This is a genomic window from Methanosphaera sp. DEW79, from assembly GCF_003266085.1.
Taxonomy (GTDB): Archaea; Methanobacteriota; Methanobacteria; order Methanobacteriales; family Methanobacteriaceae; genus Methanosphaera; species Methanosphaera stadtmanae.
Genome location: NZ_MUZW01000018.1, coordinates 1 through 44,763 on the forward strand (window position 1 = coordinate 1; position 44,763 = coordinate 44,763).

The 44,763-nt window shown below is 28.1% G+C and carries 37 protein-coding genes and 1 pseudogene; 26 read left to right on the forward strand and 12 right to left on the reverse strand.

Annotated elements, in window-relative coordinates:
* Nucleotides 1–481 precede the first annotated feature (481 nt).
* Both BZ132_RS01260 and BZ132_RS01265 read left to right on the forward strand, forming a co-directional pair.
* On the forward strand, nt 482–1,156 hold the full coding sequence (locus tag BZ132_RS01260; protein ID WP_286940209.1) for a hypothetical protein: 675 nt from the start codon (nt 482–484) through the stop codon (nt 1,154–1,156).
* Between the two features lie 53 nt (nt 1,157–1,209).
* On the forward strand, nt 1,210–1,968 hold the full coding sequence (locus BZ132_RS01265; protein ID WP_286940211.1) for a hypothetical protein: 759 nt from the start codon (nt 1,210–1,212) through the stop codon (nt 1,966–1,968).
* A 297-nt stretch (nt 1,969–2,265) separates the two neighbouring features.
* On the opposite strand, the gene BZ132_RS01270 is transcribed toward BZ132_RS01265, so the two are convergent.
* The gene (locus BZ132_RS01270) at nt 2,266–3,357 is read right to left on the reverse strand and encodes a formate--phosphoribosylaminoimidazolecarboxamide ligase (protein WP_286940212.1); all 1,092 of its coding nucleotides are present in this window, start codon (nt 3,355–3,357) and stop codon (nt 2,266–2,268) included.
* Between the two features lie 288 nt (nt 3,358–3,645).
* Here BZ132_RS01270 and BZ132_RS01275 point away from each other — a divergent pair, with 288 nt between their 5' ends.
* The 6 genes from BZ132_RS01275 to BZ132_RS01300 are packed head-to-tail and all read left to right on the forward strand — an operon-like array spanning nt 3,646 to nt 8,488.
* Nucleotides 3,646–3,879, forward strand: a complete 234-nt coding sequence (locus tag BZ132_RS01275; protein WP_011405856.1) for a ferredoxin family protein — start codon at nt 3,646–3,648, stop codon at nt 3,877–3,879.
* A gap of 3 nt (nt 3,880–3,882) precedes the next feature.
* Nucleotides 3,883–4,335: a molybdopterin dinucleotide binding domain-containing protein gene (locus BZ132_RS01280; protein ID WP_011405857.1), complete on the forward strand. Its 453-nt coding sequence runs from the start codon at nt 3,883–3,885 to the stop codon at nt 4,333–4,335.
* A gap of 14 nt (nt 4,336–4,349) precedes the next feature.
* Entirely contained in the window at nt 4,350–5,684 is a 1,335-nt protein-coding gene (locus BZ132_RS01285; RefSeq protein ID WP_232048229.1) for a formylmethanofuran dehydrogenase subunit B, read from the forward strand.
* 1 nt (nt 5,685) lies between these two features.
* Nucleotides 5,686–7,407, forward strand: coding sequence for a formylmethanofuran dehydrogenase subunit A (locus tag BZ132_RS01290; RefSeq protein ID WP_112149320.1), 1,722 nt, complete (start codon nt 5,686–5,688; stop codon nt 7,405–7,407).
* Nucleotides 7,408–7,409: 2 nt separating this feature from the next.
* Complete coding sequence (locus BZ132_RS01295; RefSeq protein WP_011405860.1) at nt 7,410–8,201, forward strand: formylmethanofuran dehydrogenase subunit C; 792 nt, start codon at nt 7,410–7,412, stop codon at nt 8,199–8,201.
* 8 nt (nt 8,202–8,209) lie between these two features.
* A complete protein-coding gene (locus BZ132_RS01300; protein ID WP_011405861.1) occupies nt 8,210–8,488 on the forward strand; it encodes a DUF2097 domain-containing protein in 279 nt (92 codons plus the stop codon).
* Nucleotides 8,489–8,536: 48 nt separating this feature from the next.
* On the opposite strand, the gene hxlB is transcribed toward BZ132_RS01300, so the two are convergent.
* A complete protein-coding gene (gene hxlB / locus BZ132_RS01305) occupies nt 8,537–9,121 on the reverse strand; it encodes a 6-phospho-3-hexuloisomerase (protein ID WP_112149321.1) in 585 nt (194 codons plus the stop codon).
* A gap of 170 nt (nt 9,122–9,291) precedes the next feature.
* On the opposite strand from hxlB, the gene BZ132_RS01310 reads away from it, so the two are divergent.
* A complete protein-coding gene (locus BZ132_RS01310) occupies nt 9,292–10,170 on the forward strand; it encodes a LysR family transcriptional regulator (RefSeq protein ID WP_011405863.1) in 879 nt (292 codons plus the stop codon).
* A gap of 113 nt (nt 10,171–10,283) precedes the next feature.
* Here BZ132_RS01310 and lysS read toward each other — a convergent pair whose 3' ends face one another.
* On the reverse strand, nt 10,284–11,873 hold the full coding sequence (lysS, locus tag BZ132_RS01315; protein WP_011405864.1) for a lysine--tRNA ligase: 1,590 nt from the start codon (nt 11,871–11,873) through the stop codon (nt 10,284–10,286).
* Nucleotides 11,874–12,260: 387 nt separating this feature from the next.
* Here lysS and BZ132_RS01320 point away from each other — a divergent pair, with 387 nt between their 5' ends.
* Nucleotides 12,261–12,914 carry a TrkA family potassium uptake protein gene (locus BZ132_RS01320; RefSeq protein WP_011405865.1) on the forward strand — a complete coding sequence of 218 codons (654 nt, stop codon included), beginning with the start codon at nt 12,261–12,263 and terminating at the stop codon, nt 12,912–12,914.
* A 156-nt stretch (nt 12,915–13,070) separates the two neighbouring features.
* On the opposite strand, the gene thiC is transcribed toward BZ132_RS01320, so the two are convergent.
* Together thiC and BZ132_RS01330 are read right to left on the reverse strand one after the other, a co-directional pair.
* Nucleotides 13,071–14,375: a phosphomethylpyrimidine synthase gene (gene thiC / locus BZ132_RS01325; protein ID WP_011405866.1), complete on the reverse strand. Its 1,305-nt coding sequence runs from the start codon at nt 14,373–14,375 to the stop codon at nt 13,071–13,073.
* A gap of 394 nt (nt 14,376–14,769) precedes the next feature.
* On the reverse strand, nt 14,770–15,696 hold the full coding sequence (locus BZ132_RS01330; RefSeq protein ID WP_011405867.1) for a carbohydrate kinase family protein: 927 nt from the start codon (nt 15,694–15,696) through the stop codon (nt 14,770–14,772).
* Between the two features lie 195 nt (nt 15,697–15,891).
* Between BZ132_RS01330 and BZ132_RS01335 the strand changes: the two genes are divergently transcribed.
* Entirely contained in the window at nt 15,892–16,713 is an 822-nt protein-coding gene (locus tag BZ132_RS01335; RefSeq protein WP_011405868.1) for a heavy metal-binding domain-containing protein, read from the forward strand.
* A 16-nt stretch (nt 16,714–16,729) separates the two neighbouring features.
* Here BZ132_RS01335 and nrdD read toward each other — a convergent pair whose 3' ends face one another.
* From nrdD to BZ132_RS01350, 3 genes are all read right to left on the reverse strand, one after another.
* Nucleotides 16,730–19,042 (reverse strand): anaerobic ribonucleoside-triphosphate reductase, encoded by a 2,313-nt coding sequence (nrdD, locus tag BZ132_RS01340; RefSeq protein ID WP_048059807.1) that lies wholly within the window; start codon nt 19,040–19,042, stop codon nt 16,730–16,732.
* 142 nt (nt 19,043–19,184) lie between these two features.
* Nucleotides 19,185–22,538, reverse strand: coding sequence for a DNA polymerase II large subunit (polC, locus tag BZ132_RS01345; RefSeq protein WP_286940213.1), 3,354 nt, complete (start codon nt 22,536–22,538; stop codon nt 19,185–19,187).
* Nucleotides 22,539–23,144: 606 nt separating this feature from the next.
* The gene (locus BZ132_RS01350; protein ID WP_286940214.1) at nt 23,145–23,468 is read right to left on the reverse strand and encodes a hypothetical protein; all 324 of its coding nucleotides are present in this window, start codon (nt 23,466–23,468) and stop codon (nt 23,145–23,147) included.
* A gap of 248 nt (nt 23,469–23,716) precedes the next feature.
* Between BZ132_RS01350 and BZ132_RS01355 the strand changes: the two genes are divergently transcribed.
* The 3 genes from BZ132_RS01355 to BZ132_RS01365 are packed head-to-tail and all read left to right on the forward strand — an operon-like array spanning nt 23,717 to nt 27,006.
* Nucleotides 23,717–24,916 (forward strand): hypothetical protein, encoded by a 1,200-nt coding sequence (locus tag BZ132_RS01355; RefSeq protein WP_286940215.1) that lies wholly within the window; start codon nt 23,717–23,719, stop codon nt 24,914–24,916.
* A gap of 8 nt (nt 24,917–24,924) precedes the next feature.
* Complete coding sequence (locus tag BZ132_RS01360) at nt 24,925–26,598, forward strand: ATP-dependent DNA ligase (protein WP_011405874.1); 1,674 nt, start codon at nt 24,925–24,927, stop codon at nt 26,596–26,598.
* 39 nt (nt 26,599–26,637) lie between these two features.
* On the forward strand, nt 26,638–27,006 hold the full coding sequence (locus BZ132_RS01365) for an exodeoxyribonuclease VII large subunit (RefSeq protein ID WP_011405875.1): 369 nt from the start codon (nt 26,638–26,640) through the stop codon (nt 27,004–27,006).
* Between the two features lie 14 nt (nt 27,007–27,020).
* Here the strand turns inward: BZ132_RS01365 and BZ132_RS01370 are convergent, their stop codons facing one another.
* Nucleotides 27,021–27,791: a hypothetical protein gene (locus BZ132_RS01370; RefSeq protein WP_146737658.1), complete on the reverse strand. Its 771-nt coding sequence runs from the start codon at nt 27,789–27,791 to the stop codon at nt 27,021–27,023.
* A gap of 941 nt (nt 27,792–28,732) precedes the next feature.
* Here BZ132_RS01370 and BZ132_RS01375 point away from each other — a divergent pair.
* The 3 genes from BZ132_RS01375 (at nt 28,733) to glmM (ending at nt 33,217) form a co-directional block, all read left to right on the forward strand.
* Complete coding sequence (locus BZ132_RS01375; protein WP_286940220.1) at nt 28,733–30,265, forward strand: glycosyltransferase family 39 protein; 1,533 nt, start codon at nt 28,733–28,735, stop codon at nt 30,263–30,265.
* Nucleotides 30,266–30,269: 4 nt separating this feature from the next.
* Nucleotides 30,270–31,736, forward strand: a complete 1,467-nt coding sequence (locus BZ132_RS01380) for a hypothetical protein (protein WP_286940221.1) — start codon at nt 30,270–30,272, stop codon at nt 31,734–31,736.
* Nucleotides 31,737–31,873: 137 nt separating this feature from the next.
* Nucleotides 31,874–33,217, forward strand: a complete 1,344-nt coding sequence (glmM, locus tag BZ132_RS01385) for a phosphoglucosamine mutase (RefSeq protein ID WP_011405879.1) — start codon at nt 31,874–31,876, stop codon at nt 33,215–33,217.
* On the opposite strand, the gene BZ132_RS01390 is transcribed toward glmM, so the two are convergent.
* Nucleotides 33,209–33,919 carry a 4Fe-4S double cluster binding domain-containing protein gene (locus tag BZ132_RS01390; protein WP_011405880.1) on the reverse strand — a complete coding sequence of 237 codons (711 nt, stop codon included), beginning with the start codon at nt 33,917–33,919 and terminating at the stop codon, nt 33,209–33,211. The two genes, glmM and BZ132_RS01390, sit on opposite strands and share 9 nt — an antisense overlap.
* A gap of 188 nt (nt 33,920–34,107) precedes the next feature.
* Between BZ132_RS01390 and BZ132_RS01395 the strand changes: the two genes are divergently transcribed.
* Both BZ132_RS01395 and BZ132_RS01400 read left to right on the forward strand, forming a co-directional pair.
* Nucleotides 34,108–34,680, forward strand: a complete 573-nt coding sequence (locus BZ132_RS01395; RefSeq protein WP_011405881.1) for a helix-turn-helix domain-containing protein — start codon at nt 34,108–34,110, stop codon at nt 34,678–34,680.
* A gap of 5 nt (nt 34,681–34,685) precedes the next feature.
* Nucleotides 34,686–36,359, forward strand: a complete 1,674-nt coding sequence (locus BZ132_RS01400; protein WP_011405882.1) for an AMP-binding protein — start codon at nt 34,686–34,688, stop codon at nt 36,357–36,359.
* 228 nt (nt 36,360–36,587) lie between these two features.
* On the opposite strand, the gene BZ132_RS01405 is transcribed toward BZ132_RS01400, so the two are convergent.
* Nucleotides 36,588–36,764: a hypothetical protein gene (locus tag BZ132_RS01405; RefSeq protein ID WP_286940223.1), complete on the reverse strand. Its 177-nt coding sequence runs from the start codon at nt 36,762–36,764 to the stop codon at nt 36,588–36,590.
* 609 nt (nt 36,765–37,373) lie between these two features.
* Between BZ132_RS01405 and BZ132_RS01410 the strand changes: the two genes are divergently transcribed.
* The 7 genes from BZ132_RS01410 (at nt 37,374) to BZ132_RS01440 (ending at nt 44,033) form a co-directional block, all read left to right on the forward strand.
* Nucleotides 37,374–40,508, forward strand: a complete 3,135-nt coding sequence (locus tag BZ132_RS01410; RefSeq protein ID WP_286940225.1) for an FmdE family protein — start codon at nt 37,374–37,376, stop codon at nt 40,506–40,508.
* Between the two features lie 71 nt (nt 40,509–40,579).
* Nucleotides 40,580–41,107, forward strand: coding sequence for a hypothetical protein (locus BZ132_RS01415; protein ID WP_286940227.1), 528 nt, complete (start codon nt 40,580–40,582; stop codon nt 41,105–41,107).
* 34 nt (nt 41,108–41,141) lie between these two features.
* On the forward strand, nt 41,142–41,750 hold the full coding sequence (locus tag BZ132_RS01420) for an energy-coupling factor ABC transporter permease (protein WP_286940228.1): 609 nt from the start codon (nt 41,142–41,144) through the stop codon (nt 41,748–41,750).
* Nucleotides 41,751–41,755: 5 nt separating this feature from the next.
* Nucleotides 41,756–42,253 carry a hypothetical protein gene (locus tag BZ132_RS01425; protein ID WP_286940229.1) on the forward strand — a complete coding sequence of 166 codons (498 nt, stop codon included), beginning with the start codon at nt 41,756–41,758 and terminating at the stop codon, nt 42,251–42,253.
* A 69-nt stretch (nt 42,254–42,322) separates the two neighbouring features.
* Nucleotides 42,323–43,024 (forward strand): DUF2162 family putative transporter, encoded by a 702-nt coding sequence (locus tag BZ132_RS01430; protein ID WP_286940230.1) that lies wholly within the window; start codon nt 42,323–42,325, stop codon nt 43,022–43,024.
* An 18-nt stretch (nt 43,025–43,042) separates the two neighbouring features.
* On the forward strand, nt 43,043–43,702 hold the full coding sequence (locus BZ132_RS01435) for a MotA/TolQ/ExbB proton channel family protein (protein WP_286940232.1): 660 nt from the start codon (nt 43,043–43,045) through the stop codon (nt 43,700–43,702).
* The gene (locus tag BZ132_RS01440) at nt 43,695–44,033 is read left to right on the forward strand and encodes a DUF2149 domain-containing protein (RefSeq protein ID WP_286940234.1); all 339 of its coding nucleotides are present in this window, start codon (nt 43,695–43,697) and stop codon (nt 44,031–44,033) included. Before BZ132_RS01435 ends, BZ132_RS01440 begins: the two co-directional genes overlap by 8 nt.
* A gap of 452 nt (nt 44,034–44,485) precedes the next feature.
* Here BZ132_RS01440 and BZ132_RS01445 read toward each other — a convergent pair.
* Nucleotides 44,486–44,763, reverse strand: a pseudogene (locus tag BZ132_RS01445) (hypothetical protein); the annotation flags it as partial.

The following is a 44,763-nucleotide window of genomic DNA, read 5'->3' on the forward strand; positions in this document are numbered from 1 at the left end:
TAGGTATAATTGAATATAGAATCATTCCTTTAATATTTCCACGCGAAATTACAATAAGAATAAGCTTTTAAATCCATTAATATGTCCTCTTGACTATTTTAAAAATAAGAAAGAAATAAAAATGATAAACTCAACAAAAAAGATAAAGACAGCATTACAACAGTTAAGTTAACAATGTTCTATTAAATGAGCTATAGGTGCATTAAATCTAATATGTATTAAATCTAAATATAATTTCAATTCATTGTCAATATAATTTTTTGGTTAATATTTATAATGTATAGATAACATATTTATATTTATGTTTCTTTTATTTAATTTAAATAAAATTATATCAATTAATTACTAATTAAAATATTTTTAAAAATTAAATTTTTATTAAATTTTATTTTAAAATAGTTCAGTTCATATAATTTTTTTTGGATTTTTATATTTTTGAAACATTTTTTTTTAAAATTAGATAGGAGGTTTAGTAGATAATATGAATAATAATTTTATATTTTCATGTTTTTTTGTCATGTTATTATTATGCTTTTGTTTTTCACCAATTTATGCATCTAGTGAAAATGATTCTTCTAGTATAGATTATACTGATTATAATACCAATACTATTTCTAAAGCAACCAAAGATATTGTTTCAGGTTATGATCTTATAGAAGGATGTATTGGAGCTACTGCCACTTTTGTTGGTGAAACATTAACATTAAATGATAGGGATAAAACTTTTCTAGAAGTAATCTATGATTCAATAGTAGCTATACCTTCATCAAATTTATTTACAAAATTTTTTACAAACATACCTTTTTTAAGTGGTAGAATGATTGAAAAATGTAGTGAAGAATCCTATAAATATACAATGAAAGTATTTAAGGCAATATTTGATTATGATACTGCAGAAGAAATATTTAAAGAAGTACCTAAAAAGATAATAAAAACATTATTTACAGTAGAAATATCTAAGTTAATACTTGTAAATCAATTAGTTAAAAATTACTTTGATGATTTAATAAAAATGGAAGCAATACATATGATGAATTACACTTTATTTCTATTACGGAAAACATATGGTATGAATTTAACATATTTAGACTTGACATATGTAGCTAATACAAAAACAAATCAGACAAGGATAAGTGAATATTATGCAACAGTATAAAAAAAATATAATGAGGTGAAAAAATGTGGTGGTATTATTATTGGTTTGTATTTATGACTATAATTTTAATAATATTTCAAATTTCGGATTGGAATGGTAAATTATATTCTATTTTAGGGGTGCAGAAAAATGTATATTATAATGGAGAATATAGTTCTTTAAGGACTGGAAAATCACAAGGAGTTCTTCTTATTATTTTTGGTTTTATAGTCTTGGGTTATACTGTACCTCTTCTTAGAGATACAATGGAATTTGCAAAAATGTTCACTATGAGTGTATGGCCAATGACATTTATAATATTTTATGTGGGGTGTATTGAATTATTACGTCCTCATACCTTTGGAGAAGAATCACGATGTGATGTTCCATGTGATGATTATGCAAAAGATGCTCTACTAGAGAAAAGCATGCCTTTATCTTATACAGAACTACTTTTAAAAGCAGAAGCATCACTTCTTATGGGAAGTCCAGTGCATTTTGGTCTGACAATAATAAATCCATTTAACTTTCCAACAATAGTATTAATTATACTCTGGGCAATATATATAGCAGTATTATTAGCATTTACATTTATGGATAAAATTAATGAATATTTATCAAAACATGAAGAAAAAATACTTAATTTTTTATGTCCTAATGGAGAATATGATAAATTTGATATTAGATATCCACCAGGATATTATTCGTATCTGCTATGTGCATATATACTTCCACTAGTACCAATGTTAATAACACTAGGAACAATGTTCATATGGACTGATTATTTTTATACAGGAGTTGTGTATAGGTTAATTCTTCCTTTGATATTATAAAAAAGGAAAAAACATTCTCCTTTTTTTATTTTTTTGTTTTATTTCTTTTCTTATTTTTATTTTTTCTTTCTTATTTTTAAAATAGTCAAGAAGATATGTTATTGGATTTAAAAACTTATTATAAAAAACTAATTTTAACAAAAATATTAAGAAATAAAAAGAGTATAGTTCTGGATTAATATAAACTTAAATTAAGGGGCTAAATTTCATTTTCAACTTACTAAAATTTAATATCCCATTACTCAAAAATAGCTTTTTTTTTACTTCTAAAAAGGGAGGGGAGTGTAAATTGATAAATTATGTTAATATAACATCAAGTTTATCAGTTTCTATAGCATTCTTAATTTCTCTTGAAATTCTACGACCCATACTCATAACTTCTCCAAATTGGATATAGGAGTATGCAGATCCATTCATGAATGAATTAGTACCACCATCAATACGAGCACTCATTTCAAAAATAACAATTTCTCTATCATCATTTACTAAACATTGTAAACAGAAAGGACCATTCATACCAGGTTTTACTAATTTTTTAGCAGTTTCTACTAATCTATCTCCATTTTCAAATACTTGTGGAAGGAGAGATTCTCTTATTACAACTGGATGATTTCCACTAACAACATATGATGGGCTAAGATTTGCTTCTATTTGGTCTTGTGCAGGAATTCTTACAATACCATCAATATTTGTTTCATATCTACTATCCATTCCTAAAACTTCAACTTCATCTTTTAGAGCAGAGTAGAAGTAATGTATACAGAAGTTAGTACCACATACATATTCTTCAATATGTGCATCTTTAACATCACTATCTGTAATCCAATTTCTTTCTTTCATTTCCTGAATCTTATTTTGGAATTCCTCATAACTAGAACATATGAAGTAACCCTGTCCACCTCTTGCACCAGGGAATTTTACCATAACTTCCTTGTTAATATCTTCTGGTTTATCAAATTTTCTTGGCATTCTAATACCAGATTGTGTAATCATTTTTCTTTCCTTGTCACGTTCTGCTTCCCAACGTAGTATATCACGGTTTCCAAACATTGGAACGTTGAATTTATCTTCAACATTACTAAGACCAGCATATGCAACAAAAGATCCATGAGGTACAACAATAGCATTCATTGCTCTTAATTTATCCTGTACATCACTATTTACAATATCTTTATATTCATCTACAAATATAAATTCATCAGCTACACCAAATCGTTCATATGGAACTTCTTTTCCTTTTTCACATACAACTGCTGTTCTAAATCCTTCTTGTTTTGCACCACGAAGGATGTGTAATGCTGTGTGACTTCCAAGAGTTGCTATGGTAATGTTACCTTTATCATATTTTTCTACAATATCCATAATATCTTCTTTTTTAACTTTTCCCATAAATTACACCTAATACATTTGTAATGATTTTTTGTTAATGAATATATTTATATATCTTATTATTATTATAATAATCTCCAGAACAGGAGAATAATAATGATATTATTAAGAAAAGTATTTAATAGTAAATTTTTTTATATTATAAAAAATATATTTTTATTCATATTTTAGTTTTATAATAGAATTTTTATGAAACAAAAAAGGGGTATATTTGAGTAAAAATATAATCTTTATTTTTTTAGAAAATTACATATTAATTACCTAATAATAAAAAGGAGTATTAAATTAATGTTATGTGTTAATCAAGATCATTGTTTAGGGTGTGGAGCATGTGTTATAGTATGTCCTGTTAATCAAGAAATCTATCCAGAGGTTATTGGAGGTAATGGGCCAGATACAACAGATGTGGTAATGTTAGTTGAAAATGGAGTAATAAAACTATTCCATCCAGAAAAATGTGTAACATGTATGAAATGTAATGATACATGTCCAACAAAGGCAATATATCATAAGGGAGACTAAAATATGGATGAAATGGATATTATCATAAATACAGGTACGAGTATTATCCAAGCATTTTATGAAAAGAAAGGTTCTACATTAAAGGATGAATACAGACAATCTACAGCTGTAGCTTTTATGGATCCAAGGGATATGAAAAAATTATCTCTAAAACCACGTGATAAAATAAATGTAACATCTAAATGGGGAAGTGTAACAATATATGCAGATAAATCCCATGATGCACCACATGAAGGTATGATATTCATACCAAGGGGACCATGGGCCAATATAGTAATAAGTCCAGAAACATATTGCTGTAATATTCCAACATATAAGGGAGTAAAAGCAGTAATTAAAAAAACAGACGATGAAGTATTACTCGTAGCAAATCTAATGCATAAAACATACAATAAATATAAATATAACACAAAAACTCTTGGACAAAAGCCAGTATATAAAAAAATAGGGGAGTAAATAATTTGACACAAATGCCAATTACTGATTATGATAGACAAGTAAAAAATTGTTCCTGTTCATACTGTGGAAATAATTGTGATGATATTACATACCTACTAAAGGATGATAAAATAGTGGGAGTAAGACATGCATGTAGACTAGGTGCTAGTAAAATAATAAATGATGAAGATCAAAGATTACTAAATCCTATGATTAGAAACAAAGAAGGAATACTTAAGGAAACAACATGGGAAAATGCACTAGATAAAATAGCACAACTTCTAACAAACAGTGTACGTCCAGTACTATATGGTTGGGGAGAAACATCTGTTGAAGCAATAAAAGAGGGAATAAAAATAGCACAAATAACAGGAAGTGTAATAGATAATCAGTCAACAATATGTCATGGTGCAACAATCCAAGCATTTCAAAATGTGGGACATCCTGTTATGACACTTGGAGCTGTAAAAAACAGGGCAGATGTAATAATATATGTTGGAACAAATCCAATGGATGATCATCCAAGACATCTTTCACGTTACACAACCTTTCCAGAAGGATTTTTCAGACCAAATGGTCGGGAGGATAGAACAATAATAACAATAGATCCAAAATATACAAACACGGCTAAAGTATCAGATAAATGGATTAGCTATGATATAGGGGAAGACTATGCCTTTTTTAATACTCTACGTATGATACTTGCAGGACATGAAATAACTGATGAAGAAATTGCAGGAGTTAATATAGAAATATTGTATGAACTTGTAGAAATAATGAAAAATGCAGAATATGGTGCATTGTTCTTTGGATTAGGTCTTACACAAAGTACTACAAAACAGGGAAATGTTGATGTTCTAATACAACTAATAGAAGATCTAAATAAATACTCAAAATGGTCCATGTTACCTATGAGGGGATTTTTCAATGTTAATGGATTTAATATGGCATTAACAACAGAAACAGGATATCCATATGGTGTGGATTATTCAAGAGGATATCCAAGATACATGGTTGGAGAAACAACAACAATAGATCTTTTAAATCGTAGAGAACCTGATTTTTTCATGGCAGTAGCAGCAGATCCTGGAGTTCAATTTCCAGGTTACACAATCAAACACTTAGTTGACATACCAGTTGTACAAGTAGATACTCATTGGGGCCCATACACTGAACTTGCAGACATAGTACTTCCAAGTACAAGAGTAGGTGTGGAAACAAAAGGGACAGCCTATAGGATGGATTCAATACCATTATATATGAAAAAAGTTATTGAAAAACCTGAAAACTGTCATTCAGATCAATGGATACTCTCCCAGATATACAATAGAATAGAAAAACTAAAACAAGAAAATGGAGATAACTAACATGGAATATATTTTAAAAAATGGTATTGTATTTGATCCAGCAAATAATATTGATGGAGAAAAAAAGGACATACTAATAAAAGATGGATACATAGTTAGTGAAGTATCAAAGGATGCAAAGATTATAGATGTTACAAATAAATTAGTAATGCCTGGAGGAGTAGATTTACACTCACACATAGCAGGACCAAAACTATCAGTGGGAAGATTATATCGTCCAGAAGATACAAGACGTGGAATAAAACCTGCACAATGTGGTGCTATTGAGGGATTTGAAGCAGGATTTTCCATACCAACATGTCCAACAACTGGGTACAGGTATACTCGTATGGGATATACAACAGTAACAGAAGCAGCAGTACCACCCTTAGAGGCAAAACATGCACATGAAGAAATAAACAGTATTCCAAACCTTGATATACCAACATTAACACTCTTTGGTAATAACTGGTTCATGCTTAAATATGTTAAGGAAAATAACTTAGAAAAACTAGCTTTATTCATATCAAAATGGTTGAAACTAGCAAAGGGTTATGGAATTAAAATAGTAAATCCATGTGGAAGTGAAGCATGGGGTTGGGGAAAAAATGTAGATGGACTTGATGATCCAGAACCACACTGGGGTGTAACAGGACGTCAAGTAATACAGGCTCTAACTAAAGTAAATGAAAAATTAGGTTTACCCCATTCTGTGCATGTTCATACAAATGACCTTGGACATCCTGGAAACTATGAAACAACACTTGAAACATTTGATTGTGTAAAGGATATTAAGAAAAATAAGAATGTAACAAGAGATCAAGTGTTACATGCAACACACGTACAGTTCCATGCATATAAGGGAACATCATGGAGGGATGTTACATCAGGTGCACCAGAATTGATTGATTATATAAATAAGTCAAAACATATGACTTGTGATATTGGACAGATAACCTTCGATGAAACAACAACAATGACTGCAGATGCACCAATGGAGTATGATTTATACAGACTAACAGGACTTAAATGGGCAAATAAGGATATAGAGGTTGAAACTTCATCTGGACTTATTCCATCAATATATTCTAAACGAGCACCAGTAAGTGTACTTCAATGGGCTATTGGGCTTGAATTCTTCCTTGGAATAAAAGATCCATGGAAATTGGCATTAACAACTGATTCACCAAATGGTGGTCCATTTATCAGATATCCACGTGTAATTTCATGGATAATGAGTAATGAAAAACTAAATGATATGCTTGATAATCAAGTACATAGTTGGGCAACAAGAAGAACATCACTTGGAAGTTATGATAGAGAATATTCCTGGAATGAAATAGCAACAATTACAAGGGCAAGTCCAGCAAAAATACTTGGATTAACAGATAGAGGACATCTTGGTGTAGGTGCAAAGGCTGATGTTTCAGTATATGATATAGATGTCTATGACTTTGATACAACACTTCTTAAAAATTCACAAACACTTGAAAACAAGTTATTAAACAGTTTATACACTATAAAAGATGGTATGATCATGGTTGATCATGGAAAAATTGTTAAATTAGTAGATAGTAAACATATATGGACTAATGTTTGTGGCTTAGAAAAAGAAGAGGCTAATCTTGTAGATGAAATAACACCAGAATTTAATAAGTATTATACTATAAAATATGAAAATTATGGTGTTCCAGATCATTATATAAAACCTGATACTTGTGTAGATATAGAATATGAGGATTAGATATGAGAACTATTAAATTATTTATGAAAAAATTCAGTAAAATACCACTTGAATTTGATAATATACTTCCAGAAAAATTATATGATAAAACACAAAAACAAGTAGAAGAAACCATCATATACAGGGGAAATAGAAAAGAACCATTAAATAAGTACTTCAAGGTAACAATAGATGGAACAACTACAAATCCAGATGAATGTACTATTATAATGGATGGTAACATGGAACGTGTTAAATACATTGGAAATTTAATGTCCTGTGGTAGTATTATTGTAAATAGTAATGTGGATTTACATGTAGGAGCACAGATGTCTGGAGGATATATAAGAGTAAATGGTAATACAGAAAGTTATGCTGGACGTGAAATGACTGGAGGATTACTTGAAATAAAGGGTAATACAAAGGAATTTTTAGGTTCATCATATGCAGGTGAATGGAGGGGAATGTCTGGTGGATGTATAATAGTAGAAGGAAGTGCTGGTAGATATGCAGGAGACTGTATGTTAAATGGTCAGATAATAATTAAGAAAAACTGTGATATACTAGTTGGAAATCATATGAGTGGTGGATACATAGAGGTTGATGGTAACATAACACGTTGGCCTGGGGGTAGTATGAAAAAAGGTGTTATTGTAGTTGGTGGATGCGTAGATGAAGTACTTCAAGGATTTAAAAAACAAGAAAAGATTCATAATCCCCTAATTAATAACAAGTATCATATTGGAACATACACTCTTTATACTGGAGATAATACAACACGTGGAAAGGGTCAACTTTGGATAAAAAATAAGTAGGATATTATATGAATAGACAAATTATTGATTTAAGTCAAAATGAACTTCTTAATTATATTGTTGATAACTTCAAAGAGGATGCTCTACTTGAAATATCATATAATAGGGTTTTTATTCCAGGAAAAATATTATACATAGATAAAAGTAGTGATGTTATAATAACACTTCAATTAATGGGACAGTTATTACATCAAAGAGTGGATATTAATATAAATGAAATCATAGATGAAATAGTTGAACTAAGATATACCTATCATGAGATGGAAGTTATTATAAGATTATCATAAAAAGGTGTGATATATAGAAGTATCTATAAATCATCCAACACTTTTTTTTTATTCAAGTACAGTGTGTCTTGCTTTAAGATCTTTTTCTGTCTGTCCTAAATCTTGCATCATTTGTGCAATTATTGAATCTAGGAATATAAGAGCACTTATTTCAAAAATTGTTCCCATTGGAGATAATGATTGGTGAAGTCCACTTATTTGACGACGTGCATAATTTGGTTCAGAATCAATTTTTGTTCTTCCTTGTAATTGAAGAACTAAATCTGATCTTTGTGCAAGTGTACTGTCAGGATATGATGTTATTGCAATTATTTTAGAACCAATATTTTTAGCAATTCCTGTTGTACTTATAATGTAACTTGTTTCTCCAGAACCAGAAATAGCTATTAAACAATCCTTATCTGTAATAGCCGGTGTTGTTGTTTCCCCAACTACATATACATTTAAACCTAAGTGCATTAGACGCATAGCAAATGCTTTTGCAACTAATCCTGAACGTCCTAATCCCATTATGAAAATACTTTCTACTTCTTCAATTATCTTTGTCATTTTAGAAACATTTTCATCTGTAATGGTTTCTGTTGTTTTCTTAACATTTTCTATTATATCATTTAATGCATCATTATAAATCATGTTTTTCCCCTAAAAAAAATTTAAAATATATTCTACTATAAAAAAAATTGATAATTATTATATTATATTTATCAATAGTCAATTATTTATTATATTAAAATTTATATTTACAATTTACTAAATTATTTTTATATAGTTGTAAAATATTTTTGTATGTAAGGTGTTGTATTATGGACTTTAATAAAAAATTAAATTTTGAAATCAAGGGGCATGTATTTGATTATAAGTTATTTGAAACTCTTAATTCTATTAAAAATAATAAATCTCAAAGACGTGCTGCATCAAGTCTTGGAATATCCCACACAGTTTTAAATAGACGAATATTGTCTGCTGAAGAAATACTTTCAAAGAAACTTGTCACAGTATCAAATAAGGGATCTGTACTAACAGATTATGCTCTGGATATACTTGATGAATATGAAACTTATGAAAATCGTTTATTGGATGATGAAGAGGAGATTACAGTTGCAGGAGGAGCAGTTTCATGTGAATTTATAAGGCAATTGGCTAGAATTTATCAACTTGAAAATATTAAGTTTCTTGAAACTGATAATAAAACTGCATTGAAATTGGCAGATATGGGTTTGGTGGACATAGTTTCATTTGATGATCCTGTACAAGCATATATATATGATTTAGAACCAATACCACTTGCAAGAGATTATCTTCTTTTATTATCACATAAACCTCAAGAATTTAATAGTATACATGATTTAAATGGCCTTAATTTTGTTGAAGTGGAAAATTCTGCACAAAGACTTGCATGGACAACACTAGCAAATTATGATTTAGATTTTGATATAGTGGATGTTGTATCATCATTTTGTGAGGCAATGCATATTGTTGAAAATCATGAAAACATCTATACATTTATAAATAACAGTATGTCATATACATCACAATATACAAGTAACATATTATCTAATGAGACACATCATATAATAAGTGCATTGAATGTTAAAAATAATAGTTTAATAGATAATTTCCTAAATTTTGCAACACATCATGCAAGAAACTTAAGATTCAATTCTAATTTTGAATTTCTATAAATATTTTTTTTTATTTAAAACAGGCATATTCAAAGTTAAAAAAAAGTAAAAAGATAAGTATTTAATAATTAAATACTTCTTATTTTGGATTTTAAAGTTATTTTTTAATATAGTTATTCTTCTAATCTGAATCTTTTTATAACGAAGTCTTTATCAAGTGATAATACAAAGGATGCTGCACGTGGACCTTGTTTTTTACCAATAATTGTTTTATAAATTGCTTGGAAAGCTTTTTGTGGTTTCATTCCAAGTGATTCAAGTACTTCATACATTCTATCATGGAATTGAACATCATTTTCAAATGTTTCACTTTCAAGTATATTAGCAATTTGTTTGAGGAACTCTTTTTGTTCATCTGTTATTTCAATACGTGGCATTTTATTCATAACTTGGAATTTTACAAATTTAGGACCGTATGTCTCAAGCCAGTTGTGAACATATTCAATTCTTTGGAGGAATGTATCCCTATCAAATTCACTTAAATCTTCAAATGTAACATTTTCAAGTCTCTCTGGTAGTTGGTTGTTGTTTTTAAGTATTGTGTATATTTTATTAGCATTACCATTTGCTATTTGATATGCTACTGTAAGGAATCTGTATGATGGTTGGAATGGCATTTCATCAGGCATATCATTAATTTGGGATACTTCATATATTTTTGTAAGTTTTTCTTTTTCTTTTTCATTACTTGCTTCTTCTTGACCATATGCAATTCTTTCTACTCTATCATATTGGTCCATAAGATCAAGGAATCCCATTTTTGGTGTGAAATCTTTAGGTTTTAGAGGTTTGTTTCTGAAAATATAATAATTTAATGTTTCAGGTTTACCTATTTTAAGCCAAGCTTCTGGTGAGAAAAATACTCCTTTAGATTTACTCATTGCATCTCCATCAAGTGTAATCCATTCATATGGTACTGGGTATGGTGCAGGATAATTGAATATTTCATCTGATATAATTTTACTAACATCATATGATCCACCACTTGCAGCATGGTCTTTTCCAAATGGTTCACATGTAATATTAAGGATTTTCCATCTTGCAGCCCATTCTACTCTCCATGTTAATTTACCCATTCCTGTTGTGTAGTCAACTTCACCTTCATGTCCACAGTCACATTTATATTTAATATTTGTACCTTCAAAGTCATATGCATGGGTTGTATTTACTCTTCCACATTCAGAACATATTGCATTGTATGGTAGCCAATCTTCACTTAATGGATGTTCTCTGTATTCATTAAATATTTCTCTTATTCTTTCAGTATTTTCTAGTGCAACTTTTGTAGCTTCAGTATATACACCATTTTTATACATTTGTGCTCCACTTTTTATTTCAAGATTTTCAATATCAAATGGTTTAAGAGAATTTACAAATGGTTTTTGGAAGTGTTCTACAAAGTTTTCACAACATCCTTCAGGACATGGGATTTCATAGTATGGTTGTCCAAGATATTTACTGTAATTTTCTGGTAATGGATATGGTACTTTTCTTAATGGATCATAGTCATCTGCAATCCATACAGTTTTTGCATTTTCACCTATTTTTCTTAATTCTTTACTTACTGCATTTGCAATGAATATGTCACAGCTATTTCCAATATGTACTGATCCTGAAATGGATGTTCCACTACCTATAATATATTCATCTTTTTTTTGTTGACTTAATTCTTCAGCTATTCTTTCAGTCCAATGTTTACTCATATATAATCACGAATAATCTTTTTTATTATAATTAGAAATATCTATAGCCTTCCACTTAGTAATCTTTGAATTATCTAAATTGGATATAATCTTTAGAATCTTTAATGAAATAGATTATTTATAACTAGTTTTAGTTTATAATAATAAGTTTTTTCTTATTAATAGGGTTATAGATTAATTATTATTCTAATTTCTTTTAATTAAAAAATCATTAATATAATTATTATTTTAGTTTTTCATTGCTTATATTTTTTTAGTGAAAAATATATTAATTAATTATAGAATAATTATAATATATTATAAGATAATTTATTATAGTCAATATCATTTGTTAGAAATATGATACAATACTTTAGATAGATAAAAATTTTATTTTTGGTGAAAAAGATGTATGTAATAATAGTTGGTGCTGGAAGAGTAGGATTAAATTTGGCTCAATCTCTAATTAGAGAAGGATTAAACGTTACTATTATTGAAAATGATTCTACAATTTCAGAGGAAGTTGCAGAACAGATTAATGCAATGGTAATTCATGGTGATGCCACATCAGTTCAAGTATTAGAAGATGCTGATATTACTGATGCTGATGTTTTTGTAGCTGCAACAGGTCATGATACAGTAAATCTCTTAACATCAGTGTTAAGTCAAAATTATGATAATATAAAAAAGATCATTGCAAGAGTTAATGATCTTGATCATGTTAATGCATTTAAAAGAGTTGGAATTGACATAACAGTAAGTCCAGAATCAGCAGTAGCATCATACTTGGAACGTATAATAACAAGACCAAAGGTTTCAGATTTAATAATTCTTGGTAGGGGTTCAACAGAATTATTAGATGTTAAATTAGAAAATAAGGATTTATATGGTAAAAGAGTTTTAGATTATAGTCCAACAGAAAATTATATTATATGTGCAGTATATGAAGATAATGAATTAATAATTCCTCAAGAGGATACAGTATTTCATGAAAACCAGAAAATATCAGTTATAACAAAATCAGAATGTGTACAAGAAGTTACAAAATTATTTGCACCATAAACTCATCTTTACTATTTTTTCATGGAATATTATTAAAATAAGTAGTTTTTTAAAATAGTTTTAAAATAGGATAAATACCTATTTTAAAAATTATTGTAGATATTTAAAAAAAATGAATGAATGGTAGTAGGATAATGTTTATCTATTACCTTGTATCTAGTTATCAAAAGCATCTTTGTCTGCTTTGTCTAACCATTGATTTACTATTTTTATAGCACAGTAGTTACCACACATTGTACATGTGTCATCTGCTTCAGGTGGTCTTTTATCTCTGATTGCTTTTGCATCTGCTGGCCACATTGCGTGTTCATATTGTTCTGTCCAGTTTAAGCTTTTTCTTGCATGTGCCATTGCTATATCGTCTTCTCCGAATCTTTCAAGGTCTATTGCTAAATCTCCTGCGTGAGCTCCGATTCTTGTAGCAATTACTCCTTCTCTTACATCTTCTGGTCCTGGTAGAGCTAAGTGTTCTGCAGGTGTTACATAACATATGAAGTTTGCTCCATATCTTGCACATTGTGCTGCTCCTATAGCAGATACTATGTGGTCGTATGCTGGTGCAATATCTGTTACAATAGGTCCTAACATATAGAATGGTGCGTTTTTACACATTTTTTTCTGAATGTTGATGTTTGTTTCAATTTCATTGATTGGTATGTGTCCTGGTCCTTCTACAATAGTTTGTACTCCTCTTTCTCTTGCTCTGTCTACTAATTCACCTAATACAATTAGTTCTTGTATTTGAGCTCTGTCTGTAGAGTCTGTGAGTGCTCCTGCTCTCATTGCGTTAGCCATACTTAAACATACATCATATTCTTCTACAATATCAAGAACTTGATCGTAGTTTTCATATAATGGGTTTTCACAGTCGTTGTGTACCATCCATGAGGATATGAATGAACCTCCACGACTTACAAGTCCACCGTTTCTTCCTTGTCTTTTAAGTCTTTTTAAGGTTTCTCTGTTTACAGAACAGTGAATAGCCATAAAGTCTATCCCGTCTTTTGCTTGTTTTTCAATGTTTTTAAGCATGTCATCTGGGTCCATGTTAATTGCTGAACCATCTTTTTCTATTGCTTCTACAGCTGTTTGGTATATAGGTACGCTACCTACAGGTTTTTTAGTGTTTTTAAGTACAGTTCTTCTTATGTTGTCTAAGTCTCCACCTATACTTAGTTCCATAAGTGTGTCTGCTCCTGCTTCTTCAGCAATTTTTGCTTTTTCTAATTCCATGTCTAAATCATTAATATCAGTGGATGTACCTATTGTTGCATTTACTTTTGTTCTTAAGTTTTCACCTATACCCACTGCTACTGTTTCTCTTTGGTTGTTATCTGGAATTGCAATGTATCCTTTTGCAACCATTTTTCTTATATATTCAGGATCTAATTTTTCATCAGCAGCCACGGTTTTCATAGCTTCAGTAATGTTTCCTCTCATTGCTTCTAGCATTTGTGTCATATTATTTAACTCCATATTTGTTATGTTCTAATGGGATAATTCTTGTTAGAAATTATTTTTTTTTAATATTGTTTTTCTAATATTTTTTTTATCCCTTTGTTTTAGACTAATTACTACTAAGATTTATTGAGTATATAAAGGTTTAGAAAAATCATTAAAAAACACCATTATTTTTTTGTCTTTTTGGGACTTTTTCTTATGGAACTTTATTTTTTTACAAAAAATATGAAGCTTTTTAGACTTTTTTCAAGTAAATTGTAATCTAATTATTACAAATTAATAAAAAAGTATTATAACATACTGTAAAATAAGTATTTTTCATGAAAAATATTACATAAAATTAAAAAAATAGGAAAAAATGAAAAATAAAATCAAGTATTTTTTATAGTATATTTTATTCCTCATTGGGCCATGTGTCATTCATCTTAATAAGTGCTTGTTCTCTAGTTGGAATATTTGTCTGTGTACCCTGGGTTTCTACAATATATGATGATACAGTACTTGCAAATCTACCACATGTTTTAAGATTATTGTCTCTTAAATATAAACTTAAAAATGCTGCCTTGTATGAATCACCAGCACCAGTAGGGTCGAATGATTTGGTAGGTACGGCTTCTATTTTTAATGGATCTTCTCCTTTAACATAGATTAAACTTCCTTTTTCACCAAGTGTTTGAATAATCATATTTGGTCCATTTTTCATTAATTCATCAATATTCTTCTCTAGTAAATCACAGATATGTTCAATTTCATGTTCATTACCAAATAATATATTACAATTAGCAACTACTTCTTTTAAATCATTAGTACTATAGAGATGTAAATCCTGTCCTGGATCGAATGATACTAATTTATTTTGTGAATAAGCATATTTTCCTGCTTTTATATTATATTCAGGGTCTCCTGTTGCAAGATGCACAGCTTTAGCTTTATCAATAGCTTCTTTAGGTACTGGACTTTCATGATATTTTTTAGCAGCTCCCCAATAGAAATAAAACATTTGTTCATCATCAGGATTTGTTAAACAAAATGCTGTAGGTGTTTTATGTTCTTGGGATAGTATCATATCAGATATGTCAATATTTTCATTAAGTAATTCTTTTTTATAATCACTATCTTCAAAGTCATTACCAACACAGGATATAAGACCAACATCTAATCCCATTTTACTTGCAACAACAGCAACATTACCAGCAGCTCCACCATGTAATGTTTCCATATTATCTATTATAGCTGAGGTATTAATTTTTGAAAATTCTCTTACTTGCATAATATAATCAAAAGCAGTATGTCCTAATACTAGTAAATCTACGTTTTTCATTGTTATCCTCCATATTTAAGTTGGATTGTTAAATCTATGATTTTTTTTTCATAATGTATATTGAAGTTTTTCAATATGCCTATTATAATCATATGTCTAAATAAGATTATACAATTTTTTATTATATTGTAGTAATTTATAATTATAATCTTGAATAAAAAAAATAGTATAGTTAATATAAAGGAAAAATATTCGATGTTTAGAGAGAAATTATCTGATTATTATGATAGAGATGTTATCTTTTCTATTATAATGGGAATAATAGTAGGATTACTTGTTGTATATATCTGTATTATATTTAATCTAGCAATATGGGGATTTAATATATATCTTATATTTGCACCATTAATTGCAGGTTTTGTAGAAACATATCTTTCTCAAAAATTAACAAATACAACATCTGGAGCTATTAGTTCAATAGTATTATTTATAGTAACAAATCTTATTGGCTGGCTATTTCCAGCACAGGCAATTACATGGAATGTATTTACTATTGGTGGAATAGCAATAATGTTACAAGCAGCATTTCCATTAACAGTAAACTACATTCTAATATTTTTATTACTGTTGTTTGTCTATATCTTTGGTAGAATTGGTGGTTTTATAGGGTTGTTATTTGATAAAAATCTATTTGATGCTCCAAAGAAGATAAGTGATATAGGTGATATGGATGAATTAAATATTTTAATTTTAAATAATCAGCCAAAGATACCAATAAAAGAATATCATGGACTTGTATTTGCAGAGGAAATATTTGAATTTGAAGAAAAAACCCATAATGAAAGATTAGAATATTTAGGTTCTAATTTAAGTAAAAAAAAGTCTATACAACATAGAGACTATCTTATTGCAAGGGATTATATTCTATTAATACTTGAAAAAGAGGCAGTTAAACTTAATGCTAATGCTATTATTGATATTGAAATAGAATATACAAATTATAATCAACAGTTACCTCCAGATATGTTAATGGCAGCATATGGTACTGCAGTAACTATTGATGAAAAATATTTATAAAAAAAAAGAAGATGGATTATTGTTCCCATCTTTTTCTATCTAATAATTCTTGTTTTTTACCTGCATTCCATCCACCAGAAGCAGTTTCTGCATGACCTACTTGTTGAACATATCCTGTAATTCTATCATACCATTCAACATTTCTAGTTTCTCCACAATGTGTACATTTAGTTTGTAATCCTTTCATCAATGTTTTACAATTTATACAGAAACTTAAAGCACTACTGTATGCCCAGAATCCAATATCTGTTTTATGTGTAATTTTATTAGTTAAACTCATTAAACTATCAGGGTCACTGTATGATTCTCCCATAAATGCATGGAATATGTGTCCACCTTGTGTTAGAGGATGATAGTCTGATTCAATTCTTATTTTTTCTGGTAAACTTAGTGAGGTATCTACAGGTACGTGGCTACTGTTTGTATAGTAGGAAGCATTACTATCTCCATTACATATTACTTGGTCAGGATATTTTTCTCTGTCCATGGTTGCAAATCTATATGCAGTACTTTCTGCTGGTGTTTGTATAACTCCCCATCTTAGTCCTGTTTCTTTCTTAAGTTCATTTGCTCTGTCATTTATGTGTTGAATTACTTTTAATCCAAGATTATTTGAGTCTTTATCTTCAAGTCCAGCACCAGTTTGTGCAAGAAGCATTTCATTTAATCCTACAAATCCAAAGGATAATGTACTGTTATCAACCATGTAATATGGATCTTCACCCATTTTTTGTGTTAAAAATGGTAGTATGTTGTAATCATTTAAACATTTTAGGGCTCTTTCACGTCTAAGTAGTAATACATCTTCTACTATTTTCATGTAGTCATCTAGGTAGTCGAAGATTTCTGTTTCATCACGTGCATTATATCCAATTCTTGGAAGGTTCATTGTAACATATGCAAGATTTCCTGTTCTTAAACAATCTTTTTCCCAGTCACCTGTCCAGTTATCTGATAATCTGGTACGACATCCCATGTAATTTGCCATGTTTCCCATGTATTTTGGTAACATATTTATGAAGTATGCTGTTCCAAATTTAGCAGATAAAAAGTGTACTCTTTCAATATCTTCGGTAAATTCTGGTGTTAAACATTCTTTTCTTAGGTAGTATATTGTATTTGGGAAAAGATGTGGTTTTCCCTCTGCATCTCCTTTAATTAATGCTTCAGTGAATGCTCTTTGGAGAAGTCTTACTTCTTTTTCATAATCTCCATATACTCCCATTACTTTTCCACCAGGTCCATATGCTGGTTCATTTTTAAGGAAGTCTGGTACAGTAAATTCGAGTCCTATACTTGTAAATGGTACTTGTCCTCCACGTGCGGCATATGCCATGTTTAGGTTGAATATTAACATTTCAACAGATTGTTTTATTTTTTCATATGGAAGTCCTGCTGCAAATGGTGCTACAAACACATTCCATAGACTCATTGCTTGTCCACCACTCATGTTTTGTTGTGCAGCTAACATTATTTCTCCTGAATGATTCATTAATGTTTCAATATGGTTTGGACATCCTGCTACACTAGTATGGTCTCCTGTTCCATCTACTTTTAATCCATATCGTATGAATTGTCTTAGGTCGTGTTGTAAACAGTTTATTGGTCTTCCTGCAAAGAATTCTAAATCATGTATATGTACTGTTCCATTCATATGTGCATCTGCCAAGTTATGTGGTAATATATTTAGTAGTGCATATTGTTTTAGAGATTCATCTGCAACATATTTATGTATTGTTTCAGGGTTATGCATCATATTTGCATTGTCTTTATTTCCTGATTCTATTAGATTTGTTATGTTGTATACTGGCATTCCTAGTCTTGTGTATTTTCTTCTTAATGATTCAAGACCATTTTCTGTTAGTTTGGTATTAACCATTTCTCTAATTATTGGTGCTGTTAGATAGTCAAGTTGTAGTTTTTTAAGTTCTTTATATACTTCTGTTGCTATTTTATCTGCTAGTTTTGGTGTTGTTTGTGTTTCTTGAATTAATGTATTTGCAATTTTTGATTTATCAAATGCTTCTATTGTATCTCTACCTGTTCTTACACGTAGTGTGTTGTTGTTGTAGTATTTGTCTGCTAGTTTAGTGTTTTCTTTTTGAAGTAGTTTGTATATTAGGTTTTTGATTTCTTTGGTTGTTATGTTATCATGTGCTTTTTTAGATACTTTGTATGCTATTTTTTCTGCTAAACCTAATGGGATATTAATCATAATACATGATTTTACGAGTTTTTCATAACTGAATTTTTCCTTTATTCCATCATTTTTTATTACATGAATTTCATTAAGGTTATATGTATCTTGAATTGTTTCAGGATCTTTCATCATAATTACAACTTCCATTTTTTTCTATAATTTATTCTTTGATGTAAGTAATATTTAAATTCTTACGAAAAGTAGTTCTAATCCATTGAAACTATACTTAATTTTTAAATAAAAAAATAGTTGGGGGTTAAACTAGTATTTTCTAGAAAAATGCATCTAATGAACTCTGTTTAGATTTGTCGCTTTCAAATAAGGAGTTAATTCCTGTCTCTAATATTTCAATACGTTCTACAACATACGGATTTATTGGATATCTGTGTGATAAATCCTTAGATATGTCTAGATACTTAAGAACAGATCCTTTTGAAATACTTAAAATTAAGTTATTTCCACAAGTACATTCTCCCGATAGTGGAATACGTCTGTATTTAGCTCCACATTTAGTACACCTTACTTTCTGGCGTGAGAATGCTCTAATATTTCCTGCCATATCAGGTAGGAAGTGGGAGTTTAAAACACCCTCTACAACACCTTTTTGATCAACTGCTCTTAGTAGTTCGGCAAGTGCAATTTGACTTTCAACTTTGTCTGTCATAGTCTGTAGAGTCTTATACAAACAAATTTTTGGTCCGGCATGTATCGAACTAGTTGGATGGGAATACATAAGACCATGATACTGATTATCAGTACCTAATCTTGATTCCACATTATCAACTAAATCATTAACATCAGATGGTTTAACACCACCTTCTTCAGTTTTATGATAAATTTCTAAAGGAATTCTTTTCATACAATCAATATTATGTGATTCATCATCAATTTCCTCAGGATCAATTCTAATACTTAAAACTAAAGGAGCATCCATACTTCCACCACGAGTACTTGGAAGATATGTTTTACCAAAGTTTAACAATGCATCTAGAAGTAACATTACAGCATCTTCATCACTATCACAATTTCGTCTTTTTGCAGAATGGAAATAAGGATGTGCATAACAACAGGATGCCTTAGTAAATCCTACAATACGTCCTAAAACACCAGCAGATGTGTGTGGTGCAAGACCTGCAATTAAATGACCAACTAAATCAACCCTATTTTCAGCATTATAAAATGGTTCCATATGATAATAACGTATGAGTAAATCATCAATAAATTTAGAAACCTTTAGAAGATAATCACCACAACTTTCACTAACAACAATATCCTGAATCTTAATTTCAATAATTTGATTATCATTAGTTATAGGCTTGCCATATATATCTTCAGTATATCCCATTTCTAGAATTTTTTCATATGGAACTCCAACTTCCCTTGGAATAAAATGTGTTAAGGGCAAATCTGTAGAATCATGTCTGATAGTACCATCACGATATGTGAAAACATCATTACGAGCACGTAAAATACCTTTTTCTAATGGTTCAGGATATTTATCCTCAGAAATCAATCCTTTAACACCTTTTACCTCATCTAAACGTCTTACATTAACATTCTCAAATGCATCCATAAGTAACTTATCTAATTTAATATTCTTAGCAGCAGAACTTTCAAGCTCAGTTCTACTTCCACAAACAGGACACAAAGCCTTAAATGATGAAACTTTACAATCAGGATTAGTACATTTACACTTAGCAAGTGTTACCTTGATAGTACCTTTCTTTGCAGCCTCAACAATGTTACGAATATTACCAGCATAATTTCCAATAGGGAAAAGTGAATGAGGGGCAGGTTTCATAAGACGTTCCTTAGTTTTTTCAGGACGACCTACACGACCACCTATATAAGTTGGAGCCTTAGATTTAATAGAAACTGGACTAATCATATTAACAGCTTCAATAGTTTCCATATCTTCATCTGGAGATAATGTTTTATTAAGAACACTCATCAAAGTATATAAATTATCATTAGACATAATTAATGATTTATTATTCACATGATGTGGAATTCCAAGAACTTCAATAATTCTTTTATGATAATCAATAGGTATACGATTCATATCAGATTTAAATACATCTTCTGGACTATCAATTAAACTATATAAATAATTGTGCAAGTCATTCAATTCCTCTTTTGTTACATCATTATAATAAAATGTAAACTTAGGATGAAGTGGTGTATTTGTTTTTTTAGCAATATCAAATGCTTTTTTAGCATCAATATCTAATTTAAGAAGGGCATTTAACTCCATATTCTCATTAAAATCAATTCCAAACGTATCATGAGTTTCTTTAAAGTATTCTGAAGCTTCAATTTCTTGAGCCCACCATTCCTCACACCAAGCTGAAACATCAAGTGGAATATTTCCACGAAGATATTCTCCAAATGCAACAAGCATATCACCAAGGAATATTATTTCATTAACATCTCTTCTAATACTAATTGCCTTGGACACATCATTTACCTGAATAACATCACCATTTTTTAACTTAACAATAGGTCCTTCAATAGAATCACAAGGTACAACACAATTACCTTTACCAGGTTTTTCAATTTTCATCTGTGTACCTATAGCTAGAAATTCAACAATTTCCATGGTAGCAGGATGTATAGCCATAGAAGCTAAACCACTATCACGTGTACGTCCATATCGTAGTCTAAAACCACCTTTTGCACCAGGATATGACATAACTGGTCTTCCACCAATGATATCTTCCATGTATTTAGCTTTCTTCTTAGGTTTATTCTCTGAAGATTCTTCTTTTTTCTTCTCTTCCTCTTTTGTAGATTTAGGAGCTGTAAAATATTCAAGCCAATCCCATCCATCAATTTTAAGAGTTTTAGCATATTTAACAATCTTTCTTGATTTTTGAATAACTCCTTCAGCAACAGCAAGAAGTGCTCCTCCACGAAGATTGTTAGTTTCTACACGTGGAAGATCTCTGTTTTGTACCTCAACAGGATCTGTTTGTTCACCAGTAACTTCTACAGGAATTCCTCTAATAGCTAATCTAACTTCATCAGGTGTAGGGGAATATTGAAGATTTGTTACTTCAGATTCATATAATTCAACTTCTTCAACATATCGCTCTATTTCATCATCAGTAGGTTTATATCTGTCAAGTCCTTGGGACATACGAATATAATCACCAAGAAGTACAGCTAGTGCAGCAGCAGTACCTCCAGCACTACGAATAGGTCCAGCAAAATACACACCAAAACATTTAGTTCCATCACTATTATCTTTAATTTTAACCTTAGCAATACCTTCTAGAGGAGCGGCTACTACTCCTTCTGTTAATATAGCAAGAGCAGTACGTATAGCACTATCTGCATTTGCTTCTTGAACTTCATAATCATTTGGTTGTCCTTCAACATCATCTTTAGTTGCAATTTCTTTAGCTATTTGGAATGCAACTTCTTCTCTTGACATACTTTTTTCTAATTCTTTTATTCTTTTTGCAACGCCTTCTGGACCAACAAGTCCCTCTACTCTTTCGGCCAAGTCCTTTGCAAGGGGTATTTCAGGTTCTAATTCTAAATCTTTTCCTTGTTTACGTGCTTCTCTGGCAATAGCATATAGTTCTTTAGTTTTTTCTTCAAGCATTCCAAAATAATCCATTAAATGTAGCCTCCATACTATGTATTTAATATTATTTAAAAAATATTAGTATTATAATAATATATGTTATTTGTAATTTATAGAATTTTACTACTATTAGAATATGTAGTATAAAAAAAAGTAAAGAAATAAAATTATTTTATTTTTATTTTATTTAAAAATAGGGGAATATTTCTATTTTCATTTATTGCATCTGTACATGACATAGTATCATAGAGAACATATGCCCACCATACAAAACCTATTAAAAACATGATAAATAATCCATAAGGTAGAGTTTTTAATAAATCTGAGAATATGAATGCTAATGTTATTTCAATTCCAAATTCAACTATGCCTCTATAATATAGTCCATTATATATATTTCCAAGTCCACAGAAAACAAAAGATAATGCAGTTGCAATGAACTTATTTTTTCTAATATTGTTTGTTATGTGAAGGCCTCCTTTTATATATGATAATATATTATTAATATATTAAATATTATTTCTTTAATTAATTCAATACTTAATTTATCAAATTACCATATACATTACGGGAACTCTGGTTAAAATAAGTCTTTATAAAAAAAGATAAAATTAATTCAATGATTATAATCACTGAATTTTAAATTAGAGTTATAAATAATAGTATAATTACAATTAATATAATTATAATTAATAGAATAATGGAGTGATTAATACTTTCATTAGAATCTGGCGTATTATCCTCATTTACCATAACTTCTGTGTTTTTATCATCAGATGTATCTTTTTTATTGATAGTTTCATCCGTAGTTGACGTGTCTATTTTATCAATAATTTCATCAACAGAAGTATCTATTTTATCAACACTTTCTTCTATATCTACATCAGCATCTGCAGTACCTTTAATAAATTTTTCTTTTCTTAAAAATTCAGTAAAGGATAATTTATCATCTTCACTTGTCATAACAGGTAACCTCCCATATTAGAGAATTAATAATTAATATATGATTTATCATTATTTATTATTATGGTTTTTTTAAGGGTTTTTTTTAAATAAAACTTTTATTTCTATCAGATTTATTTTATAATTCTTAATAAAATTTTTTTAATATAAAAAATACAAATCATAATATACATAACTAAGAAGAAATTAAAAAAACTATTATAATTATACATATAATAAAAAAATGGATTCTAAAAACGGGTGATAAAATGGTTGATAATAAATTAAATAAAAAATGGAAAGAAGATTTCTTTGAAATATTTGCAACAAAATCAGATGTTAAAGAGTTGGAAAATGCTGATAAAATTAAAATAGAACATTTTCCACCAGTATTAGGACAGTATTATCCAAGTAATATAGATGAAGATACACTCATTAAACTATGTGAAGGTAAATTATTTTTGACTAAATCAAAAAAACAACCTGATTATGATGATTCACTTATAAAAATAGATTATGAAAAAGTTATAAAAACACAATTAAACACATTAATGCAACAACAAATAGCTAAGTTACAAGAAGAAGATCCAAATTTCTTAAAGGATGATGAAAAGGAAATAATTAAGAAGTCATCATTTCCATTTATAAAATTAATGACTCTTGTATATTCTAAGGATACAAAGGATATGTCTTGTAATGATCAAAAACAATGGAAAGAATATATGAATCAATTTATTACCCAACAAATAGTTTTTTCAATAGTTAATACATATTATACAATGAAATTATATCAGGATAATATATACACAACCCTATTTCAAACACCATATAATAAGGATTATGTATGGAAGGAATATGGATATAATCATGAAGGAATCTGTGTAACATATAACTTTAAAGAAATAAGAAAAATAATAATAGAACAATTACAGAAAATATTCCCAGTATACTATATTAACAGTAAATCTGACATAAATTATGATGTATACAACTCTGTATGTGTATCACTTCTTAAAACAAAAGATAAAATAAATACATATGATAATCAATGGGCATATATAATGAGTTATAAATATACTGAAACTGAATATACGATGTTAGATAATTTATTAGAACCAGTATACACATATTCAATGACACATTCTAAAATAAATGAAATATTAAATGGAAATTATCTTGAAATTAAAGATAATCAACTTAACTATAACTATAAAAAATTAATAGAAAATCTAGTTGATGTTCTCAATTCAAATGAATTTCAAGAAGAACTTAATACTAAACTTCAAGAAGTATATGATATTACTCAAAATAATATTGATATAGACTTTATGAAACCAGAAGCAGTATATCTTGGAAGGGATTTTCCAGAAGAAAAAATAAAACAAATCAAGGAAATAGTACAAAAAGAAGATATCATGATTTTTAAAATTAAACAATCAGAAGATAAACTATTTAAAGCATTAATATAGGGATATACATGACAAATACTTCTTATGAAAAATTAGTTGAGGTATATGAAAAAATCAGTAGTACATCAAGTCGTCTAGAAAAACAAGATATTATAGCCGATTTTCTTATGTATATAAAAGAAACTGATGCTGATATAACATATGATATTACTCTATTACTTCAAGGTAAAATATTTCCACCATGGAGTGATAAAGAAATGGGTATATCAACTCAACTAATAATAAAAGCACTATCCAATCTATTAGGTGAAAGTACAAAATCCATAGAAAATAAGTTAGCAGAAGTAGGGGATATGGGGGAAATATCAGAGGAACTTATTAAGAATAACAAACAAGTAACATTCTTCAAAGTACCATTAACTGTTAAGAAAGTACTATCAAATCTTAGAAAAACAGAATCAATAACTGGAAGTAAATCACAAAACAAAAAAATAAACTATCTTCTAGAATTATATACTTCAGCTTCACCTCTCGAGGCAAAATATATTACAAGAACAATAACAGAAAGATTAAGAATAGGTGTGGGTGAAGGAACACTAGTTGAGGCAATAGCTCAAGCATATAATATTGATAAAGAAATTATTGATAGAGCATATATGTTATCAAATGATCTTGGAGAAGTAGCATCTCGAGCACAAGAATCCATAGAATCAGTAAAAAGCTTAACAATAACACCAGGAAAACCAATAAAACCAATGTTAGCACAATTAAGTCCAGGTATTAAAGAAAGTATTACTGAGATGAAAAAGGTAATATGTGAAACAAAGTATGATGGAATAAGGGTTCAAATTCATCACTATAACAATAAAACAAAGATATTTACAAGACGTTTAGAAAATGTAACAAATGCCCTACCTGAAGTAGTAGAATATATAGAAGAAGCCCTACCTTCTAAGGATTTTATTGTTGAAGGAGAAGTAATAGCAACAAAAGATAACAAACCAATATCATTCCAATACATACTTCAACGTGTAAAACGTAAATATGATATTGATAAAATGAGGGAGAAAATACCTTTAAAAGTATTTTTATTCGATGTATTATATTATGATAAGCCAACAGCAGAACTACCAATAATTCAAAGAAGACAATTACTTGAAGAGATTGTTACAACAAGTAAAAATGTGGAACTAAGTACTATGAAAATAGTTTCTCAAGAAAATTATACAGAAGCAGAAAAATTATTCACATGGTCTATAGATGAAGGACATGAAGGTATAATGTTTAAAGATGTTACAAGTCCCTATTCTCCAGGTAAACGTGGAAAAAACATGCTTAAATACAAACCATTACGTGAAACACTTGATTGTGTAATAACAGGTGGAACTTATGGTAAAGGTAAAAGAGCTAAATTCTTTGGATCGTATTTATTATCCTTACTTGATGAGAAAACTGGGGAATATAAAACATTAGTTCATGCAGCAACAGGTATGGATGATGATCTCTTAGCTTCCCTTACAAAACGGATGGAAAAACTAATAATATCTAAATCAGAACAGAACGTTCTTTTCAAACCAAAAGTAATACTTGAAATTGCATATAGTGAAATTGTAGAAAGTAATGAATATGAATCAGGTTATTCTCTACGTTTTCCAGCAATAAAAGGAGTTCGTGATGATATTGGTCTTGATGAGGTAGATACTTTAAGTAAACTTCATCAGATGATAGACTTACAAAAATAATTATTAATAATACTTGTCATATTATTAATAAAAGTCGTTATGCATGATAAAGAAATATTTAAAATAACATTAACAACAACAATACTGGGACTTATAGGATTAATTATCTTATCAGGGTATGTAAATCCAGAGGAGTTATCAGTAAATGAAATTGATAAATCAAAAATAGATAATCAAGTGAAAGTCACTGGAATTATTGAAAACTACACTATTACTAAAACTGGAACGATGATTATTACATTAAATGATGGAAGTAATGTGATAAAAGTAGTTATCTTTCCAAGTACCTCATTAAATACCACATTATATAATGGAATGAATATTACAGTTACAGCAAGGGTAGTAGAATATAATGGGGAGATGGAATTAATTATTGAGAAGTCAAAAAATTTAGAAATAAATTCTTAACTTCTCCTTATTACTTATTTTCCTGAAGTTAATTCTTTAATATCATCAGGATATTCACCAAATATTCTTTCTTTCAATGACATTTTTTTAATTTCAGCAAATATAACTCTATATTCTTTGTTTTCATTTTGAAGATTGTTATATTCTTTTTGTAATTTATTCAATGTTTCAACTATGTGTTTATAATCACTTCTTGCAGTACGTGTATCTTTTTGTTGTTGTTTTAATTCATTGTTAATAGTTTCAAACATTGCATTAATACTTTTATTGTCTTCTTTTAGTTGTTTGTATGTTTCTTCTAATTGTTGATAATTCTTTTGAAGTAATTTATTTTCACGTTCAGGATACTCTAATTTACTGTTAAGTTCAAGATTCTTTTTTTCTAATTCAATATTTTTATTATGTAGTTTTCTGTTTTTCTCTTCAATTTCTTTTAACATAGTATTAATATTATCAAGTTCATTTACAAGTTCATTGATTTTAGTATCTTTTGTATTTATATCATCTGTAAGTTCTTTATTTTGTGATTTCAAGTTACTTAATTGTTCATCATTATTTGATAATTCAAGTTCTTTGAGTTCATTTTTAATTCTTTGATTATCATCTAGTATGGAGTTAATTTTATTGGCTGTTATATCTGGGTTTTGAAGATATATTTCAATAAGCTGTTCAACAGTACTTCCAATATATCCTCTACTAGTACCATGATTTTCTTCAATAGCTTCTATAAATTCTTCCCATTTTTCTCCATTTTTAAATCTAATTGTTGCTGTTTTTGAACTCATATCTATGATTCCCTTTTTTCTTAAAAATATTCTATATGTATACATGATGTACACATTAGATTTCCTTTCAAATAGCTATATACTCATGTCTCATTCATTTAATATAATTATCATTTTTGTATGTGTACATGTATGTGTACATCATCAAATTGTTGTATTTTTTATTAAAATCATGTATTGTTTGTATCTTGTGTATTTCATAATTTTAATACATCTGTACCTTTTTTTTCATGAATATTTTAATGTAAACATTATGTGTACATTATTATAATTTAAGATTTCTTATCTATAATTATGTATGTTGTTACTTATAATCTTTTGGTTAATGTGTACATAATGTACACTCTAAAAAATAGTTCTAAATATTCTAATTCGATATATCTTCACATTAAAAATATTTTGTGTACTTTTGTGTACATGTTGTAAACATAAATTATCTGATGTATACTTGATGTACACAATTAAACTATATTTTCTAAAAATGTTATGTATTTGAATTTGATATATTCTTTTGAAGTATGTTGTTGTAATTAGGAGTAGTTGAATGTAATCTTCATGTGTACATATGAAAAAAATTTTTGAAGTTATATGATATTTTTTTTTATTTTTTCAATTTTCTAAAAAAATTATTATATCTTGAAAACATCAAATCATACTTTGTATACATTATGTAAACATATATAATATCTCTTGAATATACTAATATATGAACATATATTTGTTTTTGAATTATTTATTATAATCTATGTACACATGATGTATACATGAGTGTTATTGGTTTTTATTTAAAAACAACACACAAAAGTATAGTATAGTTAATGTTTACATAAATCTTATTTTTGTGTACATTTTCTTTTCATGTAATTATTTTAGTAAAGATAAAAAACTATTACAATTATAACTATTAATTATAATTATAAAAATAATCTAAAGGGACATCTATGAATATTAACTTTAATAATAAGAAATTAATTCTATTACCAGCAACTATCACATGTATCATATCCTTATTGTTAGTATATAAATTTACATTTCCAATATCATGGGATGTATATTATCATATACATATGGCTAATTTATATATGACAAATGGCCTTGTATTTTGGGATTATTCAACAGTAGCACCACATGGTAGACTCATAATGTATCCTCCATTGTTTCATTTGTTTTTAGCAACAATTTCAAACATAACACATATATCACTTGTTAATATTACTAGATTTTTACAACCAGTATTTGCATTCTTTGTAATCTATATTATATCCTACTCATCATACAGATTATACTCAATAAAGCATGGTGTAATTACGGGTTTTCTTGGAATGTTATCCTTTGTAACATTTAATAGATCAGTAATATGTACTCCTGCAACAATTGCCATTGCACTTTCAATGATTGTATGTGTGCTATTTTTTATTGGATTTAGAGATAATAATAAGAAAGACATACTATTATCAGCAATATTTCTAGGATTAATATGTAATCTACACATGGCAACATCCATCATGACAATTGGGGTTGTAGGGTTATATGGTCTTATACAATTAGTTAGAAAACAATTAAATAGTAAATATCTTTTAATATACATTATAATATCCATGATTATAGCACTACCATGGTGGTTATATATTCTGATAAATTATGGGTTATTTTTCAATTCAATAGCAGGAAATCCACTTTTTATTGGAGTATATTTCTATAAATATTATGGTATTATTCCATTGTTATTTACTATAATAGGATTTTACACATTATATAAAAACAAATCTAATAAATCACTATTTCTAGTAGTATGGTCTTTATCATTGGTACTACTAAGTCAAGTAACATATCTTGGGGTAGAAACAGTTTCAATTAGAATTCTAGAAGTGGCAAGTTATCCATTAATACTAATTAGTGGTGTAGGATTTATAGAAGTATGTAATTACATTAAAAATAAAAATATGGAGAAATTATTAGTAATACTTCTTGTTATATTCTCAGTACTAAGTGTAGTTGCATATGTGGATAGTTATACACCTGATGTATTAGCAGATAATGATTATAATACTACACTTATTCCAACAGAGATGCATATGGTAATAGATCCTATTGGAACAATATCAAAACCATCTATTATATCTTCCAGATTTTCTGATGCAACTTTAGCTCATGACAGATACCATGTCATGTCTTGGTTTGTAAATAATAGTGATGGATCACTTCTTGTATCAGAAGATTCTGTTATGGATACAATTGTTGTATCAACTAGTAATACACCAGTTGTTTATGGAGGATTTACTGAATCTATTCCAGTGTATGTTGTAGATCCTGTACATATAATAGAAAATCATTCAACAGAAAGTGAGTTATCTGATTTAGGTGTAGGTTATATATTACTAAAACATGATACACCAATACCCATATATGCACAAAATATATACTCAAATTCAAATTATAAAATATGTATTATAAAAGATAGTTACAGGAAATAAGATAATGAAATATAAAATATTAGCAATCATAGTAATTGTAGTACTACTTGGTATATTTTCTACTAAATTCCTCTACACAGATTCTATGGATATTGATAATAATACACTGGTAATATCAGTATGTACTGGAAATATGAGGGGATTGGAAACAGGAATTTCTGTATATGCTGGATATAATAAAGCACCACTAGTACTATCTGATAGAACATTACCTCAACAATTAGATTCATGGTTACCATCATTTATTAAAAAAAACAATATTAAGAAAATAGTGGTTGTTGGACCTATCACTGCTAAACAACTACTACAACTACATATGTGTGGTGTTGAAGTTAAACAAGTCTATGGTAAATCTATACCAGACATATTAACAAAAGTTGCAGATAACACTCCAACTAAAAATAATGATACACTTATATTTTCAGCATCAGATCCACTTGCAGGAGTTCTTGGAGCATATACAAAAACACCAGTTTTTATCACAGCAACAAATGAAACATATAATTCTGCAGATGTATTAGATACAAAATATGATGAATATATTAAAACACATAATATCTCACACATAATAATCGTGGGAAATCTACCAGAATCTCTTAAAAATCAGTTAAAATCATACAATACAACAATTGAAGAATTATCTGGAAGAAACAGTGTAGATGTTAGTATCAATGTAAATAATAAACTTAAGTCATTAGGTCTTTTAAATAATACAACACAAGCATACTATGGATTTTATGGTGAACTACCCACAATAGTTCCACTTGTTATTCAAAATAATGCAATGTTAATAGAAGATTCATCAAATCATGGGGATATAAGTGATTATATTAAAGAAAATAACGTTTCAAAAATAACACTTACAAGAAATACAGAATCAGATTATATACAAATGGAAGAATCAGATTATATATCATCAAAAATTATAGATGAATTTAGAGAAAATAATATACATACAGAATTTCTTACAAATAACAGAACACTAGATGAAGCCACAGGATTGTATGATGTGAAAATAAACAGTATTGAAAATGTTAAAAATCATACAAAATATATAAATAACACTACAACTGGAAAAAGTATGGAATCAAGTCCTCCATTAATAGAAATGCTTAATTATACATCTGTAGTTGACTCAAATAATATATCTGTAAATATAACAAATAATAACAACACATATAATGTAAAATGGAGTACAATACATCCATATACTTGGAAAAAAATCAGTAATAATGCTTATTATGCAACATCAAATACTGGATATGAATACTTCTGGAATTATGATGAAAATACATGGACTGTTGACTATAAATACAATAACACATCATATTATCAAGTTAAATGGATAAAAAATACTGATAATACATGGACTGAAATGCATCCTACAAATAACTACACATGGAACTATGATGGAAATAAATGGGCATGCTATAAAAATTCACAAATGATATATTATATATCTAAAAAATAACCACCTCTTTATCAAATTTCTTTTTTTTAAATAAAAAAATGTATAATTTATAAAAAGTATATAATAATACATATAATAAAAAACTATTTTATTTAATAAAGAAGAGTTAATTTAAGAATATAGGAGAACAAAAACATATGAAACAATTATTTGGGACATTTGGTGTACGAAGAGTAGCAAACACAGTTTTAACTCCAGAATTTGCATCAAAAATTGCAGCAGCTTATGGAACAAAAGTTAAAGGAACAATAGCAATAGGATCAGATCCAAGAACATCCTCTGAAATGATAAAACACGCCGTTACAGCAGGATTATTATCAGTAGGATGTGATGTGGTTGATTTAGGAACACTACCAACACCTGCAGTACAGTATGCAGTAAGACAATACTATGATGGTGGAATCATGGTTACAGCTTCACATAATCCTCCAAAATATAATGGATTAAAATTATTGGACTCTGATGGTATTGGAACTCCTGATGATTTGGAAGAAGAAATTGAAGATATTTACTTTAATGATAAACAAGAACGTGTAACTTGGGATAAAATTGGAAAAGCATATAAAAGAGATATTATTGATGAATACATAGATGAAGTGCTAAAAAGAGTAGATGTAGACACAATAAAACAAGCAAATCTAAAAGTAATTCTAGATGCAGGATCTGGAGCTGCATGTTCAACAACACCATACATTATAAGAAAATTGGGATGTGACATAACAACACTTAATTGTCAACCAGATGGAGCATTCCCTGGACGTAATCCAGAACCAACAGAAGATAATCTACAAGATCTTATAAAAGTAGTTAAGGCAACTGGTGCAGATATTGGAATTGCACATGATGGTGATGCAGATAGAACAATATGTATTGATGAAAAAGGACAATTTGTTTTTGGAGATAAATCATTTGCACTTGTTGAAAAATCTATGCTTGAGAAGAACAATGGTGGAAAAATAGTAACTACAGTTGCAACAAGTAATGCAATAGCAGATATAGCACTTGAAAATAATGGTGAAATAATTCTAACAAAAGTAGGAGATCTTGTAGTTGCACGTAAATTACAGGAAGTAGATGGTTTATTTGGTGGAGAAGAAAATGGTGGATTAATATTCCCTGACTTTGTATATGGAAGAGATTCTGGACTAGCTACAGCAATGCTTCTTGAAATAATAGCTAAAACAAAACAACCACTATCCCAATTAATTAGTCAATTACCAACATACTTCTCAGAAAAAAGAAAAGTTGAATGTCCTGATGATAAAAAAGCTACAGTTGCAGAAAATATAATTAAAGACACAACAGAATATGAAGTTGACACAACAGATGGTGTTAAAGTAATAACAAGTGATGGATGGGTAATAATAAGACCATCTGGTACAGAACCAATATATAGATGCTTCTCAGAAGCAAAAACTCCTGAAAAAGCAACAGAATTAGCTGATTGGGGAATGAATTTAATTAAGAAATATTTAGATTAAATTTCTCTTCTTTCTACTTTTTTTATTTACAAGTCCCCATGGACAAACTTTAATACATAATCCACATAATCTTGGACGATTTTGTGCCTCTAATTTATTAAAATAATCATTACAGGCATATGCATCATAACGTGTTTCTCTTGAATTTTCTTCATTAAATTCAATATTTTTAATAGCATGTGATGGACAGTTAACTGAGCATAATCTACATGTTCCACAACGACTAGGAACTTGTTTTTTAGCATATGGTAGAGGTGCATCTGTGATAATGGTAGCCCACCTGATTCGTGGACCATAATATGGATTTATAAGTAAACAACTCTTTCCAATCCAACCAAGACCTGCAAGATTTGCAACAAGTTTATGTGAAATATCACCCTTTAATTTATCTTTAGAAACAATAGATGAAGCATCAATAAATTTTGCCATATACTTATGTTCATGTAATATGGATTCTATTTTAGTACCTATTTCATTTAATTTAGAGTTTATTTTAATGTATGTTTGAAGATATTTTTCCTCTATTTCAAGTATGTCAATTGTATCAATAATCTCATCAGGAATATTAATACCAATACTAATAGCATGGGGATACTTATTAAATTGGGAATTTATATCTGGATTAGGTGTCATATTTTTCATATTTGCATAACCATAAACTGTAACTTCCTCTTTACAAATCTTATCTATCATACTTATCATTATAACAAAAACTTCCTATAATCTATTTTTTAGTATTTTTTATATATTATATTAGATAAATCTTATTAATAATGCAATATATTATATTAAAATAATATATATTTTTTTAGTAGATAAAAAGCAATTTTCTAATAATCAATCAACTACAAGTTATGACTATAAATTTATAATTAGTGGAGGGTAATATAATGGATAATAACACTATTCAAAAAGAAATAGCAAGTCGTGTTAAAGACATGAGAGAAGTATGTGAAATTAGTGTACAAGAAATGTCTGAAAAGTTAGATGTTCCAGTTGAAACTTATACAAAATATGAATCTGGAGAAATAGATATTCCAGCCAGTATTCTTTATGAAGCCTCAATAATATTTAATGTAGATACAAGTTTATTATTAACAGGTGAAGATACAAGAATGAGTGTTTTTACAGTAACACGTAAAGATAAAGGAGTAAGAGTTGATCGTAGAGAAGCATATGACTATGAAAACTTAGCTTCAAATTTTACACATAAGGCAATTGAGCCATTTATTGTTACAGTAACACCACGTAAAGATAACTATATGCCAGAACCAAACTATCATAAAGGATATGAATTTCTTTATGTATTAGAAGGACAACTTAGAGTATATATTAAAGACAATACAATTGACTTAAATCCTGGAGATTCAATGTATTTTAATTCATTACATAAACATGCAATGATAGCATTAGGAGATAAAAAAGCTAAATTCCTAGATATACTAAATTATAAAGGTGAGTAGATTAAATGACATCATTATTAAATAGATATGTTCCAAGAACAGAATTTGATTCTTATGAAGATTTTAATGAGAATTTAAAAATAACAGTACCTGAAGATTTTAATTTTGCATATGATATTGTTGATGTATATGCAAAAGAACAACCTGATAAAGTAGCACTATCATGGTGTGATGATAATCAAGAAAAAATATTCACATTCAGTAATTTAAAACAATTAAGTGATAAGGCTGCAAACTTCTTTAAATCATTAGGAGTTACAAAGGGTGATAGAGTATTATTAACACTTAAAAGTCGTTATGATTTTTGGTATTGTATGTTAGCATTACATAAATTAAAAGCAATAGCAGTACCTGCAACACACATGTTAAAACCTGAAGATATTGAATATAGGATAGATGTTGCTGGAATTAAAACTGTTGTAACTATTCGTGAAGATGGTGTTCCAGAAAGCTATGCTGAAGTTGAAAAAACATTAGGTCTTAAGTTAAACAAAGTATTTGTTGGAACAGAAGATATGCCTGGATGGTATGATTTAAGAAAAGAAGTTAAAAAAGCTTCAGATAACTTTGAACGTCCAGTATATGATGATGATTCAGTTGAAGATACTTCTGTAATTTTCTTCTCATCAGGTTCAACAGGACAACCAAAAATGATTAAACACAGTTTTGGATATCCATTAGCACATATTGTAACTTCCAATTACTGGCATCAGGTGGTGGATAATGGATTACATTACACCATAGCAGATACTGGTTGGGGAAAAGCATTATGGGGTGAAATATATGGTCCATGGATTTCAGGTTCAGGAATATATATCTATGATTATGATAGATTCCACCCATATGAAGTTTTATCTAAGGCATTAGAACATAAAATCACGACATTATGTTGTCCACCAACAATGTACAGGTTCTTTATAAAAGAAGATATTGATAACTTGGACTTTTCTTCATTACAACATGCAACAACTGCTGGTGAACCATTAAATGATGAAGTATTCTATAAATTTAAGGAATTAACAGGTCTATCTATACGTGAAGCATTTGGTCAAACAGAAACAGTAGCTACTATTGCAAACTTCCCATGGGTTGATATTAAATTAGGTTCAATGGGTAAACCTGCACCATTGTTCAATATTAAATTGTTAAATACTGATGGATGTGAATGTGATGTTGGTGAAGAAGGTGAAATAGTATTTGATATTTCTGAAGGTTATCCATTAGGATTATTTAAAGGATACTATAATAACCAAGAAAAGACTGATGAAACAATATATGATGGATATTATCATACAGGGGATTCTGCATGGATTGATGAAGATGGATATTACTGGTATAAAGGTAGAATTGATGATGTAATTAAAAGTTCTGGATATAAGATAGGTCCATATGAAGTTGAAAGTGCATTACTATCACATAGTGCAGTATTAGACTGTGCAGTAACTGGTATACCTCATCCTATAAGAGGACAAATTGTTAAGGCAACAATTGTTTTAGATAAGGGTTATCAACCATCTCAGGAGTTAACAAAAGATATTCAAAATCATGTAAAACATGTTACAGCACCATATAAATATCCTCGTGCAATTGAATATGTTGATGAACTTCCAAAAACAATTAGTGGTAAAATAATGAGGAAAAAAATCAGACTTGAAGATGAAGAAAAATTCAAGAAATAAATTTCCTCATCATACTTTTTTTCAAATATTTCTTTTAAACATTCTTGATTTTTAATATACGTTATTGAAACAACTCTTTTCATTGATTTCCAGATTTATTCGATGGGATTTAACTGTGAGGAGGATGGTGGTAAAAATATTATTTTAATATTAAGTATTCGCATGATTTTTGGAATATATTTGGATTTATGTATATATAATATAATGATTTCTTTTTATTTTTTTAATCTATCTTTTAAATTTGATTCTTTTTAAGTATTTTGTCCTGTTATTTTTAATATCATCATATTCTGTGTTGATTTTGTTAATATCGAATTGTATTGTATGGATTAGTTGTTCTTCTGTTAATTTTTTTTTTGATTTGGTTCTGTTTTTTTGTTTTGGATTATAATTCTTTTCTATCAATTTTAAGTTTTTTTATCAGATGATGCCACGTTATTTTTTAGTTAAATTTTCATTATATACTAAATTATTATTTAATAGTTTTAATTATTCATTATTCATATTTAATATTTGTATATCTGCCATAAATTGTATCATAGGTATAATTCTGGAGTTATCAATAAAATTTATTAATAATTTTTCATTTATAGGCTGAAATTCCCATATTTGGTTATATAATTATTTGAATCTCATTTAACTCTATTTTTATCTCTAGTCAATTGTAAAATTCTCCTACAATTATGTAAATTTTGTCTAATTCTTTGATTATCAAATTTAACTATTGATTTTTTAAATTTTATTCATTATATGTTTTTTAATTGAAGTTTAACATAATATGATCTTTTAGTATAACGTAAATGTGGCTTGGAATAAGGAAATTCCACATTGAATATAAATTTAGTTTATGCTAATAATAATAAAGTTTATTATTGTATTACTACACAGGTACTAATTGTAAATAGTATGATTAATTTATGAATTTTTATTAACTTTATGTTGAGGAAAGTTTATACATAAATTATAGATATTTATAACCAATTTAATTAATAAAAAGAAAATGGAGGTTGGGGTATGATCAATAAGAAAGCTATCGTGTTTCTATTATTATTATTTATAACTATTGGTGTTGTATCAGCTGTTGATTCATCAAATATTACTAATAATATGGAAACTTCTTCAGTAATGGTGTCACATGAAGATAATAATGATGTACAATTAGTTCATAATAGTCACACAGAATCAAAGAATCAAATAGAATCAAAGAGTTACACAGAATCAAAGAATCAAATAGAATCGAAAAATCTTTCTTCGAAAACAAGTAATATCAATGTTGGTATAAATTATCAATATGAAGATGATAGTGATATTAATCCTACAATAACAGTGAAAAATACTAAGAATATTAAATTAAATATATCAAAAACATATGATAATAATTTTAATTTTTATTCAGTATTTGTAAATCATACTGATTTAGATACCAAATTTAAAGTATCTGTTTCAGTACCAGGATATAAATCTCAAACAAAAATTTATGATATTACTAACACAACCAGTATTGTATTTAATTTAAAAGCAACAGATAGTTATCAATTAGGTAGATCTATCATTTCAATTGCAGATAATAAACTTAATTTCTCATCAGCTGATGATATATTAGTTATAACTACTGCAGGAGTACCTAAATACAAAAATCATACATCAGAAGATGTAATGGAAGCTATTGTAAACTATGCTGATGGTAAAATAAGTGCAGGTAAGGGTAATTTACTAATGTTACGTCAAAAAGCAGTTGATCCTATTGACACTTGTTTTGTTGTGAAAAAAGGAAATAAATTAACTGCATTAGTATTCTTAAATGCATCAACAAAATATTCATATTATGGAACTATCTCTGAAAATATGACTAAAAAAGAATGGAATAATTTCTATAGATCAGTTGGTGAAGATGATGCATATTCATTTGCTAGTTTAACTAATGGATGGAATGCTAATGTAACTTACTTAGTACTTCAAGAAGCTGCTTTCCATGGACATATATGTGAAGGTACCCTTGGAGGATACACAATAACACAAGCATTATTACAATATTATCCACCTGTAAAAGCTACAAATAGTACTGGTGGTTATTATGGGGATTTAACATCATATAAAGTATTAGGAATTCCTGGAGACTCAGCTAATGATGCAGTATTATTTTTCCTTGATGCAACAGCAGGAAAAAGTGGATATGTTGGTTTCAACACAACATCTACTGGTGCAAAAAGTAATATGATTGGATTTATAAGATGGTATCCTGGTTCTATTGGATATAATAATATTACAAATGCATATGAGGTACAAAAAGCAGGTTCTGGAACAATTATTGTAATGGAATATGACTCTGAAAATAATAAAAAATTATTTGTTAAAGAAACTGGTATTACTAGTGAAGGTACATTAGAAGAGTTAAAATATAATACATGGTGGATAAATAAAATTAATACAAACCCTGCAAGTTTAGTTAATATTGTGATTGAAAAAGAAAATTTAACAGAAGAACAATATTACTACTTAATAGGTTTAGATAAGGATATTACTTATCCATCAACAATATCTGATGCTATAAATGCAGGTCAAACTAGAATTTCAGCTACAAAAGCACATGGTTTGGATTATAATTATATTAAAAATTTAAAATTACCTAAAGCTACTAGATCAAATGAATTGGTTACTCAAGGTAATTTAAAATATGATGATTTCAAACAAATAGGTGTAAGAGCAAGTAAACTTGCTAAAAAATATTTTAAAGATGAATTAGGAATTACTCTTGAAAAAGATATGGATAATTTTGAAATATTAACTACAGCAGGTTATTCCTTTATAAATCAACAAAGTACCGAAGCTGTATGGGACGGTTTATATCAGGAATTTGGATCTAGATTAACAAGAGAAACATTATTACCAAATCATAGGCCAATATGGAAACCATTATGGTTTACCTTTGTGTTAAAACAAGATGATGGTAAATTGATGTCACTTTATGTAAGATATAATGATGTTGATGATACGTTTTTTGTAGGTTCTTTAAATGGAAGTCATATTAATAATATTAATATAGAAACATTAAATAACTCAGATTTAGTATCAGAATTAACAGTTTCAGTATTCCCTGATGGGAATTGGTTTAATATTCAAAGTTTAACTAATGTGTGGGCAGAAGATTTACAATTTGATCAATTTGTAACATTTTTATTCCATGGTCATGCTTGTCCAGGTGTACAACCAGGATTCTTCATGTCTGAATATGTTATGAATAATTATCCTTTAAATGAAAATGAATCTTACTTCTATATAGCATCAAGTATCTATTGTAAAGATGATAGTATAGAATACTTGCTTGGACTATCTCCAGGATTAGGTAACTATATGGATCAGAAACTTATTTCATCTGATGTAGAATCAGAGTATGTTGATGGTGCAACAGAAGAAGGAGTATTAGTTATTTGGGATGATAAATTAAATGTTGGAAGAGCAGTTATAATGAATTTCAAATGGGCAACAATAGATACTAGTGCATATTCTACGTCTGATGCTAAAAGAGCAGCTCAAATACAAGCATATGTGGATTTATATAAAGGTATCTATAATCCAAATCTTAAAGAAGGAATAACTATACTTGGTTCTGAAACTAAATGGATTACTCAAAATGAATTCAATCAAATAAAAGCAGGAGCAGGAAATAATTCTAATGCATTATCTTTTGTACAAAATATTTCTAACAGAACTAAATCTGAAGCTATACGCTTATCTAATTTCAATGGTAACAGCAATTCTATAAATAATAGCAATAGTAATAGCAATAGTAATAGCAATAGTAATAGCAATAGTAATAGCAATATCATTAATAGTGGGTCAACAACTAAATATTCATCAAAACCGACTTACACAGCAGTTAATTCAATAACAAATAGGGGTGTCGCATCACCAGGAATTAGCCAAGTAACATCAAAAAGTTTAGATTCTGTAACTGATAATGAAAATTCTGCAGAATCAGAAATACCTGAAGAAGGAGCATCTAACGAACTATCAGGAAAAGCTTATGAAGTATCTCCATCAAAAGAATCTAATGGAAATTCACAAAATATGGGATTAATAATTCTATCACTTGGAATATTAGGTGCTTTAGGTGGTTATGGATACATCAGAAGTAGAAAAAGAGAATAATTAATTTATTCTTTTATTCTTTTTTTTGAGGTGATACTATTAAAAAAAATAATAAAATTTTTCTTTTTTGTTTGTTAGTTATATTTCTTGTATATGGATGTTTAAATGGTGTAGTAGCCCATCCAGGTCATGCTCACTTATATCCTGAAGAAGTTTCTTCAAGCTCTGGTTCATCTAGTGTATCAAGTCAGAGTACACCACACAGTTCTTCATCAAAATACAGTACTTCAAAATATTCAAGTTCATCTAAGTCTTCAAGTTCAAGTTCATCTAAGTCTTCAAGTTCAAGTTCATCTAAGTCTTCAAGTTCAAGTTCATCAAATCAAGTAAGTCCAACCCAATCTAATTCCCCAAATCAACAATCTGCTAATGAAGTATCAGATGTTAATGGGAATGATTCTGGTATTAATGAAGTCAAAAATGAAAGTATTTCTGTTAATAATACTACAGTAGATGATAATAATACTATAAATTCTGAAGATAATGGATCGTTAACATTGAATGATTATATTGTCATGATCTTAGTATTTATTCTTGGTTTTGGGGTAATGATTTTATTTTATGAAATATATCATAAATATAAAAGGAGTAAAAATTAATAACAAGGTTTTAAATATATAGGAGACATTATTTATGCACTTACCCGATGGAATAATTCCATTATATCAATGTATAATATATTGGATAATTACAATTATTTGTATGTTTATATTAAGAAAATTTACATCATGTGAAAAAGAACAAAACATAGTATATATAGCTATTTTCACAGTTTTAACATTTACATTATCTTCATTATCATTTCCGTCTCCATTTGGTGTACCAATCCATTTCTTCATAATACCATTAATTGTTATTATTTTTGGACCAGTAACTGGTTGTGCTGTATCATTTTTTAGTTTATTAGGACAATTTTTAATATTAAATATGGGTGGTATTACAGTTCTTGGTGCAAATTTTATAGTAATGGGTTTAATATTATCAATAATAACCTATTTGATTTATAGATTGTTTTTAGAAATAAATGAAAAACTGGCTATATTTGTTGGAACAATAATTGGAATTATGTCTGCAACTTTTACTCAGGTAATAATTTTATTATTATCTGGTACAGTAAATTTTAATGTCATTTTATCTACTTTAATTCCATTTTATTTATTTATATCTATAATGGAAGGAATTTTAAATATAATGTTTATAACAACAATCTCAAAAATTAAGCCAGAAATAATGAGTACATAAAATAGGTGATTAAAATTAAAAATAAAAATATTTTCACATTATCATTATTAGTAATATTGTTAATTGGCATTACAGGAGTTAATTCACATGGAGTTGATGTCACTGCTGATAAGATGGTTATTTGTAACGATTCTAATGGACAATTAGTTAAAGATATTGCTGATGCTAATGAAATAAATATTAGCGTTTATAAATTTACTTCAGATGATGAAGTTGCTCATCAATTGGAACATATGTTAAATAATTCTAATAAGAATATTATAGCAGTATCTTACCAAAAAACAGCTCATGATTTTTTAGATAAACATCAAGATGTTTCAGATAGATTATTAATAATAGATGATGTAAATAATCAATCTATTCAAGAAGGATTGATTAAAGTGAATAATACTAAAAACACAAAAAATGTTTCTGACTTTGCAACACCATTAACTATTGGTATATTAGTAGGAGCAATTTTAGGAGTAGGATGTGGTATATTTTTAATGAAAAGAAAACAATAATATGATGTCAAAGTAAATAAAAAAAAATTAAGAAATAATAAGCAATTTAGAATTTTAAGGAGAAAAAATATGGATGTTATGAATATAGTAGGACAGATAACTATAATTTTTTCTATATTATTATTTTGTGTATTAATAGGATTAGCATGTAAATTAAATAATTTAAAAAGAAAAACATTTACATTAATATCTCTAACATTTGGAGGAATTTCTTTAATAGCACTATGTTTATCTTCAACTACTCAAAGTATTATGGATATTATTAATTCAAATACTTCATCAATATATCTATTTATGGGTATATTATTAGTATTTGTAGGATTCAAATTAATATCTGAATGGAAAAAGAATGGTAGGATTAAAAGAATTTCCAAAATATTGTCTATTGTGACTTCCTGTTTATGTTGTTTAATATTTCTATTAGAATATGAATTATTTCTAGCTCCAACATTTATTAAAAATAATATTATAATCAATGTAGTCATAATATTTATAGTATGGTTGGTTGTTATTATTTCATATTTTTATTATTCTAAAATTAAAGTAAAAAATTCACGTATTATTACTTTAAGTGATTATTTAATAGGATTAGGTTTATATTATGTAATTGTAGGATTAATAAGTCCATATCTTTTAACTATTGGAAATAAAAAATTTAATCCAATTATTATAAACTCTCCAAAAGCTATACTCACAACATTTATAATTGTTATTATTTTAATGGTTATAGGAAGTTTATTTAATTTTAGAAAAGATAATTTATTAAAATAAAAAAACATAGGTGAAAAAATGAGTTCAACTCTTATTGGTGGAGAATTTATTAATGGATCATTAGATATTATATCACAGAGTTTATCTATCCCAGTGCTAATTATATTAATAATAATATTTGTAATTTCTATTGTTTCATTAGGAGGATTAATATCAGAATATACAAGCAGAAAAAATACTTCAGTATATAAAATTAAAGAATTGATTTATGATATAAATAATGTTAATTCTATTGAAGAATTACCAAATATTATCAATAATTATAAAATTCCCAAATCTAATCAAAAAGTTTTATTAGAAGTAGTTAATTCTCATTCATTAACTCCTAAATCTAGAGAAGCATTAGCACGTAAATTAGTTGATAATCAAGAAGAAAAAATAGATAAAAAATTAGAAAAAACAGATATTATTACACGTATAGGTCCAACTTTAGGATTAATGGGAACTTTAATTCCTCTAGGGCCAGGTTTAGCTGCACTTGGTAGTGGTGATATTAATACCTTGGCAAGTTCTTTAACAATAGCGTTTAATACTACAGTTGTTGGAATTGGAGCTGGAGCAATATCTTACTTTATTGGTAAAATAAGAAGAAATTGGTATTCAAAACTTATTTCTGATTTAGATGTATTGACAGATACAATACTAGATTTTATTGAAGAATGTGATAGAAATGGTTAGAAGTGAACGTCGACGAAAAAGATATTCAAGTAATGAAGAAGATCCTATGGCAGGAACATCCAATTTAGTGGATGCTATGCTAGTTCTAGCAGTAGGTTTTCTTATATTTGTGGTTATGAGCTGGAATATACAGAGCATTATTTTTTCTGATATGACTCAGGATCAAAAAAATTCCATGATGGAAAAGATGAGTAGTGCTATAAATTTAGATCAAGGTCAAGAATTAAATGACACACCCCAAGTATCACAGAGCTCAGGAAAAAATTATGCAGAGATGGGTAAAGTTTATAAAGATTCATCAACAGGTAAATTGATCATGATTGAGAAATAAAAACCTATTTTTTCCCTTCATCTCCCCTTTATTGATTTTATTACAAAAATATAATATATTATTTTAAATATATACCCAAAAAATATTTTGAAATTCACTTCATTAAAAGATTTTAGATTCTTTGATGTATCAATATTGACTTAATGTGACTGTTTGATTTTTAGTTTATTATGAGTAGCAGTATTCCATATTTTAGGTGTTAAAATTAAACTTTCAAAGTATTTGACCTCATAATAGTCATTGTTGACATAGTTGTTGTAATGCTGTTTTTGTATTTTCTATCGTGTTTATTGCTTGGTTTAATTAATAAAGAACCAATATTTTAGATTGGACACCTGATGAATCATAATTCCATATAATTCTAGATACTATATGATATTTTTCTTGTATGAAAATATCAATATAAAGTATGTATTGTGTTGAAGTCATAAGATACATAGTGCCATTATCTTTTAAAATTCGAATGGCTTATATAATCCATTTTTTATTTCATTCAATATATTCCATGTATCTTTATTGTTTCCAAAATCTTTACCAATATTATATGGTTCATCAGCAAAAATCAAATCAACTGTTGATTTATTCATATTTTTCATTATTTCTATTGAATCTCCTAAAACTACAATATGATTATTGTTTTTAGAATATTCAAATTTTTTATTAAAAAAAGAACTATAATTCATAATTTTAATCCTATTATTTTTTTTAATTATAATTGAAATTAAACAAA

Coding starts and splice junctions, on each gene's coding strand:
- lysS (WP_011405864.1), bottom strand. CDS start 11,873: ATGAGTAAACATTGGACTGAAAGAATAGCTGAAGAATTAAGTCAACAA.
- BZ132_RS01300 (WP_011405861.1), top strand. CDS start 8,210: ATGAATAGACAAATTATTGATTTAAGTCAAAATGAACTTCTTAATTAT.
- BZ132_RS01440 (WP_286940234.1), top strand. CDS start 43,695: ATGGTTAGAAGTGAACGTCGACGAAAAAGATATTCAAGTAATGAAGAA.
- polC (WP_286940213.1), bottom strand. CDS start 22,538: ATGGATTATTTTGGAATGCTTGAAGAAAAAACTAAAGAACTATATGCT.
- BZ132_RS01410 (WP_286940225.1), top strand. CDS start 37,374: ATGATCAATAAGAAAGCTATCGTGTTTCTATTATTATTATTTATAACT.
- BZ132_RS01380 (WP_286940221.1), top strand. CDS start 30,270: ATGAAATATAAAATATTAGCAATCATAGTAATTGTAGTACTACTTGGT.
- BZ132_RS01290 (WP_112149320.1), top strand. CDS start 5,686: ATGGAATATATTTTAAAAAATGGTATTGTATTTGATCCAGCAAATAAT.
- BZ132_RS01375 (WP_286940220.1), top strand. CDS start 28,733: ATGAATATTAACTTTAATAATAAGAAATTAATTCTATTACCAGCAACT.
- BZ132_RS01390 (WP_011405880.1), bottom strand. CDS start 33,919: ATGATAAGTATGATAGATAAGATTTGTAAAGAGGAAGTTACAGTTTAT.
- BZ132_RS01435 (WP_286940232.1), top strand. CDS start 43,043: ATGAGTTCAACTCTTATTGGTGGAGAATTTATTAATGGATCATTAGAT.
- BZ132_RS01335 (WP_011405868.1), top strand. CDS start 15,892: ATGTTTAGAGAGAAATTATCTGATTATTATGATAGAGATGTTATCTTT.
- BZ132_RS01355 (WP_286940215.1), top strand. CDS start 23,717: ATGGTTGATAATAAATTAAATAAAAAATGGAAAGAAGATTTCTTTGAA.
- BZ132_RS01420 (WP_286940228.1), top strand. CDS start 41,142: ATGCACTTACCCGATGGAATAATTCCATTATATCAATGTATAATATAT.
- BZ132_RS01400 (WP_011405882.1), top strand. CDS start 34,686: ATGACATCATTATTAAATAGATATGTTCCAAGAACAGAATTTGATTCT.
- BZ132_RS01275 (WP_011405856.1), top strand. CDS start 3,646: ATGTTATGTGTTAATCAAGATCATTGTTTAGGGTGTGGAGCATGTGTT.
- BZ132_RS01265 (WP_286940211.1), top strand. CDS start 1,210: ATGACTATAATTTTAATAATATTTCAAATTTCGGATTGGAATGGTAAA.
- nrdD (WP_048059807.1), bottom strand. CDS start 19,042: ATGAAAGATCCTGAAACAATTCAAGATACATATAACCTTAATGAAATT.
- BZ132_RS01270 (WP_286940212.1), bottom strand. CDS start 3,357: ATGGGAAAAGTTAAAAAAGAAGATATTATGGATATTGTAGAAAAATAT.
- BZ132_RS01330 (WP_011405867.1), bottom strand. CDS start 15,696: ATGAAAAACGTAGATTTACTAGTATTAGGACATACTGCTTTTGATTAT.
- BZ132_RS01395 (WP_011405881.1), top strand. CDS start 34,108: ATGGATAATAACACTATTCAAAAAGAAATAGCAAGTCGTGTTAAAGAC.
- BZ132_RS01280 (WP_011405857.1), top strand. CDS start 3,883: ATGGATGAAATGGATATTATCATAAATACAGGTACGAGTATTATCCAA.
- hxlB (WP_112149321.1), bottom strand. CDS start 9,121: ATGATTTATAATGATGCATTAAATGATATAATAGAAAATGTTAAGAAA.
- BZ132_RS01310 (WP_011405863.1), top strand. CDS start 9,292: ATGGACTTTAATAAAAAATTAAATTTTGAAATCAAGGGGCATGTATTT.
- BZ132_RS01260 (WP_286940209.1), top strand. CDS start 482: ATGAATAATAATTTTATATTTTCATGTTTTTTTGTCATGTTATTATTA.
- BZ132_RS01285 (WP_232048229.1), top strand. CDS start 4,350: ATGCCAATTACTGATTATGATAGACAAGTAAAAAATTGTTCCTGTTCA.
- BZ132_RS01360 (WP_011405874.1), top strand. CDS start 24,925: ATGACAAATACTTCTTATGAAAAATTAGTTGAGGTATATGAAAAAATC.
- BZ132_RS01320 (WP_011405865.1), top strand. CDS start 12,261: ATGTATGTAATAATAGTTGGTGCTGGAAGAGTAGGATTAAATTTGGCT.
- BZ132_RS01365 (WP_011405875.1), top strand. CDS start 26,638: ATGCATGATAAAGAAATATTTAAAATAACATTAACAACAACAATACTG.
- glmM (WP_011405879.1), top strand. CDS start 31,874: ATGAAACAATTATTTGGGACATTTGGTGTACGAAGAGTAGCAAACACA.
- BZ132_RS01350 (WP_286940214.1), bottom strand. CDS start 23,468: ATGACAAGTGAAGATGATAAATTATCCTTTACTGAATTTTTAAGAAAA.
- BZ132_RS01430 (WP_286940230.1), top strand. CDS start 42,323: ATGGATGTTATGAATATAGTAGGACAGATAACTATAATTTTTTCTATA.
- BZ132_RS01295 (WP_011405860.1), top strand. CDS start 7,410: ATGAGAACTATTAAATTATTTATGAAAAAATTCAGTAAAATACCACTT.
- BZ132_RS01370 (WP_146737658.1), bottom strand. CDS start 27,791: ATGAGTTCAAAAACAGCAACAATTAGATTTAAAAATGGAGAAAAATGG.
- thiC (WP_011405866.1), bottom strand. CDS start 14,375: ATGACACAAATGCTAGAAGCAATGAGAGGAAACATTACTGAAGCTATG.